40 protein-coding genes and 1 tRNA gene are annotated in these 53,657 nt (G+C 37.1%); 10 read left to right on the top strand and 31 right to left on the bottom strand.

All coding sequences use genetic code 11. The annotated features are described in order from the left end of the window. Positions 1-560 precede the first annotated feature (560 nt). Complete coding sequence (locus tag JIV24_RS13670; RefSeq protein ID WP_200465615.1) at positions 561-731, top strand: hypothetical protein; 171 nt, start codon at positions 561-563, stop codon at positions 729-731. A 454-nt stretch (positions 732-1,185) separates the two neighbouring features. Here JIV24_RS13670 and JIV24_RS13675 read toward each other — a convergent pair whose 3' ends face one another. From JIV24_RS13675 to JIV24_RS13700, 6 genes are all read right to left on the bottom strand, one after another. Next, a complete protein-coding gene (locus tag JIV24_RS13675) occupies positions 1,186-1,902 on the bottom strand; it encodes a 2-phosphosulfolactate phosphatase (RefSeq protein ID WP_200465616.1) in 717 nt (238 codons plus the stop codon). Between the two features lie 9 nt (positions 1,903-1,911). Further along, positions 1,912-3,249 (bottom strand): MATE family efflux transporter, encoded by a 1,338-nt coding sequence (locus tag JIV24_RS13680; protein WP_200465617.1) that lies wholly within the window; start codon positions 3,247-3,249, stop codon positions 1,912-1,914. Positions 3,250-3,317: 68 nt separating this feature from the next. Further along, positions 3,318-5,468 carry a peptidase domain-containing ABC transporter gene (locus JIV24_RS13685; RefSeq protein ID WP_200465618.1) on the bottom strand — a complete coding sequence of 717 codons (2,151 nt, stop codon included), beginning with the start codon at positions 5,466-5,468 and terminating at the stop codon, positions 3,318-3,320. Positions 5,469-5,476: 8 nt separating this feature from the next. Further along, entirely contained in the window at positions 5,477-6,640 is a 1,164-nt protein-coding gene (locus tag JIV24_RS13690; RefSeq protein WP_200465619.1) for an HlyD family secretion protein, read from the bottom strand. Positions 6,641-6,720: 80 nt separating this feature from the next. Beyond that, positions 6,721-6,981, bottom strand: coding sequence for a hypothetical protein (locus tag JIV24_RS13695; protein WP_200465620.1), 261 nt, complete (start codon positions 6,979-6,981; stop codon positions 6,721-6,723). A 214-nt stretch (positions 6,982-7,195) separates the two neighbouring features. After that, complete coding sequence (locus tag JIV24_RS13700; RefSeq protein WP_200465621.1) at positions 7,196-7,333, bottom strand: hypothetical protein; 138 nt, start codon at positions 7,331-7,333, stop codon at positions 7,196-7,198. An 84-nt stretch (positions 7,334-7,417) separates the two neighbouring features. On the opposite strand from JIV24_RS13700, the gene JIV24_RS13705 reads away from it, so the two are divergent. Further along, a complete protein-coding gene (locus tag JIV24_RS13705) occupies positions 7,418-10,648 on the top strand; it encodes a CHAT domain-containing protein (RefSeq protein ID WP_200465622.1) in 3,231 nt (1,076 codons plus the stop codon). Here the strand turns inward: JIV24_RS13705 and JIV24_RS13710 are convergent. From JIV24_RS13710 to JIV24_RS13755, 10 genes are all read right to left on the bottom strand, one after another. Continuing rightward, positions 10,645-11,382 (bottom strand): tetratricopeptide repeat protein, encoded by a 738-nt coding sequence (locus JIV24_RS13710; protein WP_200465623.1) that lies wholly within the window; start codon positions 11,380-11,382, stop codon positions 10,645-10,647. The genes JIV24_RS13705 and JIV24_RS13710 overlap by 4 nt on opposite strands. Further along, positions 11,372-11,947, bottom strand: coding sequence for an RNA polymerase sigma factor (locus tag JIV24_RS13715; protein ID WP_200465624.1), 576 nt, complete (start codon positions 11,945-11,947; stop codon positions 11,372-11,374). Before JIV24_RS13715 ends, JIV24_RS13710 begins: the two co-directional genes overlap by 11 nt. Before the next feature lie 170 nt (positions 11,948-12,117). Then, positions 12,118-12,837, bottom strand: a complete 720-nt coding sequence (locus JIV24_RS13720) for a tRNA1(Val) (adenine(37)-N6)-methyltransferase (RefSeq protein ID WP_200465625.1) — start codon at positions 12,835-12,837, stop codon at positions 12,118-12,120. Positions 12,838-12,839: 2 nt separating this feature from the next. Beyond that, positions 12,840-13,604, bottom strand: coding sequence for a TIGR02757 family protein (locus JIV24_RS13725; RefSeq protein WP_200465626.1), 765 nt, complete (start codon positions 13,602-13,604; stop codon positions 12,840-12,842). A gap of 1 nt (position 13,605) precedes the next feature. Further along, a complete protein-coding gene (locus JIV24_RS13730) occupies positions 13,606-14,262 on the bottom strand; it encodes an ABC transporter ATP-binding protein (RefSeq protein WP_200465627.1) in 657 nt (218 codons plus the stop codon). A gap of 1 nt (position 14,263) precedes the next feature. Beyond that, entirely contained in the window at positions 14,264-15,196 is a 933-nt protein-coding gene (locus JIV24_RS13735) for a calcium/sodium antiporter (protein WP_200465628.1), read from the bottom strand. A 9-nt stretch (positions 15,197-15,205) separates the two neighbouring features. Then, positions 15,206-15,595: a twin-arginine translocase TatA/TatE family subunit gene (locus JIV24_RS13740; RefSeq protein ID WP_200465629.1), complete on the bottom strand. Its 390-nt coding sequence runs from the start codon at positions 15,593-15,595 to the stop codon at positions 15,206-15,208. A 103-nt stretch (positions 15,596-15,698) separates the two neighbouring features. Continuing rightward, positions 15,699-18,683 (bottom strand): protein translocase subunit SecDF, encoded by a 2,985-nt coding sequence (secDF, locus tag JIV24_RS13745; RefSeq protein WP_200465630.1) that lies wholly within the window; start codon positions 18,681-18,683, stop codon positions 15,699-15,701. A gap of 173 nt (positions 18,684-18,856) precedes the next feature. Beyond that, a complete protein-coding gene (locus tag JIV24_RS13750; RefSeq protein WP_200465631.1) occupies positions 18,857-21,274 on the bottom strand; it encodes an ABC transporter permease in 2,418 nt (805 codons plus the stop codon). Continuing rightward, positions 21,274-21,957, bottom strand: coding sequence for an ABC transporter ATP-binding protein (locus JIV24_RS13755; RefSeq protein WP_200465632.1), 684 nt, complete (start codon positions 21,955-21,957; stop codon positions 21,274-21,276). Before JIV24_RS13755 ends, JIV24_RS13750 begins: the two co-directional genes overlap by 1 nt. 377 nt (positions 21,958-22,334) lie before the next feature. Between JIV24_RS13755 and JIV24_RS13760 the strand changes: the two genes are divergently transcribed. Both JIV24_RS13760 and JIV24_RS13765 read left to right on the top strand, forming a co-directional pair. Then, the gene (locus tag JIV24_RS13760) at positions 22,335-23,711 is read left to right on the top strand and encodes a sigma-54-dependent transcriptional regulator (RefSeq protein ID WP_200465633.1); all 1,377 of its coding nucleotides are present in this window, start codon (positions 22,335-22,337) and stop codon (positions 23,709-23,711) included. Positions 23,712-23,802: 91 nt separating this feature from the next. Continuing rightward, the gene (locus JIV24_RS13765) at positions 23,803-25,062 is read left to right on the top strand and encodes a sensor histidine kinase (protein ID WP_234445832.1); all 1,260 of its coding nucleotides are present in this window, start codon (positions 23,803-23,805) and stop codon (positions 25,060-25,062) included. A gap of 60 nt (positions 25,063-25,122) precedes the next feature. On the opposite strand, the gene JIV24_RS13770 is transcribed toward JIV24_RS13765, so the two are convergent. Both JIV24_RS13770 and JIV24_RS13775 read right to left on the bottom strand, forming a co-directional pair. Then, the gene (locus JIV24_RS13770; RefSeq protein WP_200465635.1) at positions 25,123-25,764 is read right to left on the bottom strand and encodes a redox-sensing transcriptional repressor Rex; all 642 of its coding nucleotides are present in this window, start codon (positions 25,762-25,764) and stop codon (positions 25,123-25,125) included. Positions 25,765-25,911: 147 nt separating this feature from the next. After that, the gene (locus JIV24_RS13775; RefSeq protein ID WP_200465636.1) at positions 25,912-26,757 is read right to left on the bottom strand and encodes a PH domain-containing protein; all 846 of its coding nucleotides are present in this window, start codon (positions 26,755-26,757) and stop codon (positions 25,912-25,914) included. A gap of 243 nt (positions 26,758-27,000) precedes the next feature. On the opposite strand from JIV24_RS13775, the gene JIV24_RS13780 reads away from it, so the two are divergent. Continuing rightward, positions 27,001-28,746 carry a response regulator gene (locus JIV24_RS13780; protein WP_200465637.1) on the top strand — a complete coding sequence of 582 codons (1,746 nt, stop codon included), beginning with the start codon at positions 27,001-27,003 and terminating at the stop codon, positions 28,744-28,746. A 219-nt stretch (positions 28,747-28,965) separates the two neighbouring features. Further along, positions 28,966-29,094, top strand: a complete 129-nt coding sequence (locus JIV24_RS22670) for a hypothetical protein (protein WP_262896405.1) — start codon at positions 28,966-28,968, stop codon at positions 29,092-29,094. Between the two features lie 2 nt (positions 29,095-29,096). Here JIV24_RS22670 and JIV24_RS13785 read toward each other — a convergent pair whose 3' ends face one another. The 8 genes from JIV24_RS13785 to porU form a co-directional block, all read right to left on the bottom strand. After that, on the bottom strand, positions 29,097-29,483 hold the full coding sequence (locus tag JIV24_RS13785) for a DUF3859 domain-containing protein (protein ID WP_200465638.1): 387 nt from the start codon (positions 29,481-29,483) through the stop codon (positions 29,097-29,099). 6 nt (positions 29,484-29,489) lie between these two features. After that, positions 29,490-31,697: a tetratricopeptide repeat protein gene (locus JIV24_RS13790; protein WP_200465639.1), complete on the bottom strand. Its 2,208-nt coding sequence runs from the start codon at positions 31,695-31,697 to the stop codon at positions 29,490-29,492. 7 nt (positions 31,698-31,704) lie between these two features. Beyond that, the gene (locus JIV24_RS13795) at positions 31,705-35,598 is read right to left on the bottom strand and encodes a translocation/assembly module TamB domain-containing protein (protein WP_200465640.1); all 3,894 of its coding nucleotides are present in this window, start codon (positions 35,596-35,598) and stop codon (positions 31,705-31,707) included. Continuing rightward, positions 35,549-37,375, bottom strand: coding sequence for a BamA/OMP85 family outer membrane protein (locus JIV24_RS13800; protein ID WP_200465641.1), 1,827 nt, complete (start codon positions 37,373-37,375; stop codon positions 35,549-35,551). The genes JIV24_RS13795 and JIV24_RS13800 overlap by 50 nt, the downstream gene beginning before the upstream one ends. 109 nt (positions 37,376-37,484) lie before the next feature. After that, on the bottom strand, positions 37,485-37,772 hold the full coding sequence (locus JIV24_RS13805; RefSeq protein ID WP_200465642.1) for a thioredoxin family protein: 288 nt from the start codon (positions 37,770-37,772) through the stop codon (positions 37,485-37,487). Between the two features lie 13 nt (positions 37,773-37,785). Next, on the bottom strand, positions 37,786-38,265 hold the full coding sequence (ispF, locus tag JIV24_RS13810) for a 2-C-methyl-D-erythritol 2,4-cyclodiphosphate synthase (protein WP_200465643.1): 480 nt from the start codon (positions 38,263-38,265) through the stop codon (positions 37,786-37,788). Between the two features lie 72 nt (positions 38,266-38,337). Beyond that, complete coding sequence (gene porV, locus JIV24_RS13815) at positions 38,338-39,477, bottom strand: type IX secretion system outer membrane channel protein PorV (RefSeq protein ID WP_234445833.1); 1,140 nt, start codon at positions 39,475-39,477, stop codon at positions 38,338-38,340. A gap of 88 nt (positions 39,478-39,565) precedes the next feature. Then, positions 39,566-43,306: a type IX secretion system sortase PorU gene (gene porU / locus JIV24_RS13820; RefSeq protein ID WP_200465645.1), complete on the bottom strand. Its 3,741-nt coding sequence runs from the start codon at positions 43,304-43,306 to the stop codon at positions 39,566-39,568. A gap of 315 nt (positions 43,307-43,621) precedes the next feature. Between porU and gldJ the strand changes: the two genes are divergently transcribed. Then, positions 43,622-45,121, top strand: coding sequence for a gliding motility lipoprotein GldJ (gene gldJ, locus JIV24_RS13825; RefSeq protein WP_200465646.1), 1,500 nt, complete (start codon positions 43,622-43,624; stop codon positions 45,119-45,121). A 96-nt stretch (positions 45,122-45,217) separates the two neighbouring features. Then, positions 45,218-46,516 (top strand): UDP-N-acetylmuramoyl-tripeptide--D-alanyl-D-alanine ligase, encoded by a 1,299-nt coding sequence (locus JIV24_RS13830; protein WP_200465647.1) that lies wholly within the window; start codon positions 45,218-45,220, stop codon positions 46,514-46,516. Here the strand turns inward: JIV24_RS13830 and JIV24_RS13835 are convergent. The 5 genes from JIV24_RS13835 to JIV24_RS13855 form a co-directional block, all read right to left on the bottom strand. Then, positions 46,513-47,547 carry a glycosyltransferase family 2 protein gene (locus tag JIV24_RS13835; protein ID WP_200465648.1) on the bottom strand — a complete coding sequence of 345 codons (1,035 nt, stop codon included), beginning with the start codon at positions 47,545-47,547 and terminating at the stop codon, positions 46,513-46,515. The two genes, JIV24_RS13830 and JIV24_RS13835, sit on opposite strands and share 4 nt — an antisense overlap. A gap of 12 nt (positions 47,548-47,559) precedes the next feature. Next, positions 47,560-48,447, bottom strand: coding sequence for a lysophospholipid acyltransferase family protein (locus tag JIV24_RS13840; protein WP_200465649.1), 888 nt, complete (start codon positions 48,445-48,447; stop codon positions 47,560-47,562). A gap of 5 nt (positions 48,448-48,452) precedes the next feature. Beyond that, positions 48,453-49,241 (bottom strand): inositol monophosphatase family protein, encoded by a 789-nt coding sequence (locus JIV24_RS13845; protein ID WP_234445834.1) that lies wholly within the window; start codon positions 49,239-49,241, stop codon positions 48,453-48,455. A 6-nt stretch (positions 49,242-49,247) separates the two neighbouring features. After that, positions 49,248-50,564, bottom strand: coding sequence for a tRNA (N(6)-L-threonylcarbamoyladenosine(37)-C(2))-methylthiotransferase MtaB (gene mtaB, locus JIV24_RS13850; protein WP_200465650.1), 1,317 nt, complete (start codon positions 50,562-50,564; stop codon positions 49,248-49,250). Between the two features lie 120 nt (positions 50,565-50,684). Then, positions 50,685-52,001 carry a PhoH family protein gene (locus tag JIV24_RS13855; RefSeq protein WP_200465651.1) on the bottom strand — a complete coding sequence of 439 codons (1,317 nt, stop codon included), beginning with the start codon at positions 51,999-52,001 and terminating at the stop codon, positions 50,685-50,687. 75 nt (positions 52,002-52,076) lie between these two features. Between JIV24_RS13855 and JIV24_RS13860 the strand changes: the two genes are divergently transcribed. Then, positions 52,077-53,375, top strand: coding sequence for a bifunctional folylpolyglutamate synthase/dihydrofolate synthase (locus JIV24_RS13860; RefSeq protein WP_200465652.1), 1,299 nt, complete (start codon positions 52,077-52,079; stop codon positions 53,373-53,375). 69 nt (positions 53,376-53,444) lie between these two features. Further along, positions 53,445-53,522: transfer RNA gene (locus tag JIV24_RS13865), tRNA-Val, on the top strand. Positions 53,523-53,657 lie beyond the last annotated feature (135 nt).

Raw genomic sequence — 53,657 nt, forward strand, 5'->3', positions numbered from 1 at the left:
GTTAATATTTAGTTGTTTACATACTAACAGGCGGGAGCAATTTTTGATCAAATTTGCGTAATGAAAGATCTGCACCCAGTAGATAACAATCTATTGCACCAGGCTCATTTAGAATTAATTCAATTGTGTTGTTGTTTAAGAATTCTACATTATTAGAGGCTACATATTTAATGACGATAGTTAAGATGAATGGTTGCGTCAGTCCATGCAAAAAGGTTGAGTACATTTAACCTGAAATATCAATGTCATTTAGTTAAGCGTTAAGCATACTGCCTCAACCCTAGGGGTAGCTCCCCAAGTGGAGCATTTATGTACAGCTTGCATATTTGGAATATATGCCCAACTGCCAATCAAATCTTCCCCATGGGGAAAACGAAGTTTCGCTAATGCCATTAAATGCAAACACAAATTGGCAAGTGCCGCAGGCGATGGGGGAAAAAAAATCTAGTAAGTCTGTTGCGTAAATTTGGGGGAACCCCCATTGCTCTCATTTAAATCTGACTGATTTTCAATACAAAGGAATTGTTTGTATCTTGCAATACACCTATAAAGATTTCACCATGAATACATTTTTAAAGAATTTCGGTATCATCCTGATTATTTTAGGAGTTGTAGTATTAGGTTTCTATTCGATGAATAACCCTACGAGCAATACGCCATTAATCTTCGCTGCCTTATTGATGATTGGCGGTATTGGCGCGCATGTTATACTTAATCGAATTATCGATTAAGTGTTGTAGTCAGGTAAATAATAAACAAAGCCACTGAAAGATGATTCATTCAGTGGCTTTTTTGTTTTTGGTCTTAACCTAAGATAATTGCGGAGTCACCAGAGTCACCCTAAGAAGTGTATTATCTGTTTAATCTACTACATGACACTCGTCGCTTAAGCCGCGGGGCTTATCCTCCCTTCTCCTTGATGAGAAAAGGATACAAAAGAATCAAGGCTGCTTGTAAAATAGCTTTCTAATTCAGCTCACTCCTAAGCTTGGCCGGGTGATTTCCAAAACAAGTTTGGAACTTCCCGGTCGCGCTAATGACTTCGCTTCAACAAAATCTATTTTGCAAAAGGCCGAAAGCAAACTACTTCGAAGTATCACTTGTTAATATGGTCTAAGATAAAAACGTGCTCTAAAGATTGATGACACGTCCCCATGACTAGCTGTAGATTGCAAGTATAGAAATTTAGCTTTTATTCTCGATAACCTGACCGTTCCAATGCGGTACATTATCACAAATACCCGATCGAAAGCAGTATTCTAAATCTTTCAGATAGCCTTTTGTCTTTAGCACATTGTAATGATAACCCTTGCTTGCTGTTTCATGAAGCTTTGTGGCATTGATTTCGTAAAGCGATTCTATCGTCAAAGCAAAATCAGTCAGCTCCAATTCCACAGATTGTTCTTGAAGTAAATGGATAATACGCCCCGCACACAAAGCATCTTCAAGTGTGTACAAGCCATTATTACCCGAGCACACCAACACCACATCCTTATGATTCTTTATTTCATTAACAATTGCTTTATCATTGGCAAAGGAAGCAATCAAAAGCTCTTTTGCCGAAAGCGAATTATTAATGGCCAAAGTACCGTTTGTTGTCGTCATCACTAAAAGCTTACCCGCAATTACTTCCTTGTTGTACGACAATGGTGAATTACCATAATCAAAGCCTTCAATGGGTTCTGCATGACGCTCACCACCCAATATGACATCCGTACCGTTTTCTTTTTTAATATCAAAAGCGTCATCGGGCGAAAGAACAGGAATAATACCTTTAGCGCCATTATTCAATGCCGACACCATCACAGAGGTGGCACGCAAGACATCAATTACCACAACTGTTTTTCCTTTTACAAGGTCGGCCGATACCTGTTGCGCGGTTCCTATTACTTCTAGCTTCATAAATTACTTTTATAATCCGTAACGTTTCTTGTACAGCATCCGAAATCGCCATAACAAAAATACACCTGCCGACGCTAAGCCGGATAAGTAGCCTACCCAGATACCAATGGGGCCAGCCTCAAAAACAAATGCCGTTAAATAACCAATGGGCAATGAAATTAGCCAGTAAGCAATTCCTGCACCAATGACCGGCATCACCACATCTTCAAGTCCTCTTAATATACCTAGTGTTACCACCTGAATACCGTCAAAAATCTGGAATATACCTGCTACCAGCATTAAACCGGCAGCGGTTTTAATCACTTCCACCTCATCGACAAACAACGATGGTAAAAAGTAACGCATCGACACGAATAAGAAACTCATAATGGTCATAAACATTACTACCAAATGAAGTGAAGCAAAGGCACTGTGCTTTAGTGATGGGTAATCTTTCTTGCCCCTGAAAATACTAACTTTTATAGTTGTTGCCGATGCCAGACCTGAAGACATCATATAGGTTAAACTGGCCATGCTCAACACTATCTGATGTGCGGCAAGGCTAACAGCATTAATCCATCCCATCATGATACTTCCCAGGCTAAATGCAAATACCTCAATAACCGATTGCAAGCCTATAGGAAGGCCAAGTTTCCAGATGCGTTTAAATGCCGAAGCAGAGAACTGACTGACATGAATGCCTCGGTATTCTTTAAATAAGCGTACCCGATACGACACAAATACAAACATAATGGCCATCACTATGCGCGATGCTAATGTGCCAATACCTGCACCAACCACACCCATAGCCGGCACTCCAAAATGCCCGTAAATAAACACATAATTCAATGCGACATTTAACAAATTACCTCCAATCGTGATAATCATGGCTATTTTGGTATTGCTCAATCCTTCGGCAAATTGCTTGTAATTATTAAATACCTGCAATGGCAATATGGATAAAATCAATAAGATATAGTAAGGAATAGCCTCTTCGACAACACCGGCCTCCTGCCCCATAAAAGGCATGGCCAAAGCAATGGCACCAGCCACCAGTGATAACAAAACACCAATAATCACATTAGCATACATCCCTTGCTGAAACCAATAGGCACATTCATCTTTGTTTTTGGCACCATAGGCTTTCCCTACCAAAGGCGTTAAGGCAAAAGAGATGCCCATACCCAAAACCAGTACATTAATAAAAATGCTGTTGGCAAATGAGGCCGCTGCCAGCGGAATAGTCCCTACCTGACCAACCATAACCGTGTCGGCAACATTAACCAGCATTTGTCCGGCTTGTGCCAGCACCACTGGTGTTGCCAACTTTATATTTGGCCAATAATGTGATGAATAATGATTTTGCATTAGCTTGCAGCACTTATTAAGCCCACAAAAGTAAACAAAGAAAAGATGAATTAGGTATGCTTGAGTGTTTATAAATGATTGTGTCTGACCATTTCATAAAACCGGCCTTTCTTATCTTTCCTAAGCTCTTTAACAGTGCCCGACTGAATAACCTGGCCTCTCTCAAAGACAAAAACTTCATCAGCAATATCAATCACACTCATTCGATGGGCTACCATAATAATGGTTCTCCCCTCATCCTTTAGTTGAAGTATGATATCCTTCACGATCGACTCTGAACGATCATCTAAAAAGGAAGTCGCTTCATCGAATATATAAATTTGCGGATTCAGATACAGTACACGTGCAATAGCCAGGCGTTGTCGCTGTCCACCTGAAAGCTGAATGGCATTTTCGCCCAGCCAGGTATAAAGTCCTTCAGGTAATTGCTCAATGGTGTCGTTGAGTTGCAGCTGTTTAATAATCTGATTGATTCTTCTGATGTCAGGATTGGCATCTCCCAGAGCAATATTATCAATAACATTGCCGGCAAAAAGCTCTATGTTTTGTGGCACAATACCAACGGTCTTACGAAGATCATTGAGGTTTATATACTTGATTTCATTACCGCCAATCGTCAATTGCCCTGCACCCACCGGATACAAACCCTGAATTAAAGCACCGATAGTTGACTTACCACAGCCACTATCACCCAATAAAACAGAAATGGTATTATTCTTTATCAAAAGGTCAAACCCCTCAAATAAATCCTGCTCAAGGGTGTACGAAAAAGTGACATTTTTAAACACCACATCACCAACATCATCTTTATCAAAGGCCATGGTTTGTTGTGTTTCCTGTTCTCCTTTCATCTCAAGAAGTTCAAAAAGGCGATCCATAGCAATTAGCGCCCCATGCCAACTTTTATTGATGGCAGCTAGTCGGGCAACAGGTCCCGTAAAAAAGGCCGATATGGCAAAAAATGACATCAGCTCACCCGATGAAAGTTCGGTGTCAATAACCAGTAATGCGCCTGACCACAAGATAGTCAGCGTTAATATCCGATTGATAAATGACATACCCGAGTTGGAAAATATATCCAACTTACCCGATTTATATACATGCCCCAAAACCTTTACCAGACGGTTATCTACACCATTGGCAAAATGCTCTTCGGCACCCATTTGTTTCACTGTTTTGATGGCCCGCAACGATTCTACCAACTGTATTTCCAGCTCAGCCGTTTCCTCCATTTTACTTCGTTCGAGCCGTTTGTTAATGGTATTGGTAATAAAAAGCAGTAGGAGATAAACAGGGATAACAGCATAAGCTAACAAAGCCAATTTCCAGCTAAATACCATCATTACCAAAAAGGCGATGGTGATAATCAACACATCAACCACCGATTCAACAGCTATTTGGTTAATAAAATTCCGAATCTTCACAGCATCATTCACGCGTGAAATCAGTTCGCCAATACGCATGCTGTCGTAAAACTTCTGAGGTAATTGTATCAAATGCCTGAAATAGCCTGAAATTAAACTGATATCGATATTTTGACTCACCCGTAGTACAAACCAGGACTGCAGAACGCCAATCAACAGCTGAACCACAAACACAAGCATCATTATTACTCCAAGAAGGTGCAAGAGGTTGCGGTTATGGCCCACCAACACAAAATCAGTCAACTTTTGAATATAAAATGCAGTAGATAGGCCAAGCACCGAAAATGCCAATGCACCAAAAGCCGATTGTATAAAAACCGCTTTGTGAGGTTTGATAACATTCCATAGGCGTTTGACATTCGAAATAGAATGATTGCCAGGCGTAAAGTCAGCAGCCGGAATCATCAGTATCATCACGCCTGTCCATTTCTTAGAAAAATCGTCAATCGACATGGCCACCATTTTGCCGAAGGCCGGATCCATCACTCTTACCGATTTTTTTCCCAGCTTATATATCACCACAAAATGGTGTGTACCACCAGCTAGTTTTAAATGAGCAATGGCCGGCGTTGGAATATCCTTTAAATCACTGCTATCAATTTCGATGCCTTTTACATCAAAACCCAGACATTCGGCGGCCTTAATCAAACCATAAGCACTAGTGCCACCTTTGTGTGTTCCTGCCTCTTGTCGGATGGTCCACAAAGGTATACGCAGCTTGTAATACCTTGCTACGGAAGCCAGGCAAGCAGCACCACAATCACTCGCATCATATTGTTGAATGGCTAGTTTCATGCCCTTAATTATTTGACAGGATTCGTTTCATTAATAATCTTTGGATTTAGCCAATCATCAACCGTATCAAATAATAGCTGATACAAGGAACGTTTGCTTACAATAAAACGAGCAGTCAGGCTCATTCCTTTTTTCATGTGCCCCACCAGTCCATTGCTCAGTTGCAATGATTTTTGTTTTAAGCGGCATCGAATTAAATATCTATACTCACTTTTAACCAGGTTTACATCATGAGCTACTTCTACAACCTCAGCATCAAGCATTCCCCATTGGTTGTAATCGTAGGTGTCAACCTGCAACCTAACTGGCATACCTTTATGTATAAAACCAATATCAGATGGAGAAATATAACACTCTGCTATCAAATCTTCCTGAGGAGATAAACTGGCTATTGCTTCGTTTTCATTTAAAAAATGCCCTATTGCAATACCCTTAAAGTCAATAACACTTCCATCAAAAGGGGCGGTAATAACATATTGAGTCTGTACTTGCTTTAAATTTTCTACCTGCCCTTCCAGTTCACGGTTAGACGTAATGTAGTTCTTACTATCAGCTTCCCATTTTGATTGAGTGGCTGTTTTATACAACTTTAGTTCATCTCTTGCTTCATCTAGTTTAAAAGAGTCTTCCTGAAATTCTGATAGTGGAACAACTCCATCGTTATACAAATCAGCAGTTCGTTTAAAATCGACCAGTAGTTTATTGACTTTTCGTTCGTAACGTTTAATGGAGCTCAAATAATCATCATTCTCTTTGATATAGAGCGGTGTAATCAACTTCATATTAATATCACGCCCCAATAACACATCAAGGTCATGCCTATAATCGTTTTGAAGTTTAAGTTGCGAACGAATGAGATTTATCTCATTATTGATACCGGCCTGATGAAGAACAATAAGGGTATCTGCTTTCCTTACAAGTTGATTTTCTTTGATATGCACCCCTGTTACCTTGGCCGTAATGGGCGAAGAAATAGTAATCATACGATTAAGAGAAGTGACCATACCACGACTTTGTACCGTAACATCTACCTGAATAAAGGGCAGAGAAACAATTACACTAAAGAAAAAGATAAGAATTACCCAATACAATCCATATCCGCGATAGTTAATAGCAGAATATTGGTGATATTTTGAATTTCTCTGATGTTGTTTGGATGTATCGACAGGCATATCAGGTTAAGCTACATCCCGAAATTAATGTTTTTTATTGAAGATGTGGTCTTTTGCCACCTTTATGCTTTCATGCCGCATCATTTTGGCACTTCAATCTTTTCATACTCAACCCAACGAATACCATCTTTAAAATACCCCTCAAATTCATACTCGAAACTATTTAATTCTTTTGAGAAGTGTATAATGGCTCCTAAATGCGTCATCATATCCAGGTAAAAGTAAAGCATACGTACGGACATGCAGAGGCGACCGGCCATCTCTATTGGCGAACCGGTTTCCTGGCGTCTGATTTCTTTATCAATCAGCGCTATTGTTTTGCGTACTTCGTGCTGCGGCAAATCTTTCTCTCCTTTTTCAAAACAAAAAATTGAGGATAAAGAAGGTGAGGGGTACTAGGTGAGAATCGGGAATCTATAAGGGAAACCGCCCCACCTTCTTTGTTTCTACAAACGGTCTGCGTTCAGACCTCTACTAATCGGGATAGTCATATTAATATTGTTAATGTCTTTCATCGGCTCATCCAAAACCCATTGATAACAGAACATCATATTTTTATAATTTAGTTTTACTGGTTTCGTCCATATCATTGTTTGATCCATCTCCTCCAACAACCTTTTTTAAAAAAGCCGTGTCTTTTGCTTTAAACTTTTTAAATTGCTCCTGCTTTTTTGCTTTAACTAAAGTCTTCATGATACTATCGTATTAATGGTTTCTATAGGTTAATTGCAGAAATCGAGAATCGTAACACCTTTTTTAAAACTTTTTTTAAAAAAAATGAAGAGCACACTACTTATAATACTGATATTGTGCCTATTGAGCATCGTGAAAAAAAGTTATTCGCAAGAAATTAATGATAACATAATATATTTTTCAAAGCATTATTCGAGTGAGGATTATAAGAAAGCTGCTGAAATTGGATCGGAGATATTGAATTCAGACAAACTGAGGCCTCAAGATAACGAACGCTTTCGTTTGCTTTATAAAACGATACGTTCGTATGCATATTCTGATAATATGAGGGGTGCGTACACCTTTCTGACCAACATTCCTCAGGTAAATGAAGATAAGTTATTTAATGAATACATTAAATTATACATTGCCGTAACAGCCATTAATAATAAAAGAATGAAGGAAGCCAAAAGAATTTATGAGAGCTTCCTGTCGGAAAACAATATGGAATTTCTAACCGATTCAGTTAAGGCAAAAATTTATCACAATCTATCGGTCATAGTTGGTTTTGAAGGAAACGAGGCTAAAAGGTTACAGTATTTGACGCAGTCGTTTGAGTTGGAAAAACAAACACTACTCAACAATTCGAATTTTGAGAATTACAACCTCTCGGTTGAAGTTTATACAAGTGAACTTTATAAACGATATCGCCAATATGAAAAGGCTTATAGAGTCTTTCAGGAAGCATTGTCATTACCTTTCAATAAAGAAGTCAATGTATATAACCATGCTTTCTTTCAAAATTACATCGAGCTTCTCCTGACCATGGGGATGGAAGAAAAAGCTCAAGTCCATATAGAAAATCTTTCGCAATTTTATCAGAAAAAGGGTAAGGTCTTTCTGGTCGAATATTGCAGTTTATTGAATTCTATTGCCAATCATTATTTCTTACAAAACAATTATACAGAAGCCATATTATTATCCTCCAAAATCCTATCTATCAGCTCAGTTACACCTATTTTTAAGAGCAGCAGAACAAATGCCAACGATTGTTTGGCCAGGTGCTATTTTAGCTTACAACAGTACGATAAAATGCGCTATTATTTGCTAAAAGACATCGAAGAGTGTAAACAATTAGATAAAGTATCACTTAGTTCAGCTTATGTGGTGATGGCACATTATCTCTCAAAAATATATGATGATAACAATGCCTACACTTATATCGATTCAGCTTTGAATCTGCGTTACAATGAACTAAGGCTTCCATTAGACAGAATAAATGAGAACATTACAGCACTTGCCTACTTTGAACTTGGCCAATACTCTCAAAGCCTGTATCACCTTGAGAATGTCAACAAAGTCATGGTTAAAAACGGAAATTACACTTCCTATCTTTTCTGGGATAATCAATACGAAAGAGCACTTTGTTACAATCATTTAAAACAATATCGCGAAGCCTACCAACTATTAAAAAAAGCCAACTCTGAGATGCTGAGAAAATATCCGCATCTCTACGACAAAGCATCTACGATTCAAAACAGCAGGTTTGGTTCATTGTATCGAAACATTAATATTGCACTGGCTGAAAATCTGTACAAACAATATTTAGATGGCCTGGATCTGGAAATTCTCAAGAAAGCCATGGACCATGTAGAAGAAGCTGGCAAGAGTATTGAAATATTAAGGAATAAACAAAACTACGATCGAGACCGATTGGTAACAGGTGAAATGTATTACGATTTCACATTGCAAAGTTCAAAAGTGTCAATGGCATTGTATAAAGCCACCCAAAAAGAATGGTATCTGCACAAAACATTTGAATACATTCAAAAAGGGAAGTCGTATGCATTAACGCAAGGTATTAATGAGAAGAATTATAAATTAAACTCTGGAGTACCACTCACAACCATTAATCTTTTAAATCAACTAAAAGACCAGTACGATCGATATGAAGACCGCTATAACGAGGCATTTTTTGGCGAACAGGGAGACAGCAATTTAATAACATCGTTAAATGATAAAATGAGCCAAAATATGGCTAAAATTGATAGTGTAAACAGAGCTATCGAAAGAGAGTTCCCAAGCTATCAGGAAGAAAAAGCGCGCGCCCCATTTTTAAGTATCAAAGAAATACAGAATCGACTTAGTGACGAACAAGTCATTGTTGATTATTACCAAACTGAAGAGGAAATATTTCGATTCACAATCTCAAAACAAGATACTCGTTGTGACATTATTCCAACAAATACCAATTTTAAGAACAATCTTCAGCTTGTGGTCGACGAAATTTCAACTCCTTTTGTTGGACAGTATTCAATGGAGCACATGCAGAGATTTGCACATGCTTCCCATTCGTTATATCTGCTTCTTTTAAAAGACATAGAATTATATATTTCAGATAAAGAACTAATTATTGTACCACACTCTGAATTATCATACCTCCCGTTTGAAGTTCTTCTTACCGAAGATTGTGCGGATAAGAAACCAAAGTTCAGCGCGTATCCTTGGTTAATTAAAAGTCAGGTTGTTAGCTATTCATACAATACGGCTTTATTGAATCAATCTTCAAATAACACCATTGAATTCAATAACATCCTGGCTTTCGCTCCTGAATATTACGGTTCATCTGGCACCCAATCAATTGATTTAAATAATTCAAGGTATCTGGATTCGCTATTAGCACCTTTGACAGGTGCACAAAATGAAATTTCGGCCATTGATAAACTGTTTAGAACTTCAAAATACAAAGGCAAAGAAGCTAATAAGGATAATTTTATTGCTTCAATGCAAAATAACGACATCCTTCATCTGGCAATGCACTCAGTAAACGATGAAGCACTGCCATTTAATTCTCAACTCATATTTGCTTCAAAAGACAGTTCTTCCGGGAGCTTTAAAGCGGGTGAAATATATAACTATAATATTAAGTCGCCATTGGCAGTATTGAGCTCATGTAGCACCGGGCGAGGACAGAAACAAAAAGGGGAAGGCTTGTTAAGTATTGCTCGTGCCTTTACCTATTCCGGCGTTGAGTCGCAAGTAATGACGCTATGGCCTGTTAATGATTTAAGTGGGGCCAATATTGTCAATCGTTTTTACCAACACCTTAAAGAGGAAATACCTAAAAACATCGCTTTACAGCAGAGTAAACTGAATTATTTGGCTACTGCCGACGGCGTAAAGTCTCACCCCTATTATTGGGCAAATTATGTTTTGGCAGGCAATACCAGCCCTGTAAAACAACAAATGCCAAAAGGCATTTTCGTGTACCTTCTGGCATTTGCAATTTTATCAGTTATTCTCTTATTTATTTACGATAAAAGAAAAGTTCGTTAAAAATCGATCTTATCAAGCAATTCTTTCGCTTTTGTTGAGTAGCTATTACCGCTAGTTTGAAGTTGCGTTAACAACAACTCGGCCGGTTCATATTCTTCTAGTTTTATATGACACAACGATAGGTACCATTTAATTTGTTCCTCGTAGAAAATTGCTATTTCCTGAGTTGATTGCAATTGACTCTTGGCCAATTCTAAATTTCCCATTTCCATGTAGCACAGCCCTGTAAAGAATCCTGCCAACTCTTCATTTTCATGGCTTAACTCTTTAAAAGAAACTATTGCCGCATCTATGTCACCTGATTGATAACTCTCAAGAGCTCGATTAAACAACGAAGACTCCTCGCCTCCACGAACTGTCATATCGGTTCCATATGGAGAATAATATTCAACAAATGCCTGACCGCCTGTATAACTAGCATCGCGAAGCAAGCCTAGATAGCTTCCTAATCCGATAACAACAATTACTGAAGCGGCAGCCAACCAATAATTTATTTTGAAAGAGTTTCGTTTCTCATCCTGTTCTTCCAGAAACTCTTGACCTATTTCGTTCAACTGCTTCTTAAAATCGTCAAAGCCATCGCCCTGATTGGCAATTGAAAATAACACCTCTTGTTGAAGTTTCATATCTTCATTTACACCGGAATCAGACGCCATCTCCAACTTTAAATCTTCACGTTGTTCTGAAGATAATTCATTTGTAAAAAACTGCAGTATCTTTTTATTATAATCCATACTTCAACTCTTTATATTCAGGATCAGCCTTAATCATCTCCAATAACTTCTTGTTACACATTGATTTTCTATTCTTTGTGTACGCTATAGAGCTAAAAGCTAATTCCGTTGTAATGTGTTCATTTGTAAAACCTATTGAAACCAAACGCAATACATCCTGACATACTTTTTGTATTTTGTTATAATATTTCAAGTATAACTTTCTGCGCTTTTCGAATAACTCTTTTTCGTGAATTTCGCTCTCAAGTTCCGGAATCTCATCATTCAATACCTGATATGTTGGTGCCACCTGCTTTTTGCGAAGCTCATAAAGCCACAAATTTTTACAGACTGACACAAAATAGGTAGTGAAGGTACTTACCAGTATCGGTTTCTCTTTCTTGGAGTATATGGCTATAAAGGCATCCTGCATAATTTGCATGGCATCTTCATTCGAACCATTATTGTCTATAACAATTGTTCGAACCTGACTCCACACCAATTGCATAATGTACTTTATCAGCTTACTGTCTCGCGAGTAAACAGCCTCCAATAATTCATTATCTGAATATTTCCTTCTTAACATCTTCCTTGTTTTCCGACACTAAAATAGTGATTTTAATTCAATTATCTTTGCATCTCGTAAGCAGTAACTGTGCCAATACACACCAATATTAATACACACAAGGACTACGTACAATATCTTTTTTACTGCAAATGGAATTTATATGTTACAAAAAAGAAGAGAAAAATGAATCACATAGCTAAATAAAACTCATTCGTTAATGCAATATATTCATTGGAGTATCCATGACGTCCTTTATCTTCAACAATCATCTCTGAGTAGACACAGCTCTCATCCGTTTTTTTGGACAACTCAATAAGCACCCGACCAAATGTTTTTGAAGGTGTCGGCTTTATTAGCATCTGACGGCTTAAAATAAAACCCGTTCGTTGACCAATATTAACAAATTCGTTCATCACATCATAAGGTAAAACAACGGATAGCCTTCCTGTCTCATGCAACAGATTATACGAATATTTGATTAGCTCTTCATATGAAAGTGAATCGCAATGCCGAGCGACATTTCGTGCCAAATCGTTACTCTTAAAGGAGTTTTTAAAAAAAGGAGGATTGCAAACAATGTGATCCAACACCCGTCTGTTCGTTCGTCCATAATCCTGTATTGAGACATGCTCAGCTACCAGTCTATCTGACCATTTTGACAACCTGAAATTACCATTGGCTTGCTGTACAGCATCATTATCAACGTCAATGGCATGAATAGCAGTTTTAGAATTGCGCTGGGCTATCATTAATGCCACAAGGCCTGTTCCGGTACCAACATCAAGTACTGTTTGGCAATTCTCTATTTTGGCCCAGGCACCTAACAATACACCATCGGTACCTACTTTCATGGCTGCCTTATCCTGATGAACTGTGAATTGTTTAAATTGAAAATAGGTATTTGCCATTATCAGAAATCTTCATTTACACCCAAACCAAATAAGGCAAAATCATATTTAACGGGATCGTTGTTATCTAATTTTCGAAGTGTTTCCATCACTTCATCTACAGCTTTAATATCATTCTGTTTGCGTTTCAGAATACCCAACTGACGAGATATATTACCAGTATGAACATCTAATGGCAGTAATAAATCAGCAGAAGAAATACTCTTCCACAAGCCAAAATCAACTCCATTATTGTCGTGCCTTACCATCCATCGCAAGTACATATTCAGTCGTTTTGCAGAGGCACCCTTTAATATATTAGCAACATGCTTGTGTGTTCTTTCAGGCGAATCAAAACTTAGAAACATCTCACGAAAGTGTATTAATGCGTCTTTTATGCTCCCTTTTTGATATCCTTCGGTAAACACTTTCTCAAGTCCACCGTGCTTACTGTATATCGCCTTTAAGGCTTTTAAGAAGTACAGACAATCGATTGATGAATAGGTACGATAATAAAACTTTTCGAAAAGACTCCAATCAGACAGTTCGGCATTCATTAAGAAGTCATATGGTTCATATTCCAACATGCCCATTAATGTTGTCGCACTTTTGATAATTAAATCGCGACGTCCCCAGGCAATAGTAGCTGCCATAAAACCGGCAATTTCTATATCTTCTTTCTTAGTAAATAAATGAGGAATTGAAATCGGATCGTTTTCAATAAATTCGGGCCGATTATATTTATTGACCTTTTCATCCAGAAAAGATTGTAACTCGTGCAAGTCCATTCTATGTATTATAAATCACACCGTCTTTCATTTCAATCATACGATCACACATTTTGGCCAAATGATAATCATGAGTAACAATAACAAAGGTCTGATTAAATGCTTCTCGCAGTTCAAAAAATAGCTTTTGCAACTCCTCCTGACTATGCGAATCCAGGTTACCCGATGGTTCATCAGCAAAAACGACTGCTGGTTTATTAATTAACGCTCTGGCAACAGCAACTCTTTGCTTTTCGCCTCCACTTAGTTCTGATGGCTTATGCTCCAAGCGATGATCTAAGCTTAAAAACGACAATAATTTTTTCGCGCTAGCTTCGGCCTCCGGTTTCGAACGACCATTTATGAGGGCGGGCAACATGGCATTTTCAAGGGCATTAAACTCAGGTAATAACTGATGAAACTGAAATACAAACCCAATTTTAGTGTTTCTAAAACGAGATAATTGCTTCCCGGATAAACTTTGTAAATCAATGTTATCAATATAAACTTCGCCAGAAGAAGGCTTATCAAGCGTTCCGAGTATTTGTAACAAAGTTGTTTTCCCGGCACCACTAGCTCCTACAATAGAAACCACTTCACCCGCATCTATACTTAGATCGATACCTTTAAGTACCTCTAAGTCTCCATAGCTTTTTCTTATCTGTTTACATTGAATCATACTAAATAAATAACAGGTAAATATATAAGATATATATACTTAATAGAATGGCACCTTTCCAACGGCTAACAACACCCTTTGATAACGGTAAAATGACAATAAATAGTATAATAGCGATGGCAAACATCCACCAATAATCAGTGTTTACCATCGATTCGTTAACATTAATCGGCTTTATAACAGCAGTTACTCCCAGTACGGCCCATATATTAAAGATATTAGAACCAATAATATTACCGATTGAAATATCACTTTCCTTCTTAATAGCAGCCATTAGAGACGTAGCTAACTCAGGTACGCTTGTTCCCAAAGCCACCACTGAAATACCAATCACCCTTTCACTTACACCTAAACTTTGAGCTACATCTTTAGCTCCTATCACTAACCAGTCGGCACCAAAATAAAGCCCTGCTGCCGCAATAACAAATAGCAACATGGTCTTAAAAAGTGATAAAGATGGTTTTTCAATCTTCTCCTCGTTTTTACTTTGTTTTCTGCTGTTATAAACAGCCCATACAATATACAGTCCAAGAAAAACAAGGAATATAATGCCTTCAAACGACCTCAATAGCAAATCATAACTTGCTACCATTAAACCAATAGTAGCCACCATCATAATTAACCAATCAAACCAAATACCTTTCTTTTTGACTTTAACCGGGTATACAATCGATACCAAACCTAAGACAAGCGCGATATTAGCGATATTAGAGCCCACCACATTGCCAATTGATATATCGGCAGCACCATCAAACACTGCACGTAAACTAACCAGTAACTCGGGTGCTGAGGTACCGAAAGCTACAACCGTAATTCCAATAACCAAAGTAGACACCTTAAGGTGTCGAGCCAATTGCACACTTGACTTTACCAGCCAGTCACCACTAAAAAACAACAGTACAAACCCAGCTAATAAAAATAAAATTGGAGGCATAATTGCAATTTATAAATCAATAGAATCTTCACGTGAAACAGGACCATCTTTGTCTTTTGATGGCACCTCTTCTTCTTCAGAACTTGGTTCTTCACTCTTTGATTCTGAATCTTTTTTAAGGTTGTAAGGATCTAAATCAGATGTTTCTTCTTCGATAGCAGAACTTACTTCTTTTACTTCCTTATTGAGTTCATTTTTTGTCTCTTCGACTACATCAGTAATATCACTTGTATTTTCTCTGAACTCACGTTTTATCTCGTCCGATGCCCGCCGAAATTCATTCATCCCTTTACCAAGCATGCGAGCAACATCAGGGATGCTTTTAGCTCCAAATAACAACAATACGACGAGAACAACAATAATAATCTCGCCACCAGAAATAAAAAGAAACGTACTCATATCTAAATTTTTCAGATTCAAAGATAATAAAATAGCATCAGCTTGACTAAAAAGAAAAGCCCCACAGTCATACTGCAGGGCTTTGCTCTATATTAAAGAAATATTACTTCTTCTTTGACTTCTTATTTAGGAAGTTAAATGCTACTGGCGTTGCGATAAATAATGAAGAGTAAGTACCTACAAGTACACCTACCATTAATGCAAAAACAAAACCACGGATAACTTCACCACCGAATAAGAAAATAACTAATAACACGACAAAAGTAGTTAATGACGTATTTACTGTACGGCTAACTGTTGAGTTAAGGGCAGCATCCACAACTTCATCTTTTGCACGCTTTGGATACAACTTAAAGTACTCACGAATACGGTCAAAAACGACTACGGTATCGTTAATCGAATAACCAATTACCGTCAAGATAGCAGCAATAAATGACTGATCAATCTCCATCGAGAATGGCATGAATGAGTATGTTAACGAGAATACTCCTAATACGATTAATACATCGTGAACCAATGCTGCAATAGCACCAAAACCAAATTCCTTATTACGGAAACGCATTAATATATATAGGAAAATAACTATCAAGCTAAAGCCAATGGCATACGCTGCATTCTTCTTAATATCACTAGCAATGGTTGGTCCAACTTTCTGAGAACTCATACGGTAATCAGCCAAGAACTCATCCTTTGACACATTACCTTTGATATATGTTTTTAAGCCTTCGTATAACTTGGCTTCAACATTATTATCAATTTCTTCAGAGTTTTCATCAATCATGTAGTTGGTTGCGATACGCACCTGGTTTCCTTCGTTACCAAATTGCTTAGCTTCAACATGAGCTCCTTCAAAAGTCCCAGATAAAGTTCTCTGAACATCAACTGAAGATACCTGCTCATCGAAACGCACCACAAAAGTACGACCTCCGGTAAAGTCAATTCCTTGCTTAAGACCAAGCGTACTTAACGAACCAATTGAAACGACAATCGCGATTCCTGAGATAACGAAGAATAACTTCTGTTTCTGCAAAAATTTGATGTGTAAATTCTTATAAAGGTTACGTGTTAATTTAGTATCGAATATCAAGGTCTTATTCTTACTTAGCATCTGTTCGAAAATCAGTCGAGTGATGAAAATTGCTGAAAAGAATGATGTGGCGATACCAATCATTAATGTAGTCGCAAAACCTTTGATAGGACCTGTACCGAATAAGAATAAAATCAAACCAGTTAAGAAAGTGGTTACGTTGGCATCAATAATAGCAGAGAATGCGTTTCTGTATCCATCTTTAATGGCCAATTGTATACCCTTGCCTGAACGCAGTTCTTCTTTGATACGCTCATAAATAAGTACGTTGGCATCCACCGACATACCAATGGTTAATACAATACCGGCAATACCAGGTAATGTTAATACTGCTCCGAATGAAGCAAGTACTCCCATAATAAAGAACATGTTGGCAACCAAAGCAAAGTCAGCAACCCAACCTGCACGGATACCATAATATATTAGCATGTAGATAAGCACTACAATAAATGCCCAGATAAAAGATGTTAAGCCACTGTCAACAGCTTCCTGACCAAGTGAAGGACCAACAACTGTATCTTCAACAATACGAGCTGGTGCTGGTAATTTACCAGACTTAAGAATGTTTGCTAAATCCTGAGATTCTTCTGGTGTAAAGTTTCCGGTAATTTGACTCTGTCCACCATCGATTTTCTGATTTACAGTTGGGAAACTATAAACAAAACCATCTAAGACAACAGCAATACTACGATCAACATTAGCACCTGTTAAACGTGACCATGTTTTAGCACCTTCAGCATTCATGCTCATGCTTACTTCAAACTGACCTCTTTGGTTCGTCTGGCTACGAGCAGAAGTAATAACATCACCCTCTAGTGGCGGACGACCATCGTGAGTACTCACTTTGATAGCTACCAATTGGAAAGCAGTTTCTTTCTCATTAACATCAGCACCAAAACGGCTTGTTAAGTAATCTTTCTCTACTGGCTTAACTGTCCAGAAAAAACGTGCATCTTTAGGGAACAAGCTTTTTATAGATGGATTAGCCAAATACTCATTTACTTCAGCAGTATCACGCGATAAAGCTACACCAACCACAGGACCTCTTTGCTGAGGATGATTAGGTTGTAAATAGGTAAATAATGATTTAGCACTTGCAGCCTCTAGTGAATCTGTACCAACAGCATCAGCAGTTAATTGATCTACTAATGATGATTCTTCGTCCGCTTCTTCAGTTGTTGCTTCTTCAGCAACTTCTGTGTTCTTTGGAGACTTTGCAGCTTCCATTTCACGAACTTTCGTATCAGCTTGTACTAGATATTCAAATAATTCTGAATTTTCATAAGTTTCCCAGAACTCTAAGCTGGCAGTTCCCTGAAGTAACTTACGCACACGCTGTGGGTCAGTAACGCCAGGTAATTCAACTAATACACGACCTGCTTTTTCAAGGCGCTGAATATTTGGCTGAGTTACACCAAAGCGGTCAATACGCGAACGAAGAATATTAAAAGCATTATCAATGGCGCTATTAGATTCTTCACGTATTACCTGCAATACTTCTTCATTAGTTGAATTGTAACTAACACGTTCTTTTAATTCAACAGTATTAAAGATGGTTGCTAGTTGAGCATTTGGATCTATTTTAGAATACTCCTGACCAAATAACTTGATAAAGTCCTCTGATGAACTTTTCTCAGCAACCTCAGCAGCTTTTAAAGCTTTTAAGAATGTTTCGTCGGTATTATAATTTGAAAGAGCTCTTACTACATCGGCTACCTTCACTTCAAGAATAAGGTTCATACCACCTTTTAAGTCAAGACCGAAATTTATTTCACGCTCTTTACACTCTTGGTATGTATACTTACGGGCCACCCATAAGAAGTTATAAACCGTCTCGTTTTTAATTGAATCCAGGTAGGCGAATTCTTTGTCTGGGTCGCCACCTGCTATCTCTTTCGCCACATTTTCCACTCTACGAGTCTGGAATGTAAACATCAATTGATATAAGCTGACCAATACCAATAAAATGGCAAAAAGTCTTATAGCTCCTTTGTTCTGCATTTGTTAATAATTTTTATAATTCGTTTTGACAAACTTCACGTCTTAGTCGCGCAAATATATCGAATTTTTTAATATAGAAGCCTTAAAAAGAAGTGATAATTGATATTACCTTTTGATTCCCTACCAATTCATTCCAATGAACAAAACAAAAGCTTAATCTACAATAAGAAATACTATGCCACTGACCTTAGTCCAGATCCTCTGAAGGTTTGAATAAAAGTGGCAACAAATGATAACGCGACAAGGGTTAGTGCCCACAAAAAGAACGCGCTCATCCCAACAAATTCGAAGTAGGCATAGCTATTTCCCCATGCCTGAATAGCCCAATATGCAGGCACCGAAGCTAACATTACACCCGCAATAACATAAATGCTGTACATTGAAAACACTTGCCTGATTATAGATTGACGTGGAGCACCTATGATGTTTTTAACCGCAAAAGTGCCTGACTTATATTCAATAATAAAAGCCACCAACGCCACAACTCCTAATAAGGCAATAAACAGCGACAACATGGCAAAAACAGACATTATTTTAGCGATACGAACATCTTCTTCGTACAGTTTATCAATTCTTTGATCGAGTGATGTGTATACAAAAGGTGCACCATCAGAATACTTATCCCACAACACCTTCACCTCTTCTAAATCAACTTTGACTCCTTCTTCATGTTTGATTAAAACATATTCAAAACGTTTTTTTTCAGGCAATAAAATTAAAGCAAGCGGCTTTATTTCGGTAAAATATGATTCGTAATGGAAATCTTTTATTACACCAACGGTATTAAGTGCCCAATCATTATTGCCAAATACTTCTATTTTTTTATCTAAAGGCTTGCTTAATTTCAATTCCTTAACCGCTGCCACATTTAAATTAATGCCTAAGCTATCGCCCAGTTCGTTACTCAAAAAGCGTCCGGCTTTAAGCGTAATTCCCATTACCTTAAAATAGTCTTCATCAACATAATTTATGGGCAACATCATAACCTGATTTTCAACCCCTTCAATTATGCGGAATGTACCCTGGAAATAATCATCTCCAGGAAGGCTATTACAGGCACTCACATATTTTATTCCTGCTATTTTTTTCGTCTCTTCCTTAAAAGCACTTAAGTCATTACGTACGGCATGCCCTCTTTCAACAACTATCACATTGTTAGAATCAAAACCAGGATCACTTTCTTTTACAAAGGAAATTTGCCACCACATAGCAGTAGCCACTACCACCAAAAACATGGCCACAGCAAACTGACTTGTTACCAAAATACCACGGATAAGAAATCCAGGCTTGCCGATTTTATAGTCGCCAGATATCAACTTCTCGGGCTTTCTTCCAGAAAAGAAAAATGCCGGAAAGCTGCCTGCCAACAACCCAACTGTTAAGAGAACAAGTAAAATACCAAAAAAATCAATCCAGCCACGAAAGAAATTAAATTCAAGATTCAACTCAAAGAAACCATTAAAAAACGGCAATAATATTTCGAGTAAAACCATACCTATAAAAGTAGCCCCTAAAGCATATACCAATGCCTCAACTAAGAATTGCATTATCAGCTGTGAACGTGATGCTCCCACTAGTTGCCTATAACCAACTTCTTTATATTTTACGCGAAGCTTAGCTGTAGTGAGATTCATAAAATTAACACAAGTAGTCAGCAACACAAAAATCGCTACAAACACAAAGAGTTTAATATAAATAGGGTTTGAGTTTGAACTAAGCTCTTCTCCTAAATGTGAAGAAAAATGTATTTCCCTGAGTGGCTGCTCAATAAACGACAATTCAAACTTATCAGTGGATTGTTCGAACTCCATCACTTTAGCTATTTCAGGCCTTAATAGCTTATCTTTTTGGTCATTCATTTCAGAAATAAATGAACTAACATCCTTATTTTTCTCAAGCTTTAAATACGTGTAGCATTTTAAAGACAACCAATCGGACTTCCATTCTTCAACATAGGCTGAATCATTCTTTTGTAATAATATTTCGTCGACAGTACTCAAGGAAGCAACAAATCCAAAATCAAAATGAGAAGCCGCAGGTAAATTCTCACAAACGCCAACCACATTATAAATCAATCCTTCGCGTTCAATATTTTTTCCAATTGGATGCTCTTCTCCAAAATATTTCTTCGCGATAGTTTGTGTAATTACCACATTTCGAGATTCTCGCAGATCGTATGACGATTTACCTTCCAACATATTTACATCAAACAAGCTGAAAAAGCTGGAATCTCCAAACAGAAAACCATCTTCATTATATCTGAGTTCCTTGTATTTAACAACATTATTGGCTCCAGGAATAAATCTTACAACTTCTTCGACCTCTTCCATATTCAGAAGCACTTCGGCTAAAGGAAGCGGAGTGGTTGCACTATTAATATTATTATTTCCGAGCACACCTTTAGTCGCAATTCGATAAATACGCTCGTTATCAGAAAACGACGAATCATAACTCAACTCATGTCTCACCAATAAAATCACAAACAAGCCAAGTACCAAACCAACGGATAGACCCAATACATTTAGTAAGGCGTAAATCCCTTGCTTACGAATACTCCTAATCGCTACTTTTATGTGATGATTAAGCATCATTATAAACGGTTCTTTATATTCTCAGTTATTACATGTCCATCAAACAACTGAACAACTCGCTGACCTCTATCGGCTTCCAAAGCTGAATGTGTTGCCATAACAATGGTATAACCATCTTCATTTAATGACGACAATACTTCCATCACCTTATTGCCACAAGCCGAAGATAAATTACCAGTTGGTTCATCAGCAATTAAAATATCGGGGCTAGTAATTATAGCCCTTCCAATGCCCACTAATTGCTTTTGAAGCGACGATAATTGCTTAGGAAAATATTGACGCAAATGAGATAATTGAAACTTTGACAATACTTCATTCACTTTAACCTGACGAGCTTTCTTGGAGTACTTTAAGTATTGCAATGGCAATTCTATATTTTCATAAACGTTTAATTCATCAACTAATCCAAAATTTTGAAATATAAAGCCAATACCACCTCGTCGAAGATTGCTTCGCTGACGTTCTTTTAATCTACTAACTTCATGCCCCACAAAAAATAACTCACCAGAGGTAGGCTTATCAATTAAACCGATTGTGTTAATTAATGAAGTTTTACCACTGCCAGAAGGCCCCAGAACAACAACATATTCGCCCTGTTCAATGTCAATATTAACATTTTGCAGAACGGTTGTTTCAATGGCGCCATTCCTAATTACTTTCGTTAAATTTCTAGCATGAATCATGATCAATCAAATTATGTACGAATTCGAAACACCACTGTACGAATTCGAACATTCATTTTTATATATAATTGTCTAAAAAATCCCCATATAACCAAATGCAGCTCTACCCCACTTTATCAGCACCATCCACTATTACTCTATTGTACTGCACTTTAACTCCAAGCTCACTTCACCAATGGCTGCAAACCCATATGTGTTTCTCATAAAAGAAATATCACTTTCTATGCCACAAGGCTTAAGCCCTTATAATCAAAGCAATTACAAAAACGGCATTCTTTTTGGTTAACTCAGAACCAAATTAAACCGTACGCTTTCGAACATTAATACTATAGTTCTTGCTATAATTATGGTATCTTAATAGCGTTAAACTCGAAACTATGACTAAGAAATCAGGACGAATACTCGCAATTGATGATAATGCCGATATACTTTTTGCACTAAAACTATTGCTTAAACCACATGTTGAACACATTAGCACTTCAACAGATCCCAATAAAATACCAGCATTAATGGCCGAAAGTTCTTTTGATGTCGTACTCTTAGACATGAACTTTACTAAAGATGCCATTAGCGGACAGGAAGGTTTTCATTGGTTAGAAAAAATACTTCAAATTGATCCTTCAGCCGTTGTGCTATTTATCACAGCCTATGGCGATGTTGAAAAATCAGTTAAAGCAATACGAGCAGGAGCTACTGACTTTATACTTAAACCATGGCAAAATGAGAAATTACTGGCAACGGTTAACTCAGCCATTCAATTACGTCAATCGAGAAATGAAGTTAAAGACCTGAAGAGTAAACAAAAAGAAATAAACACCATATTAGATCAGCCATTCTCTGATTTTATTGGAGTCTCGCCGGGGATGCAAAATGTTTTTAATACCATTAAGAAGGTGGCAGCAACAGATGCCAACGTTTTGATTTTAGGGGAGAACGGCACCGGAAAAGAACTGGTAGCACGCGCATTGCATCGTAGCTCATTACGTAATAACGAAAGTTTTATTAGTGTAGATTTAGGTGCATTAAGCGAATCGTTATTTGAGAGTGAACTTTTTGGACATGTTAAAGGAGCATTTACCGACGCTAAAGCAGATCGTCCTGGCCGATTTGAATTGGCATCCAAAGGAACTATTTTCCTTGATGAGATAGGTAATTTATCATTACCACTTCAAGCCAAGCTACTAACGGTACTCGAAAGAAGAGAGGTAACCCGAGTAGGTGCAAATAAGCCAAAGCCAATTGATATTCGGTTAATTTGTGCAACCAACATGAACCTAAAACAGATGGCGATGGAAGACAGTTATCGTCAGGATTTAATTTATCGTATTAATACGGTTGAAATTGAGCTTCCTCCATTACGAGAAAGACCTGAGGACATTCCTGTGTTGGCAGATCACTTCCTAAAGATATTCTCAAAGAAGTATAAAAAGAAAGTAAACAAGTTATCTTCAAAAGTTATTAAGAAGCTTAACAACTACCCATGGCCTGGCAATGTTCGAGAGTTTCAGCACATTTTGGAGCGCACCGTTATCATGAGTGAATCGGCCAACCTTGAAGAAGCCGATTTTCAACTGTCATCACTTCCAACATCATCTGAAGGTTTTGAGTTTGACACATACAATCTGGAGGAGATTGAGAAGCAAATTATTGAAAAGGTACTTAGACTCAATCGCGGAAATGTTTCTAAAGCAGCTGCTGACTTAGGCTTAACAAGAACATCGTTATACAGGAGACTTGAAAAACATGGTTTATAATAACTTCAGAATAAACTTTATTGTAAGGACCTTGCTTTTAGCAGGGTCAATTTTTGCATTCTTCTACTTGTTCTTCAACACCGAACTAACCATGACTTTGGTTTTAGTTGGCCTTCTTATTGCATTTCAGATTTTTGCAATGATTCATTATGTTGACAGAACCAATCGTGTATTAAATAATTTTCTTGAATCAATCCGCTATTCTGATTTTACCCGCACCTTTCAGGTCGAAAGTCTAGATTCATCGTTTGATAAGCTTAAAAAATCTTTCAATGAGGTAATCAATGACTTCCAGGAGGTCAGGGCCGAAAAAGAAGAGAACTATTACTATTTGCAAACAGTTATTCAGCATATCGGCATTTCTCTTATCGCCTATGGAAAAGATGGAAAAGTAGAACTCATTAACAATGCGACTAAAAAGCTATTTCAGGTTAGATCCCTTAACAATATCCAGTCACTATCAGATTTTAGTCCTGAGTTAGTTCAAAAGCTACTCACCATCCGACATGGTGAAAACACACTAATAAGGGTTCAGGAAAAAGATGAACTGTTGCAGCTGGCTATTTACGCCACTGAGTTTAAAATTCATAATCGCACTATACTTCTAACATCCATCAAGAACATTCAGGAAGAGTTAGAAGAAAAGGAAATGGAATCGTGGCAAAAGTTAATTCGTGTACTTACTCACGAAATAATGAATTCCATTACACCAATCTCTTCCCTATCATCAACCATTACGATGATTTTGAAAGACTTGGCAGAAAGCCTTAAAGAAAAGAACATTGATAGTGACGATTTAGAAACGATTAAAGAGGTTGAAGGTGCATTGGAAACTATCCATAAGCGAACAGATGGATTATTACATTTTGTGAATACATATCGTGACTTAACAAGAATTCCAACTCCAGCTTTCGCTATTTTCCCGGTTAGTAAACTACTGCTCAACATCAAAGGCTTACTGACTGAAGAGCTTAAGTCGAAAAACATTAAATGCTCCATTAACATTGAGCCAAGCTCACTCGAATTATCTGCTGACGAAAAACTTATCGAACAGGTTATTATCAACCTTGTTAAGAATGCTATTCAAGCCCTTGACTCAAGAGAAAGCCCCGAAATACAGCTTAATGCGTTCTTAAATAAACGAGGACGGATTACGATTCAGGTAATTGACAATGGACAGGGAATATTACCCAATGTCTTGGATAAAATATTTATACCTTTTTTTACTACCAAACCACAGGGCTCAGGTATTGGCTTAAGTTTATCGAAGCAAATATTACGCCTGCATGGCGGCACTATTTCGGCCTATTCAGAACCTGAAAAAGCGACGAAATTCACACTTACATTCTAACAATAAAAAAGGTGCAAATCACATTGATTTGCACCTTTTCATTTACGCTTATTTTTTTCTTTAGTCAGTCTTCATCCTATTAAACATCACTGCTAAGTGGGCGTATAATGATGTATTTTGAACAACTACATTTTCGTCCACTTTGATGCGTACAGGCGTAAAGTTCCAGATAGCTTTTATCCCAACTTCTGCCAGCTTATTAGCAACATCCTGAGCTTTATCAACAGGAACAGTCAATATCCCTATCTTTGCCTTTTCTTCGTGCATGGTAGCCAATTCTTCAAAATGATAAATTGGCACACCTTCAATGGTTTTACCTACCACTTCAGGGTCAACGTCAAAAGCAGCTACAACCTTTAGTCCAAATTGCTTTAAACCATGATCATGCAATAATGCTTTTCCAAGACTTCCAACCCCAAACAAATAGGCTTCATCAACAACGGTGAACCCCAGGAAATCCTCCAACACATTAATTAAAGGCTCCACTTCGTAACCGACACGTGTTTTTCCAACAATGCTTGTATACGATAAGTCTTTAGTTACCTGAGTGGGATCAACGCCCATATCACGGGCTATTAAAGTAGAAGATATATGTTTCAGCCCATCCCTTTGAGCTAGTTTCAAATAAGCAAGATAACAGGGCATACGACGAAGTGCGGGCTCTGGTACCAGGTTATTCTTTTTACGATTAGTTAGCGACATGGTGAACTTTTCATCAGTTTAACATTCTTACAAAATTAATTAAGTTTTTGAATGATGACTCAATTCTTTAATTAAAATTGACAAGACTTATATCACTCTTTAAGTTCAAAAAGAACTCAACAGCATTGTTTTACACTTCTACATACACTATGATGCCATCTTCTTCAAATCCTTTTCCAGAAGACCATCTCTGTTCTTTTTATTAATCATGTGGTAATCGAAATAATAAAATGCCGAACTATCGGCCCCAATTAATATTTTATAGCAACGTGCTTTGTACTTCGTTCCTTCGGGTCCTACCTTATGCATAAAAACAACCGATTCATCTTTTCTTTCAATGGCATCCTCAACTTCTTCCTGAGTAACTATCTTAACATTATACGGATAAATATTCTTTATCTTTCCAACCGTATTTAAATCGGCTGTTAAGTCCTCTTTAACAAGAAACAAAGTTTTATCAGCCAAACTCTTGACATTATTATTGTAGTATTTAAAAGCATTGGCTTTAATTAATTCTGGTCGTTCATTCATTAGATTGACATGATTCTGAATAAAACGCACAAAAGCCTCCAGTTTATAGGCATAGCTTGTATCTTCTACCCTCAGGTACGATAAAGGCAGAGAGCATAAATCAGGTAAATCGCGCACTTCAGTGTCGGTCTCACCAAGCAGCAAACTCAAAAAATTATAACGCGCTTTCGTTTTGTCCACGTCAAAAGTGGCCACGGTAGATATAAGAAATGAATAAGCCGGATCATTTCGTTTATCTTCAAATTCATCATTGGAAATAAATTCATAATCGGTGAGCGTCCATACCGCTTCCATTACCTCCTTTATTTTAAAATTGAAATCACTCATTGGGTTGGCATCCATAACCACGAGCGTTTTCGTATTTAAAAAAGCTTTATATTCTTCCTTACTTGGCAAATGTTCTTTTGCAAAAAGACCAGTTGATAAAATCAATCCGCAGATAAGTGTCAATAGTTTTTTCATCATTATATTTTTTGCTTCATACGCGAATCAGTAGCTAAACGGTTACATCAAAATCAAATTATTTTTCATAACATGAAAAAAAGCACTTCAGATACTAAAAAAGTGAGTTATTAGTTTATTTTTGTTATAGATTGATAACAATGAGATATGTAATTGTTTGCTTAGCAATGGCACGTTACTTTTGCACGAATAGTTTTGCTCAGATCAAACTCATTGTAGATACTAATTGATAAATACAGGCAGATGAAGATATTAAATAGGTTCCTTTTATTATTTAAATCAGACAACAAAGAAAACGTTGATATTGAAGAGCAAACGCCAACTTTAATCAACAATCTTATCAACTTCTTTTTGTTTTGTATTGTATTTATTGAAGGTGTTATTTGCCTGCGCAGTGAAGATATCTTTTTTGCTATACCTTTGCTGACACTCAGTTTAATATTTGCATTTCACTTTGTGTATTTGAGCCGAAACTCAATGGCAAGAGGTATGCAAAACTCATTATTCTTCTTTTCTAGTGTGACATTTTTATACTTTGTAGTATTTGGCAGTAGTACAGGTATAAATATCATTTGGTCGGCATTGTTTCCACCATTTATTATATCACTTATGGGCATGCGTCGTGGATCCATCTTCTCGTTACTGTTTATGGCGCTAATTGCAATCATTATATTAATCATTAACAACTATGGATTTATTGATTTAGCTAAGCAATATACTCTTACCGAGAAAATCGTTTTTCTGGCTTTCTACTTCTTATTCTTTATTGCTACCTATGCCATCCATTATACTTATACCGAGATAATTCTTAAAAAAGAACGAAGAGTTTTGGATTCCCAGAATTTTAACAAAACACAAGAGGAGCTAATCTCGAAACTATCGCACCAAATCAGAACACCTTTAAGTAATATTACTGGTATTATTGACATCCTTGAGAAAACAACATTAACCGACGATCAGCGCGATTATATAAACACTATCCATGCATCATCAAACAACCTGGTAAATGTGGTTAATAACATGGTAGCTGCATCGAAGACTAATTTTAGTCAGATTCCTGCTGAAGAGGTTAGTTTCAACCTGTACTCGACCATCAATAATACAATTAAGTTATTTCAAGATGATCAGGAGAAAAAGAAGTTCAGTTTATCGTTATCTGCTGATATTCCTACGAACCTGATAGGCAATAGTGTTAAGGTGAAACAAATATTCCTTAACCTGCTAAATAGCCTCTTGAAATACAATAAGTCTGAGCTAAAAACAATTGCTATTGAAGTATCCCGCAAAGAAATTTTGCCTAATAAAATAGTTTTAAAATTCAGAATCATAAGCAATACCGTTGTACCGATTCCAAAGTCTGAATTAGGAGAAGATGCCATGCATTCATCGGAAGTGATTCACCTTAACCGCAGTAAATACATCAATCTACTCGACCTGGGAATAACTCAGAAGATAATTGAAATGGATGGCAATCATATTGAAATAAGTCCCGACTCAGTTAAAACAGTTATAGAATTTACGGCCTCTTTCAAAGAAAATAACAAGAGCCAATCCATTGAAAACATCAAACCGCCAACCAAGCAATCTGAAAGTTATTTCAAGCCTAGTGTAAACATTGCTGACGCCAACATTTTATTGGTTGAAGATAACTTTAGCAACCAGCAAATAATCATCCTTTATATTAAAGATGAAGTACGAAAAATTGAGGTGGCATTTAATGGAAAAGAAGCGCTTGATAAGTTTGGTAAGGTGAAGTATGATTTAATCCTAATGGATGTACAAATGCCTATTATGGATGGCTTTAAGGCAACTGAAAAAATACGTCAGATTGAGAAGAGTACCGGCACACACACACCAATAATTGCAGTAACGGCCAATGCCTTTCCGGAGGATAAAGAAAAGTGCCTGGCCTCAGGAATGGATGATTATATCAGTAAACCATTTCAGCCCGAAGATTTAATCCATAAGATGAAGAAGCACTTAAGCTAGTTGTATTAAAATCACAGTTTGAATCGTTCAGTACAATTGTGTAATACAATGACGTTAGCTTGTACGATTTTGCAATATTTTGATATTATTTAATCTAATTCGGTTAAAAAACGTCAACCAGCTGTTAATTACTGTTAAAGCCTCTTGATTTTTTCCTCAAGCCTTGTAAGTTTGTAAGTTAAGGATAGGACCCAAAAGGAAATGGATAAAAAGAAAGAGATGAAGAAAGAGACAGATATAACATTAAAGCTTAAGCGAAAGATTTTAATTTATTCAATCATAGAAGTAGCATTGATAATTGCCTTATTAGGATTCATCATGTTTTTGATAATGGTATTAATGAGCTAAGATTACAAATACAGCGTTATCTTCTTCTCAGCAATTAATTCCCCATCCAAGCTGGTGGTAAGCAACCAGTCTCCAACTTTATCATCATACGGTTCCCAAACCGTATCTCCCAAAAAGAATTCATAGTCATTTGATTTGATAAAGTATTGACCTTCAAACGGAGGTTCAACATTTCCATTTTTATCCTTAAACGGTGGATGGTCAATCTTATATTCAACAACTTTACCTTTGGCGCCTTTTATTTTAATTACATAACCAAATTCAATATCCGGACGAATATTAATCTTATCAGTTATTTTAAGCAATTTCGGTAGTTTTTTTGAGGTTCGCTCCCACTTGCTGTACTCGCCAAAGCTATATAGTTCCCAGCTTATCTTCTTTTTTGCCATTATTATTTAACTCTCTAACGAATATCTAATCTGATCCAACATTAAAGGAATGTCACCTGCATCAATGCCATGATTTTTCAAATAAGGCGTATCGCCATTGAAGGTTTCAATAAAATCATCCAATGAATGATTTGGCAGCTGTATACTCTTTTGGTAATACGACAGAGCCTCTTTGCGCATTTTTCGGCACCAAAGCGTGTGTCCCAGGTTAATGAAGTCGTGCTTGTTTTTTTCTGACACGATTAACTGATGATAATACTTCTCAGCCTGCTCAAATTTCCCTTCTACAAAAGAACACCAGGCAATGGGACGACCGACCTTATTATTTCCAGGATCAAGGTATTCAACCTTAAAATAGTATTTTAAAGCCTGCTCAAAATCTTCCAACTCTAATAAGCAATGTCCTATTGAAACCTGCGTATGCAAATTATCAGGACCTAATTTTTCTGCATCCTTATAATACTCTAATGCCTTTTGTGGATTTTTCAAATTACGATAGCAGAGTGCTATTTTTTTCTTATTCCATACACTATTTGCCCCAAGTAGTTCGGCTTTTAAATAGTAATCAAGAGCTTTCTGAAAATCCTCTGCCTGTTGATAACAATAAGCTATTTTCTGCAGCACATCTTTTCCATTATCCATACGGCCAGCTACCTTATGAAATATCTCTAATGCATCTTCAAAATAGTTTTTCTTAAAATAATACTCTCCAATTTCGCGTAATGACTTTCCGTCATCGAGTATCTGATTAAAAAACCAACGATTATGAAAATCCATTTTCTGAGCAAATACATCGGAAAACTGATGTTTTTGCGGATGTACCTTTAATAAGCGATACATATCTTGTATAAACTGATTACTTGCTACCAGTTTTTGCTGATTAGCCTGAAGCATCTGCTCATCCTTTTGCATCTCAACCATCTGCTCAATTTCGGCCGAAAACATTTGCCCCATCATTTCTTTTTGCATCCCAGGCATGTGCGGAATACTTAAGATAAGTGAGTACTTATCTGAGTTACACAAGAAGCGTGACGACGCTAAACCTTCTAACAGAGAGTTATTATTAAAAACATCATCTTCAGTCGATAGCGCATTAACCACATCGGGGTGTGTTGGGTAAAACGGTAGTAACCAATTGGCTACCTTATTGAAAAATGAAAAGTGTTTAAGGTGCTTAAATGTTGAAAGAAACACGTCGGCACCTTCCATTTGCCACTGTGTTAATTCCTCCATTTTATTCATCAAACTCGGAGAATCCTTGAAAACATCTTCCCAATCCGGATTTTTCCCCTCTTCCAGACTATCACTTATGAGATTATCAAGATCAAGCTTATCCTTGAGTTTAGGGTGCATCTTCACCACTTCAGGCAATATTTCATCACTAAGCTTTTTCGATATATGCTCCGTTTCACGCGTTCTAATAAGCTGTAATGCCACCCCTTGAATTAACTCCTGATGATTACCTTCTTCAATCATCATAAACAATTGCGTATATAATTCGGGGTATAAAGGCAGCCGCGCATCGTACTTATTAAGTGCTAATAATAAAGCTGTAAGTGCTCTGGCATTCACTTCATCTTCAGGGTGGATACATAACTCTATAAGTAAATGCAAATAATCATACGAAAATGAATTCATTAACGATAGATAAATAGCGCCTACCAATGTTGCTTTATAAGCAACCGGTATTGAACTTGTAAGTAGCAAGTTGTTTAATAATTCCTTATCGACCACATCTAATGCTGATGCCGACCAAACAAGGTTAAACAACTCATCAATGGCTCGATATAATTCAGGATTGTTTTCTGCATTGTTGTTAACCACCTTTTGCAATTCAACACTTGCCCAAATGGTATCAATTTCATCAATAACTGATTTCAATTTTTCACTACTATACTTTTTGCGATTTTCATAAATCAACTCAGATGAATATTTACTCAACAGCACATCAACAACTTTGTCACTGAGACTATACACATCGCGCAATAAGTGATTATATATTTTTTGACGTTCAGGATCAGTAATTCCTTCGACGGTGTATTTCAGTATGTTTTTATAAGTAAACTCCAGGTTATAATGCTGATCAATTAAATCACCATTGTGCGATTCCTTAACCAACAGCTGAATGACATCCAGGCTATCTTTTATGTTCTTTTGCGATAGCAATTGACATATTTTAGTGTGTGATGCCTTTATTTCCTTAACATTCATCATAGCCAAATTATTTAGATGATTCAAACTTCAAAATTACATCAAATCCTGATGATTTGGAACTTCCACTTTGCAATCTAAAGAACAAAACTTTATTAAGCTCGTACTCCAGGGTAATAGTTTCCGGAGTAATTTCATCATCTTCCGTTTCACCAAATCCACGTTGATAAATCACAAATAAATCATTCGTAATATATTTTCCTACCACAAAAGCAGCACTTTGCCAGTTTTCGGTTGAATTAACCTCAATCATATCCAACTTAAACCGTTGTCCTATGGTAGAGTTTAATGATGATGTAACCATATTAGCCAGCATATTTGAACCAACAGAGCCGATGATACCATTCTGACCATCATAACTTAGCTCATCCATGGTTTTACCAAATATCATAATCGATACAGCATCTGACTGGGATATGGCGGCATCATCCAAGGTAAAGCTAATGTTTGGCTCAGATAAATACTCGGTCACCGATAGTTGTAAAGTGTGTTTTTCTTTATCGCTACCACGATAAACATATTCGGCAGTAATTTCCAATCGAGGATCGGGTGTTTCTCCCCCCATAAACGTAATGACACCTTCTTCTATGTTAAATTTTCGTCCGTACAAAATGTAATAGCCACGGATGATTTCAACATCACCAAACAATTCAAAATAATCAACAGTTTTAGCAATATCAACATCTCCACTTATCTCAATATTCATGTCGTCACCTTTCAACCATGTACCGCGCGGAATATCAATTGTCAGACGACCTTTTAATTGTTGCATTAAAGGCGACATTTCTTCCTCTTCCTCTACTCGCTCGGCCAGATATGTTGAATCACTCTCCCGAATAGCCACCACCAACAATGGTGTATTTTCTTCATTTTTCTTTGAGTCGTCAGTTTGTATAATTTCAGATAAATAAAAAGAAGAACGATTAACCAACAAACGACCTCCAAAACGAGGCACCCCGTCTATATCTGAACGATAATACGGGTCACCACTCACATTAATATCATAATTTCTATGTTGTACCACATGGAACTTATCCATATCAGTAACCATGTCGGATGCCACAACTTTTCCTGAAACTATTGTTGAGTCAAACAACAGATGGCCTTTACTTGAAAAGTAGCCAATATCTGAACCAATATAAATCGTATCAATACCAATCCTGTTTTCATTGAAGGTGAAGTGACTTTTCATATCATGATAATACACTCCTTGCTTATCGTTATTAATAAATCCGTTATCTAACTTTACCTCTCCAAAAAACAGTGGTTTATTAAAAGTGCCACTGGCACTGACCAATCCATTAAAATAAGCTCCTGCCTGGATTGTTTCATATTCTGGAACATCCTGAGTACTTATTTGCAGAGAATCCAAAGCAAGCTCCCCATTAAAAGTTTTTGGTACTGTGACAGCAAAATTTTGAGCAGTATCCACTTCAATAATTAACGGCAATTTTACATTTGCGTACACACTACTATCAAGACTTGGCAACCATGTATCTACATAAAAAGTATCAATTGCATATTTTAACTTACCCTGCAACGATGGCAATACGATAGTGCCATAAGCTGGGTCTTCAATAAAATATTCACCATTCATGGTTATGGAATCTGGATCACCTCCCATACTAATTTCAGTTGAGAGCAATCCACGAAGCGAATCGGACGATTGAATAAACCTATTTAAAAGACGCAAGTTTAAGTTATTGACGCCCAAATCAAAGCTAGCCCGAGTACCTGTACTTATTTTTCCCTTAGCCTGTAATCTAAAGTCTTGATCGATTTTATCTCTTAGCTTAATATTGTCTACAATCAATGTATTATTATAGTATCTTACATTCTGCAAGGTATCATCTAAGTAAAACTGAGCATATGGCGTATCAAAATTTACTTTATTTAAACTCAATTCAATTGTATCTGCCAGGAACAAATCAGACTCTAAGACTCTAGAAAAAGTATCCTTCTTACTAAAATCAATTGAAGACCATAAGTGTTTATTATCAAAAATATAATTGACACTTAGCGTATCAACTTTTTGAGAAGCGGCATTTATAGTCTTAAGCTCTACTATTCCTTTAGAATAAATTGTATCAGACATCAATTCACCTTCAAACCCAGCATAAATAGTATCAACCTGAATGGGTTCAAAATTAAAATCGAATACATGTACCTGACCATTATACCTAATATCAGTTCGATTCCCATCGACCTGCAAGTTAGCCATCGCCTTATCATAGTTTATTTGCGGCACGCCAAATCGCTCAAATAGTTTTAATTGAGTGCTTTCTATATTTGCTTTGGCAGCAAACTCCTTTGAACGAAAGTTAAACATCCCACCACCCAATACAGCATTTCCATCTGTTTTAAAACCTAAGGTATCAAGCTTTAAATCAGAACCCTGTAATGATGAACGGAGCACTAGAGAATCGAGCTCTACATCATACACCTTACTGTCGTATAGCTCAACTTTAGCATTGAACTTTCTCTTCTCTGATAAAATATGCGTTCCTGAAATTTTAAAATGACCATTAACAACTGTATTTTTTACACTTGGTTCGATGGCTTCTATATCAAGATTCGTTGACCTGAAATCAGCTGTATATTCGGGACGATTATGCAAATCGCTAATTTCAATATGCCCCTCACTAAAGGACTTATTATAAACAAGCAAAACATCGGCTTCAATCAGATTATTCTTTTGTATAGCATCAAAATGCAAGGTGTCAGTAGTTGTGTTTTTATATGATGAATTATTAAACCTCGCTCTTACATGCAAATCTTTTTTGTAATCTAATACATCGTGCCCGTTAACAGCCAAACTTCCATTTAAGTATGCTTCAGTGTTTTTAATGTCAAACCATTCTTCGGGCACAAACTCATTAAAATACAAAATGGCATTATACTCTGAAGTTTTATCTTTTTTGAGTAAGCCTTTTGAGAAATCATAGATTGTACCTTTCAAGCCAACATGCTTTTTTCCTTTTCCGAGTCGAACATCACAATTCAGCTCATCCTTTTCTGCATTGATTTTCAGGTTCAATACTGGAATGGAACGAATTGGCACTTTTGGCAAAAAGTTTTTTAAGTCACCTTTATTTAAATTATGCCCTTCGATTTCGATGTTGAACTCATCTCTACCAACATAATTAGCCTCACCAAATAATAAGGATTGATCGGTTTTTAGGTGGATGGTGTCTAAAACCATTAATGGTCCTTTCTTTAAAAAGAATATCTGTGCATCCATTAGGTTAAAATCAGGATGCCTTGATTGAAAACTTAATTTCTGCAATTTTACATCGACGTGTTTTTGCTTAAAAAAGGCATTGGCACCAATGTGAACCTGCTCGAAACCTACGGACGGGGTTCCATATTTGAATTGATAAGCACCATTAGCATTCTCAATAAAAATGTGCTTAAAATCTAATATGATTGGAAATACTGCAGGTGTATCATCTGATTTTTTAATCATTTTATCAAGCACATACAAAAGGTGCATTGTAGTACTATCTTGATACCATAAATTAAAATCGAGCGATTGAATAAATAATGTATCAATTTCGATGTGCTTTGTTTTTAAATCCAACAGTTTGTATTTAACAAAGAGCGAATCAATATAAGCGACTGTAGAATCCCCTTCGCTTAAACGCACATCGGTTAAATGAATCTGGTTATAGAGGTTGCCATCAATTCGTCCAACAGCGAGTTCGCCATTAAAATACGGGCTAGTCACCTCCAAAGCCTTCACTCTAAGAAACTCCCTGAACGAAGCTGTTTGCGTATAAAGCAACACACCTATTATGACCAGCAAGATAAAGCTGAACACGCCAAATGTGTATTTTAATACCTTTTTCAGCATATTAGAACGGATTACCAATATTGAAATGTAGCTGCCACTTTTTTTCTTCATCAAAAATTGGCCTGGCTATATCAATTCCAACCGGGCCTATAGGAGTTTTATAACGGAAACTAAAGCCTGTGGCATAATGCAAGTCATTCAATTCATAATTATAGGACTCTCGCCACACATTCCCCGCATCAATAAAAATAGCAAATACTAGTTTTGGTCCAATTAAAAACCGACTTTCGACACTTCCTTCAAGCAAGCTGTTTCCTCCAACTGGCTGACCGGAGGCATCTTTAGGGCCTAACTGCGAGCGTCCCCAACCACGCACTGAATAGCTACCTCCAGCATAAAAGCGTTCTTCAACAGGAACTAACCTATCAGATTCAGTCATGTTAGCTGCGCCCATCTTTCCTTTAAAAGCCAACGTAACACCAGGCTTTATCCCCAGGTATTTTTTATACTCCAACAAACTTCTATAAAATGGGATAGACTCATCAACGAAGGTACCATTACGCTTAAAGTTTAATGCCAATGAATACCCAGTTACTGGATCTAACCTTGGTTGGCCATTAAAATATACAAATCCTATTGAGATCCCGGATTTACTATAGGTCGATAATTCGTCATTGGTATCAAATGATTTTGGTGTTTTTACTATTACAGAATCTGAATCAACGTCTTCGATATAAAAATTGACAGAAGAATTAAACTGCTCAGAAAAATGCTGTAAAAAAGTTAAATTAACACCTTTACGCACAATATCATAAGCAGGCTCATGCTGATTCATTAAAAATGGATTAATTACGGCGGAATTAAATGGAAAAAAAACCGCCGGCTGAGTAAAACGCAGTTGTAAATTATACGGCTCTAATGCTGAGTGCTTTGCATACAGATTTGCACGACCCGTTTTAGTAATAAATCCCAAGTATTGAAGATCACCAAATATTCTAAACTTATCTTCGCGTCCGTAACCGACACCAAACCGGGAAACCCAGCGCGGTGCTTCCTTAAGCGTCACAAGCGTAGGTAATGTATCAGGTTTCTCTTCGCTCAGCAATGTTTTTATAGACGCCACCCTAAACATCCCAAGGTTATATATTTGTTTTTGCGTTTCGTCAATCTCATATTTCGACCATTTGTCGCCCGACTTAAAACGCAGTTGCTTCATTATTTTTTTTGTCGGCACTCGTTCGTTTCCCTGAACAGCTATGGGGCCAAAATAGGCAACTTTTCCCTTGTTGATTATCCAGTTTAGTTTTGCTGAATTCGTTAGTGTATCAACAACCATTTTGTGTTTAACCTGAGCATAAGCATAACCCATGTTATTAAACTCCTCGTTAATAAATGTTTTATCATTATAAAACCATTCATCTCTAAATCGTCTATTAACCTTAAGTTCTGATTGTAATCGAATTTTCCGCTGAGTATTTCGTTTAAAAAACTCTTCGTAGGTAACAACTGAATCAACCGTATATGAGATTTCCGATAATTTAATTGGCTCACCTTCGGTTACATAGTAAGTAAGCTTTACTTTATTATTACGTGTCACTTTAATCTCAGGCTCACCAAACTGAACATTCAAAAAACCTTCCTTTTGGTAGGCATAACGAATCCGTTTCAAACTTTCATCATACAATGGCATGGTAAAACGATCGGCTTCTTTGTCAGATAACTTTTCTCCTAAAAAGGTAGCAGAAGAAATACTCAGATTTTCTTTAAGTTTAGTTGCCGTTATTGACCGATTACCTTTGAACGAAACTTTTCTAACCTTTAAAAGATTTTGTCCACTAACCGCAGTCGATAGAATTACAAGCAGTATGAGTATGAGATTTGTTTTCAACTACAGCATTTATTTAGGTCACCTTAAATTAAGCTAATTTTAATCAAATGTCATGCGTATTTAAATAAACTTCGCTTTCATTGCCAAATGATGCAGCAATCCATCCGCATTATTCAAATAATAGTTGATAAGGCCTCTCTATTGCTTCACGCAACTGTATAATAGATACATTTCTGGCAAAACGGTAATATTCTTTACCTTCGAAATAAATTAGTATTGTGGGTACCGTAAAAACCTGATATCGAGCAGCCACTTCTGGTTCCTCTTCAATATTGACATACTGAAATTTCATTTTGGGGAAGCTATCAGATAACAGTTCCTTAATTTTGGGCATTAATACCTTACACACACCACATCGCTGATGTGAGAAATATTTTAAAGTAGCTATATCCATCATACTAATACCTTGGTTAACTCTTATTGATTAGAACCGTTGCATAAGCTGCAATTCCTTTTTGCTCTCCCACAAAACCCAGCTTTTCGGTTGTAGTAGCTTTAATAGCAATATCTTCAATATCAATATCCATCACTTGTGCTAATACTCTCTGCATCTCAGGAATTAGCCCTTTAAGCTTTGGCTTTTCCAAAGCAATTGTACTATCTATATTGCCGATATCATAGCCATTCTTACGAATCAGGCCAATTGTTTTATCAAGTAACAGTTTACTATCTACACCCTTTAATTGAGGGTCGGTATCCGGAAAGTGAAAACCAATATCTCTCATATTAGCCGCTCCCAACAAAGCATCACAAATGGCATGAATAAGCACATCACCGTCGGAGTGACCTATACTCCCTTTTGTATGTTCAACTTTAATTCCACCAATCCATAATTCCTCCCCTTCGCCCAACTGATGAACATCGTAACCAAATCCTACTTTTATCTTCATAAAATATATACACATAAAAAAAGACCTTAAGGAATTTCCCAAAGGTCTTTTCAAATATAATGAATAAAGTTGTTATCGCATATCGCTTAAATCAAATGATAGAGAAAAGCGCATTGTGTTGCCCAATGGGTTATTCTGAACCATTGGAATGATATAAGAAGCATCAAGTGTAAACATATTAAACTTCAAACCAAAACCTGCTGAAGCAAACTTACGATTACCCTGGTTTTCATGCTCATGAAAATAACCCGCGCGGATCGCGAATTGCTTATTATACCAATACTCGGCACCAAGAGAAAAGGTTATCTCCTGTAACTCTTGCTCAAATCCACCAGGTGCATCGTTAAATGAGCCAAAAATGGCAGAAGGAACAGATTTATCCTCATTAGGGTCAACCCAATTTTCATCAGCATCTTCTGGTCTTAATTGATTTGATGGTACTAATAGCTTATTGATATCTAAGGCAAAAGCTATTGAATTGTACTTATCAAGCTCCATCTGATAACCAGCACCCAATTTCAAATTTGTTGGGATGTATTCTTTATTAACACCATCATAGCTGATTTTTGAGCCAATATTCGAAATATTAACACCTGCACTAAATTCGGCATCATTACGATTAACACGCATTGGTTGTTTAAAATAAAAACCGATATCAGCAGCAAACGCATTACCTGCCTGAAGCCCTTCAACAGAACCATTGGTTAAATCCGAACGAATATAACGAAATGCTACAGCACCCGAGAACTTATCAGATAACACACGTGAATATGCCGCGTCTAAAGCAAATTCATTGGGTTTTGCGCTAAACAGAGGAGTTCCAATTCCATCAGTAAATTCTATTGTTCCCATTGAAAAATACCTCAAAGATGCACTTACAGTTTGCATCTTGTCTAATCGATAGTAAAAGGTTGCCGTCGACATATTAATGTCATCAACCAGCTTACGCAACCATGGTGTGAATGAAATAGCCACTCCCATTTCGCCATCAATAAAAGCATATTTAGCTGGGTTTAAGAACTGTGAATTCATATCTGGTGTAGTTGCAACACCAGCATCAGCCATACCTGCAGCTCTTGAATCCGGGTTTATGTTTAGAAATGGTGCAGCCGTAGTAATCGCATTACTGCCATCGCTCTGAGCTTGCGCAACATTTACATTTATAACAAAAGCCAAAAAAACAAGGCTTAATTTGATCAATAATCGCTTCATATTCTGGTTCATAATCATTTGCTCTCTTCTATAATATCTTCGTTAACGGGTTGGTGAGTATTTACAGAACTACAAAAATTGATTTTTATTATCTAATTACCATTATTTTTTTCGAGAATTTACCAACTTGATTCTCTGCAGATCGAATTTCACACCTCAATATGTATAATCCTTTTTGCATGGCGGCCGATGGCGTCCATTCTATTGGAGTAATAGTGGTGCCAACAGCAGCTTGTGTGGTATTATAACGTTCAATCAATCGCCCACTCAAACTGTATATACTGTAAGTGACATCGAGCAATTGATTAGGTGCATCGTGAACAAATGAAATCTTAACTGTATTGTTAGTTTCAATAGGATTAGGATATACATTTGTTTCGGTTATCTGCATGGTACCATTTAAATTTACTTCGAAATCAAGAGTCGAGACGGAAGAATTATTGAGATTGTCCCACACCTTTAACTCCAATGTATGCACCCCTTCTTCGAGTTGCGGCAACTGATAAGCCAAGTTTCCACTTGTGTAACTATCAATATCAGAAGTAAAATAAGCGTTTAAGTTAATTGGTAGTGATCGTATATTATCAAGCACAAGAGTAATGTCATGACCAATACCAACTCCACTTATATTAATTCCACTTTCATCATCCAGCTTAGCATATAAAATTGGTTGAGAACCAGTTAAATCACCATTCATAAAGCTCTCATCATTTAACCACATTTTAATGTTTGGCCCATCTGCATCGTTGGGCGGATTATCTGAAACACCTCCAATAAGTACCGAATTATCGGCTCCGAAAGATTCTACTCCGTCTTCATCGTAGGCATAGTAACTGATTCGACCTTCACCTATATTGTATCTAATATCTTTGGGGATTCTAAAAGATGCTAGAAAATGATCGCTATCAGCATTCATTTGCCCCTGATATATTCTATTTTGATACACCTGATACTCAAATGGAACAGCTCCTTTATTACCGAGTGTTTTTACAGTTATTGGCTTGTCATACACTTGCATTGTCACAACCGATTTGCCTGTTGTTGGCGACATAATTTTTCCTTCTACATCAGCAATCGTCAAAGCCTTCATCTCCGCACGTAAATCAGGATCTTCTTCTCCATTAATACTGTTTGTTGTGATATCGCCAGAAGGATACATCAAATGAAGAGAAGGATCTCCAAGCAAAGTGAAATTTAATTTGTTTACACTATTACCAATTGCATTTTTAGTGTCACGAATTACTTCTCCCAGTCGAATTTTCACTCCATTGTCATCTTCCCTAAAAATATTTTTATAGAAGCTTTTATTAATTTGAAAGTTTTCGTGAGACCATGCAATACGCGTTGTTGTAAACAAAGCTACTCCTCCTCCTAATTGAGATAGAACCACCCATTCTCCGGCAGATATATCATGAAAGTCATCGTACCTACTAAATTCACAAGTAGCTGTTACAAATACTGGTAAACGATCGATATTGGTCAATTGCTGAATCGTTGTTTTATCTAACACATTTTCGTGTGCCAATTGCCGTTCACTGCCATGCCCGGTATAATTAAATAACAGTGTACCATTGCTCAGCGTTGTTTTTATGGCTTCATTAACGCCGGGGTAACGATCGCCAGATGATGTGGTTGTTTTAGGATAGGCATCAAAGTAGATCTTATTGTGATTAAAAGATTGGAAATCACCATAGACTTGTTTCGATAACTGATCAGCCTGCGACATGTGTAAGTTATTATCTCCGTCATCAGCCAGAAAAGTTATGTCTGTTTTCCATGCACCTAAAGCGCTTTCATTCAGATACTTTTCCACCTTATCAACCATTATTTTTGCTTGATCAATATCACTTACAGGGAAGCGACCGATTCCGATATCTAACTTGTCGTAAAGAATATTACTTCCTTCGTTGGCATCTAAGAATCCATAATAATCATCCGACACAAATGAGTTTTTGATATTAATGGAATTATCGGACTGATACGTTAAAATGAAATTTGTGTTATTATCGCTATTAGTCCGATTGTCGTATGAGCCATCGCCAAACAATAACATACACTTAAAACGGTCATCTTGCTCATACAAATAACGGGCATAGTCTCGAATGGCACTTATATCAGGAGAACCGGATGAAAATTCATTATAGATTTGATATGGAAATACTATCTCACATTGCAAGCCCGAATGCTGTTGATGAATAGATGCTAATCGTCGCGCTTCATTCTCAAATAGAGGGTGAACCACTATTAACATCTCTGGCACAGACAACCCTCTTATATCCTGATTCTCCATTGTTTCTTCAAACTCAGGCTGAGGTAATCCTGCTGCCATATCAAAAGCCACAAACTCTCTCAGCTCTTCTGTTCGATAAGTAAACCCCTTATCACCAGAGTAATCATTAATCGGTATACTACGCGGCATGTTATGATCACTAACATCCCACAACACACATGAAGAAGTAACTCCTTGCAAATAAAACCGGGTTGAGTTTCCTTCCCCCGAAATTTCAGCATTTCTAAATTGCAGTTGCTTATCTATGGCAATAAACTCCTTAGCATTTAAACAGAGATAATTAAGCCAACCACTCGCACTTCCGGATGAAGACTCATATGTTAGGTCGATATGAATAGTATTACCAAACGATGAAAAAGTAGTGTAATTGATACCTTCATTGGCAAAGGCACCTACGTAATTATTATAATCAACTCTGGGAATTCTAATATTTTGAATTTGCACACCATCAACATAGGTATTAAACTCAGAAACAATATTTGATCGCGCAATTAAATGGGTTAGCAACTTAACATCCTCGTCCTTAACCAAGTATTTAAAATCAAACGAATATCTCCTTGTTTGAGATGGATCATATCGCAACCCATACCATTCAGAACCAGATTTTAACAGATTTTGATTCTCTAACTCATGAAACTGATAACTATCGAACTCATTTGTTTCGTGAGTATAAGTTGAGCTAATCAAATCGCTTTCCTGCACCCTTTTCCCATCGCCATTATTATCAGACAGAAAGTAATACGCCTCCTCAGTATAGTCATGCAGTTGATGTTCAAACATTTCATGCTGCTCATTATACTTCCAGGCAACAGGTCCTTGAGCATAAAAGTATATGGCATCATTATCATGCACAATCGCGTTTTCTACCAAATCCTCATGACGAAATTCTGAATTGTCACGTGGCAACATATTTCCACCATTTCCGAATACATTAACATTTTGAGGATTAGAAAAGCCCCAGGATGACAAGCTCGAATATGGGATTTTATGAACACCAGATTCACTAACCTTGATTTTAACCCATTTACCCGCCGCTAACACAGAATTGCTTTTAGTTTCATTGGTGCTTTTCAAGGTCGTTTTTTGATGCAATATTTTAGGTATATCAATTTCATATTTGATAGCATCAACTCTATGAAATTGTTTTTCAAGATCATCATAGATAACTGGAAGCAATTGTAACTGTAAAAAGTATGCGCGACGAATACAAACAATTCGTTTGTCGATAAATTGCAACTCACTTGGCGAAATATTACTTAAAAAATCCAGTTGCAGCTTATCTTTAATAATAGCTGTCTCTAATGAGTAATTAACCTTTAATGAATCAATATTAACAAAACCACTTAAAGGCACCTGTATTACCATTACAGGCAATTGTGTTCTTTCGTCAATTTCGGCCGATTCCAGTATCCGAAACGGACGTTCGACATATCCATTCACATCGTCACCAAGCCATGTAAACACTTCGCTTCCTTTAAATGTTTGTGCGTTGGCATTTACAACACCCAGGAGCAATAATATTATTATATATCTCACCATTCTTTTCCCTTAAACTGATTGTTACCTTAAACAGTAAACAACCACTTACTACTAATTTATACTCCTAATCTTGTTATTTGTTCATCAAAAAACACAAAAATAGATATAAGTGTATAAGAAATTTATATTTTTAACGTTCTCTAATATGAAAAATTGTATTGACTGCCCTTTGTTACATTAAAAAAAAGAGTGAAAAAGGAGCTTAGGTATAACCTTTTTATATTTTTGCAGTATAAAGTAGTCAGTTACACGTCAAATGTGCGTGAAAGTTGAGTTCGTAAATAATTGATAATTAGAATACAATATCAAAGTGCTATGAGATTAAATACCACAGTTATTTTAGCTGTTTTAGCTTTTAGCTTACTAGGCTTATCGTCATGTAGTAAGAGTGGTGGAGGCAGTGCTGTTTCTTCTGCAACAGGATGGGAATATAACAATCCTGACAATGGTGGATTTGAGTTTAAGTCGGGCTATGAGCAAGAAACCGGCCCTGGCCTAACATTTATTGAAGGTGGTACATTTATTATGGGCCGCGTTGAGCAAGATGTTCTTTACGAATGGAACAATGCACCACGCCGAGTTACAGTACCTTCATTTTACATGGATCAAACAGAAGTAAGAAACATTGACTATTTAGAATACTTATTCTGGATACAACGTGTTTATGTTGATTACCCTGAAGTATACCGCAAGGCTTTGCCAGATACATTAGTATGGCGTCGTCCGATGGCTTACAACGAACCAATGGTTGAAAACTACTTACGTCACCCGGCATATGCTGAGTATCCAGTAGTAGGTGTAAGTCATGTTCAGGCACAAGATTATTGTAAATGGCGTACTGATCGTGTCAATGAAATGATCTTGATTGACGAAGGGGTTCTTGAGTTTGATGTAAATCAGATTGGAGAGAATAACTTCAATACAGAAGCATATTTATATGGTCAGTATGAAGGTATCCAGGGTAAAAACCCAATGGAAGATTTAAATCCAAATAACGATACTCGTCGCGTAAGATGGGATGACGGTATATTATTACCACGCTATCGCCTCCCAACTGAAGCTGAGTGGGAATATGCGGCACTTGGTTTAATTGGTAACTCATATGATGAGCGCATGACAAATCGTCGTATCTACCCATGGGATGGACACATCACACGTAACGCCGACAAAAAAGAACGTGGAAAAATGATGGCCAACTTCGTAAGAGGTGGTGGTGACATGATGGGTATGGCTGGTAATCTTAATGATGGTGGTGATATTACTGTTAAAGTAAACTCATACTATCCTAATGATTATGGCTTATATTGTATGGCTGGTAACGTTAACGAGTGGGTAGCTGATGTATATCGCCCATTATCATTCGAAGATGTAGAAGAATTCAGCCCATACCGTGGTAATGTATTTAAACAAAAAGTACTTGACGAAGAAGGCTACATTGTTGAAAAAGATAGCCTTGGTCGTATTCGTTACAGAAACGAAGAAGATAAAGACATCTTAAACCGTAAGAATTACCGCACAGCTGATAACCGTAACTTTGCCGATGGTGATGCTGTTTCAAATGCTGTTACCGGAAGCGACTGGAATGATGCAGATGCTAGTACAAGTACGATGTATGCTGGCTCACCAAACAGTAGCTTAGGTAGTTTAGTTTCTGACCGCTCACGTGTTTACAAAGGTGGTGGTTGGAGAGACCGCGCTTATTGGTTAGCACCAGGTGCTCGTCGTTACTTAGACGAAAGAGAAAGTCGCGATGACTTAGGATTCCGTTGTGCTATGACACGTGTAGGAAGCCCGGTAAATACATCGAAGAAATAATTCTTTTAGCAGATAATCTCAAGAGGCTAACTTTGTAAGTTAGCCTCTTTTTTTATTTTTGCTTTTGATTAATAAATATTCCTAAATCATTCTACCATGAGCCAAATAGCAACAATCCACAAAGCATTTCTTTCTTCAAGTGGTGTGTCAACAGATAGCCGACAGGTTAATACTGGTGTTATCTTTTTTGCACTTAAAGGGGGGAATTTCGATGGCAATAAGTACGTCAAAGAAGTGATGGATAATGGTGCTTCATTTGCTGTGGCCGATGACATTTCGTTACAAAGTATTAAAAACGTTTTTGTGGTTGATGATGTACTAACAACTCTGCAAGAACTGGCTACATATCACAGAAGGCATTTAGGGCTTCCGCTAATAGCAATAACAGGTACAAATGGCAAAACAACTACGAAGGAATTAGTCGCCGCAGTTGTAAGTAGAAAGTATAAAACAAAAGCAACCATTGGCAACTTCAACAACCACATTGGTGTGCCTCTCACGCTTTTAAGCATGGATAAATCCATTGAATTAGGAATTGTTGAAATGGGCGCCAATCACATTGGTGAAATTGAATTACTTTGCAATATTGCAGAACCTGATTATGGCATGATAACCAATGTTGGTAAAGCTCACCTTGAGGGATTTGGATCTTTTGAGGGGGTAAAAACGGCCAAAGGTGAAATGTATCAATACCTTCAGAAACATAACGGCCAACTATTTATCAACCATGACAATGAACACCTCAAAGAGATGGCCAAAGGCATCGGTAACAGAATTGAATATGGTCTTACAAATGGCGTTGTCACCGGGGATATTAATTGCAACAACCCGTTTATTACCATCAATTGGAAAGCCGGTAAAGAGTCAATCCAAACAGTAAAAACCAATTTAATTGGAGCTTATAATCTTGAAAATATCCTTTCTGCCATCTGTATTGGATATAGCCTGGCGGTAGATGTTGATGATATAAATGCTGCCATTGAAGAGTATAAACCTACCAATAACCGCTCTCAGTTGATTCAATCAACATCTAATAAAATTATTATGGATGCCTATAATGCTAATCCTTCGAGCATGCAAGTAGCTATTCAGAATTTTTCGAGCATGGAAGCTCCCAATAAAGTGCTAATATTGGGCGGCATGAAAGAAATGGGCGACGACTGCCAAAAAGAACATCAAAAGCTAGTTCAGCTAATTGAGCAGCAAACCTTCTCAGCCATCTATCTTATCGGACCTGAGTTTGAGAACTTACTCAACTCTAAACCAAAACTTTTACATTTTAAAACGAATACCTCTTTAATAGATGAACTAAAAGCTAATCCAATTAAAAATTCGACCATCCTTATAAAAGGTAGCAGGAGCAATAAACTGGAAGAATTACTTGAGTATGTCTAATGAAGATTAAAATGCTTTAGTTCGCTGAACTTACGAAGTCCTTTCACATAAAATGCCCAAATGACACTTTGCGGGTACATTTCATTGTGTTCACGTTTAACACACAAAGAGAGCTGTTGTTTTCTTTTTTGAAACACTTGAGATAATTGGCTATAAAAACTAAAATGAGCCTTTAAAACAGCTGCAAAATGTTTAAATTCTCCTTTTAAAACAAAATGAATTCCGGCAACACCATCCAATACCATTCTGATAAAAAGAATCAAGAACAGTTTGTTAGACGGAAGGTTTTTAACCAACATCAGCAAATTGTTTCTGAAGTTAAGAAATGTTTTGCGGACATTTAATTGACTAAGAGTGGCTCCCCCAACATGCAATACTTCAGAAGATGGAAAAACCAGTATTTTATGCCCCATATTCTTAATACGCCAGCACAAATCTATCTCTTCCATATGTGCAAAGAAAGACTCGTCTAAACCACCTGATTGATGATACAGATTGGCACGAATCATGAGCGCAGCTCCTGTAGCCCAGAATACTGGAATAGGTTCATTGTATTGTCCTGTATCTTGCTCAATGTTATCAAGTATACGACCACGACAAAAAGGATAACCAAAAACATCTATATATCCGCCAGATGCACCTGCATATTCAAATTTATCGGGCGACTTGTAGTCTCTTACCTTTGGCATACATGCTCCCAGGGAAGCATCTTCATCCATTCGGTTAATCAAAGGAGATAACCAACCTGGTTCTGGCGCCACATCGCTATTCAAAAGAACAAAATAATCAGCTTCAATTTGCTCTAATGCCTTGTTATACCCACCTGCAAAACCATAATTATCATCCAATTGAACAATCCTTATGGCCGGAAAATTTTCTTTCAAATAGCTAACACTATCGTCTGCTGAAAAATTATCAGCTACAATAATCTCAACACCTTTATGCTGCGAATTTTCGATAACTACAGGTAAAAACTTTTCGAGCAATGCTCTGCCGTTCCAGTTAAGTATGACAACTGCCGTTTTTGACATTTCAGCTTATTATTAATTTGTCTTTATTTCACGTTCCTCCGAATACTTCCATCGCTTATGCGACCACAACCAATCTTCAGGGCGTTCGCGAATAATCTCTTCCAGGCACTTCAGGTGAATTTCCGTTATCTCATTATCAGCCGTCAACTCGGGCTTCTCCACTAATGGAATCACTTCAATTTGGTAATATCCTCTTTTAATGCGTGACATTTTAAGAAAAACAACTGGTGCTTTTAAGGACTTAGCCATTTTCTCAGGTCCCAGCAATACTGCCGTGTTCTGATTGAGAAATTTGGTCCAGTATTGTATTTTGTTTTTATCTGGCGACTGATCAGCTATTAAACCAATTAAAAAGCGTTGATCTTTTCGCTTAAGCTTCACAATTTCGCGCATTGTATCACGCATTGTAAAATTCAAATTTCCCCATTTCTCCCTTAGCTTAAGCATGTACTTATCAAACTCAACATTCACCAAGGGGCGATAAGTGGCGCAACATAAATGCTTGGTATGAAGATTTAAGGAAGGCACCCATTCCCAACAGGCGTAATGTCCCATCACACCAACAACATCCTTTCCCGCTTCGGCATGCTTATCTAAATACTCTGCATTCTTGACTTTTACCCTTTTGCGCATTTGCTTTTCGCTTATTGACTGCAACTTAATGGTTTCAATTAACGAATCGCAAAAACCGCGATAAAACTTAAGGCGAATATCTCGCAACTCTTCTTTTGACTTTTCAGGAAAAGAATAGCTTAAATTCTCGTTGATAACATGCCTGCGATACCCAATTAATCGAATGAAATGATATAATACATTTGAAAACAGATAAAGCATAAAGAAAGGCTGTAAACTAAACAACCATAAAAAACCCAGAGCTATATAATTACCTACTTTTTGCATAATTACTAATTCATTATATCATTAATGATTCCTTTAAATTCATTGAAAGTTGCTTTGTTTGTGGCTATAATCTCTTGCCCAAAAAGAAAATTATCTCCCCCATTAAAATCACAAACTGCACCACCTGCCTGTTTAATAATAAATACGCCTGCGGCAACATCCCATGGCTTTAGATTGTATTCATAAAAAGAATCAAATCGTCCACAAGCCACATAAGCTAAATCGGTCGCTGCCGAACCTAAGCGACGCAAACCACGCGAATGCTCCATAAAATACCTAATAGAATTCATAAACCCATCTAAGCGATCATAATTGGAATAAGGAAAACCCGTGGCGATTAAACTGTTCTTAATATTTTTTGTATCAGAAACACAAATTTCATGACCATTTAGATACGCCGGAGAACCTTTATAAGCATAAAAACATTCGGCTAATCCCATTTCATAAATAACCCCCAGCACTAATTCCCCTTTTTCCTGCAATGCAATACTTATGGCATAAGGTGCTAAACCATGGATAAAATTCGTTGTCCCATCAATGGGATCAATAATCCAATCAAACACCTCTCCTTTGATGTCTGACGTACCTTCTTCGGCAATAAATCCACTTTCAGGAATTAGTTCTTTGAGACCATTTACAATCTTTTGCTCAGCAGCTTTATCAACCTGGGTTACAAAATCGTTATCTCCCTTAATTTCTATATCAATGGCCGATTTCTGTTGTGATTCCTTAATAAAAGCTCCGGTTTGTCTGGCCAGTTCACATACTTTATTACAAACAATCTGATAATCCATGATTAATTAGATAAGTTTTCCCGCCATATTGAGGGTATTTAATGATAGATGTTTCAATTCAACCATTTCTATTGAGTTACTCAAATTATCTTGAAAAGGCACTTCTACTTTTATATAGTTGGATGTAAAACCATTAATCATCCCATCATGCTCGACCCCTTCAAATAACACTGGCATTTGTGTTCCAATAAACTGCTTATAGAAATGACGTGTTTTTTTGGCCGATAGCTCATGTAATAATTTACTTCTTTCTTTTCGTTCTGGTATTGGAACTACTTCCTCTATTTTCAAAGCTTGAGTATTCGGTCGCTCTGAGTAAGTAAATACATGTAGCTGCGAAATGTCCAAATCTGCTAAAAACTGATGTGTAGTCTGAAAATCAGATGCAGATTCTCCTCTGACACCAACGATTACATCAACACCAATAAAAGCATCAGGAATCAATTCTTTAATTCGTTCAATTTTCGATCGAAAAAGATTTGTATCATACTTCCGCTTCATCAGCTTTAGCACCTTATCAGAACCCGACTGCAAGGGAATATGAAAGTGCGGCATAAATTTCGTCGACTGAGCTACAAATTGAATAATCTCATCGGTTAATAAATTGGGCTCAATGGATGAGATACGAAATCGCTCGATTCCAATGACTTTTTCCAGCGCCTGAATCAACTCAAAAAACGATTCATTAGTAGCATTACCAAAATCACCAATATTTACACCTGTTAAGATAATTTCTTTTGCACCTCCACTAGCGGCTTCCTCAGCTTGCTTTACTGTATTTGAAATACTATCACTTCGACTCCTTCCTCGAGCAAACGGAATGGTACAATAACTACAAAAGTAATCGCAACCGTCTTGCACTTTTAAGAAGCAACGCGTACGATCACCAAATGAGTACGAAGGTTTAAACTCTTTGTTTTTACCTATCTGACCAGCATGAATTTCGGCCTTATCTGTTTTCTTGAAATCTTCGATGTATTGCAGTATGTCAAACTTTTCATTTGAACCCAACACTAAATCAACTCCCTCAATATTTGAAACATCATCAGGCTTGAGCTGGGCAAAACAGCCGGTTACTACAATAAAAGCATTCGGATTTTGTTTAATGGCTTTTCGAATAACCTGCCTGCATTTTTTGTCGGCCAACTCGGTTACCGAACAGGTATTAAACAAATAAACATCAGCTGGTTCTGAAATATCAACCTTTGCAAACCCCGCCTCTATCATGGTACGCGCCACGGTTGATGTTTCGCTAAAATTTAGCTTACATCCAAAAGTGTGAAACGCAACCTTCTTATTTTCAAAAACCGAAATATCAATCATTACAATACATAAAATAAAGTGCAAAGGTAAAAAAAAGCTATCAGCTGAAAACCTTCAGCTAATAGCTATTGAAATTTCGTTTAACTTTTTAATGACAGCGTTAAATACTTTGTGCAACGCTTACAGTAGATCAGAAGCCAATTCAGCCAGATAACTGCGCTCACCTTTAACTAAATTAACATGAGCAAATAAATCCTGCCCCTTCATTTTATCGGTCAAATAAGCCAAGCCATTGGATTGCATATCCAAATACGGCGAATCAATCTGTTGTACATCGCCTGTAAAAACCATTTTAGTTCCTTCGCCGGCACGTGTTATAATGGTTTTTACTTCATGAGGCGTAAGGTTTTGTGCTTCATCCACAATGAAAAAGGCATCTGATAAACTACGTCCACGAATATATGCTAATGGAGTAATAATAAGTTGCTCATTCTTTAGCATTTCATCCAAATTATTAACCTCACGACTGGTAGCCTTAAAGCGACTTTTAATAACTCCCAGATTGTCAAATAAAGGCTGCATATAAGGCCCTATCTTTTCATTAACATCACCCGGTAAAAATCCTAAATCGCGATTAGCCAGTGCCACAATCGGTCGTGCCAATAATATTTGCCTGTATTGCTTATGCTGCTGCAAGGCTGCTGCCAGCGCTAATAAAGTTTTACCAGTACCCGCTTTTCCTGATAATGAAACCAGTTTAATATCCGGATTAAGCAATGCATTTAATGAAAAGGTTTGCTCAGCATTTCGAGGTTCAATTCCATAGGCGCCATGTTTCTCTACTCGTCTTATAAGTCCCGATACTGAATCGTTGTGCGCCAGCACTGATTGATTTCCATTCCTCAGTATAAAATACTGATTAGCTGGCAAATCTTTCATCGGAAATTCATCAATCGGGATACCCTGATGCTGATACAAGGCTTCAATTTGATTGCCATCAAAATCTTCATGTATTTCTACACCTTTATCAAGAATATCAATATCCTTAACTTTATCATTTTCGTAATCCTCAGAAGCTACGCCTAATGATTTTGCCTTAAGTCGCAAATTGATATCCTTGGTAATTAAAACAGTTTGGCGTCTTTTAAATTTCTCCTGTACATGTAAAGCAATGGCCAGTATTCGATGGTCAGATGTATTTTCGCTAAACGATTCTTTCATTACTTCAGGAGTGGGTTTTCCGGTGGCCACAAAAAGCTTTCCTTTTTTTGCACCAAGTGGTATCCCTTCATTAAAGGCCTTTTCACCTGCCATCTTATCCATTTCGCGGGCAAATTCGCGTGCCTGAAAATTAATGAGATCGTTACCTTTTTTAAATCTATCCAGTTCCTCTAACACAACTATCGGAATTATCACATCATTTTCCTCAAAGTTGTAGATACATTTGTGGTCGTGTAAAAGAACGTTTGTGTCAAGAATAAATAGTTTTTTAGCCATAAGGTACGGTTTTGTTTATCTTAAAGATAGAGAAAAAAAAGTCGCATAAACCAGAATATGATATAATTTTGCACTATGAATTATAAAGAAACGCTCGATTTTTTATTTGCTCAATTACCCATGTATCAGCGTGTGGGCAAAGCAGCATACAAAGCTGATTTAGCAACAACCTTAGAACTAGACAAATACTTCCAACATCCACATAAATCATATAAAACAATCCATGTAGGCGGCACTAATGGGAAGGGTTCTGTATCTCATTGCATAGCCTCCATCTTTCAAGAAGCTGGTTATAAAGTTGGGTTATATACTTCACCGCACCTCAAAGATTTCAGAGAGCGCATACGCATTAATGGTCAAATGATTACTGAAAATGCGGTTATTGATTTTGTAAATAACCACCAGGGCATCATTAAAAAGCTTCAACCTTCATTTTTTGAGATGTCGGTAGCCATGGCTTTTGATTACTTTAGGCATGAGAAGGTTGACGTGGCAATTGTGGAAGTTGGTATGGGAGGCAGACTCGATTCAACCAACATCATTTCACCCGAGATTTCGACCATTACGAATATTGGAATGGATCATACAGCCTTTTTAGGTGATACTTTGCCCAAGATAGCCATCGAAAAGAGCGGCATCATAAAGAAAGATGTACCGGTTATCATAGGCCAAAGTCAGGCCGAAACCTCATTGGTATTTGAAAACATAGCAAAAGAGCGTGAAACAAATATCTTGTTTGCCGACAAGGAATTGGCAATTTCAACAGCTACATTCTCAATTGACGAGAAACAAATTTTCCAGATATACAGAGGCACTGAACTGGCATACCCTGATCTAAAACTAGATTTGTTAGGCAGCTATCAAAAGAAGAACATTATTACTGCCTTGTGCACCATTGAGCAATTGCAGAAAGGTGCGTTTCAAATCTCAAATCAAGATATTTACAAGGGACTATTAAATGTTGTTAAAAACACTGGCTTACTAGGACGCTGGCAACACCTTGGGTATAATCCAAGAATCATTTGCGATACAGGTCATAATCTGGATGGCATGACAATGCTAGTTGAGCAAATAAAAAACACACCACACGATAAGTTACACATTGTATTGGGTATGGTTAATGACAAAGACCATTCAGCAGTATTAAATATTTTGCCAAAAAATGCTGAATATTATTTTACAAAAGCGTCAATCCCCCGCAGTTTAGATGAGCAGGAACTCAAACAGATGGGCAATCAAATAGGCTTAGTTGGAGAATCATTCTCAAATGTAGAACTGGCATTAAAATCTGCACAAAAAAATGCAGGCAGCAACGACCTGATTTTCATTGGAGGAAGCACTTTCATAGTTGCAGATATTTTAGAAAAATACTAATTAAATTTGGAGGAGATAAAAAAGAGCTATACATTTGCATCGCTTTTCTAAGGAGATAAGCACACAAAAGGGCGATTAGCTCAGTTGGTTTAGAGCACTTGGTTTACACCCAAGGGGTCGGGGGTTCGACTCCCTCATCGCCCACCAACTATTAATGATTAAACGAAATCATTAAAAATGTAATTATTGAAATTACCTGAAAAAATTCAGGGCGATTAGCTCAGTTGGTTTAGAGCACTTGGTTTACACCCAAGGGGTCGGGGGTTCGACTCCCTCATCGCC

This window comes from Carboxylicivirga marina (genome assembly GCF_016612505.1).
Taxonomy (GTDB): Bacteria; Bacteroidota; Bacteroidia; order Bacteroidales; family Marinilabiliaceae; genus Carboxylicivirga; species Carboxylicivirga marina.

Bases quoted from the DNA above. Each gene is read 5' to 3' on its own strand.
- JIV24_RS13670 (WP_200465615.1), top strand. From the start codon at position 561: ATGAATACATTTTTAAAGAATTTCGGTATCATCCTGATTATTTTAGGA.
- JIV24_RS13675 (WP_200465616.1), bottom strand. From the start codon at position 1,902: ATGAAGCTAGAAGTAATAGGAACCGCGCAACAGGTATCGGCCGACCTT.
- JIV24_RS13680 (WP_200465617.1), bottom strand. From the start codon at position 3,249: ATGCAAAATCATTATTCATCACATTATTGGCCAAATATAAAGTTGGCA.
- JIV24_RS13685 (WP_200465618.1), bottom strand. From the start codon at position 5,468: ATGAAACTAGCCATTCAACAATATGATGCGAGTGATTGTGGTGCTGCT.
- JIV24_RS13690 (WP_200465619.1), bottom strand. From the start codon at position 6,640: ATGCCTGTCGATACATCCAAACAACATCAGAGAAATTCAAAATATCAC.
- JIV24_RS13700 (WP_200465621.1), bottom strand. From the start codon at position 7,333: ATGAAGACTTTAGTTAAAGCAAAAAAGCAGGAGCAATTTAAAAAGTTT.
- JIV24_RS13705 (WP_200465622.1), top strand. From the start codon at position 7,418: ATGAAGAGCACACTACTTATAATACTGATATTGTGCCTATTGAGCATC.
- JIV24_RS13710 (WP_200465623.1), bottom strand. From the start codon at position 11,382: ATGGATTATAATAAAAAGATACTGCAGTTTTTTACAAATGAATTATCT.
- JIV24_RS13715 (WP_200465624.1), bottom strand. From the start codon at position 11,947: ATGTTAAGAAGGAAATATTCAGATAATGAATTATTGGAGGCTGTTTAC.
- JIV24_RS13720 (WP_200465625.1), bottom strand. From the start codon at position 12,837: ATGGCAAATACCTATTTTCAATTTAAACAATTCACAGTTCATCAGGAT.
- JIV24_RS13725 (WP_200465626.1), bottom strand. From the start codon at position 13,604: ATGGACTTGCACGAGTTACAATCTTTTCTGGATGAAAAGGTCAATAAA.
- JIV24_RS13730 (WP_200465627.1), bottom strand. From the start codon at position 14,262: ATGATTCAATGTAAACAGATAAGAAAAAGCTATGGAGACTTAGAGGTA.
- JIV24_RS13735 (WP_200465628.1), bottom strand. From the start codon at position 15,196: ATGCCTCCAATTTTATTTTTATTAGCTGGGTTTGTACTGTTGTTTTTT.
- JIV24_RS13740 (WP_200465629.1), bottom strand. From the start codon at position 15,595: ATGAGTACGTTTCTTTTTATTTCTGGTGGCGAGATTATTATTGTTGTT.
- secDF (WP_200465630.1), bottom strand. From the start codon at position 18,683: ATGCAGAACAAAGGAGCTATAAGACTTTTTGCCATTTTATTGGTATTG.
- JIV24_RS13750 (WP_200465631.1), bottom strand. From the start codon at position 21,274: ATGATGCTTAATCATCACATAAAAGTAGCGATTAGGAGTATTCGTAAG.
- JIV24_RS13755 (WP_200465632.1), bottom strand. From the start codon at position 21,957: ATGATTCATGCTAGAAATTTAACGAAAGTAATTAGGAATGGCGCCATT.
- JIV24_RS13760 (WP_200465633.1), top strand. From the start codon at position 22,335: ATGACTAAGAAATCAGGACGAATACTCGCAATTGATGATAATGCCGAT.
- JIV24_RS13765 (WP_234445832.1), top strand. From the start codon at position 23,803: ATGACTTTGGTTTTAGTTGGCCTTCTTATTGCATTTCAGATTTTTGCA.
- JIV24_RS13770 (WP_200465635.1), bottom strand. From the start codon at position 25,764: ATGTCGCTAACTAATCGTAAAAAGAATAACCTGGTACCAGAGCCCGCA.
- JIV24_RS13775 (WP_200465636.1), bottom strand. From the start codon at position 26,757: ATGAAAAAACTATTGACACTTATCTGCGGATTGATTTTATCAACTGGT.
- JIV24_RS13780 (WP_200465637.1), top strand. From the start codon at position 27,001: ATGAAGATATTAAATAGGTTCCTTTTATTATTTAAATCAGACAACAAA.
- JIV24_RS22670 (WP_262896405.1), top strand. From the start codon at position 28,966: ATGAAGAAAGAGACAGATATAACATTAAAGCTTAAGCGAAAGATTTTA.
- JIV24_RS13785 (WP_200465638.1), bottom strand. From the start codon at position 29,483: ATGGCAAAAAAGAAGATAAGCTGGGAACTATATAGCTTTGGCGAGTAC.
- JIV24_RS13790 (WP_200465639.1), bottom strand. From the start codon at position 31,697: ATGATGAATGTTAAGGAAATAAAGGCATCACACACTAAAATATGTCAA.
- JIV24_RS13795 (WP_200465640.1), bottom strand. From the start codon at position 35,598: ATGAAGAAAAAAAGTGGCAGCTACATTTCAATATTGGTAATCCGTTCT.
- JIV24_RS13805 (WP_200465642.1), bottom strand. From the start codon at position 37,772: ATGATGGATATAGCTACTTTAAAATATTTCTCACATCAGCGATGTGGT.
- ispF (WP_200465643.1), bottom strand. From the start codon at position 38,265: ATGAAGATAAAAGTAGGATTTGGTTACGATGTTCATCAGTTGGGCGAA.
- porV (WP_234445833.1), bottom strand. From the start codon at position 39,477: ATGAAGCGATTATTGATCAAATTAAGCCTTGTTTTTTTGGCTTTTGTT.
- porU (WP_200465645.1), bottom strand. From the start codon at position 43,306: ATGGTGAGATATATAATAATATTATTGCTCCTGGGTGTTGTAAATGCC.
- gldJ (WP_200465646.1), top strand. From the start codon at position 43,622: ATGAGATTAAATACCACAGTTATTTTAGCTGTTTTAGCTTTTAGCTTA.
- JIV24_RS13830 (WP_200465647.1), top strand. From the start codon at position 45,218: ATGAGCCAAATAGCAACAATCCACAAAGCATTTCTTTCTTCAAGTGGT.
- JIV24_RS13835 (WP_200465648.1), bottom strand. From the start codon at position 47,547: ATGTCAAAAACGGCAGTTGTCATACTTAACTGGAACGGCAGAGCATTG.
- JIV24_RS13840 (WP_200465649.1), bottom strand. From the start codon at position 48,447: ATGCAAAAAGTAGGTAATTATATAGCTCTGGGTTTTTTATGGTTGTTT.
- JIV24_RS13845 (WP_234445834.1), bottom strand. From the start codon at position 49,241: ATGGATTATCAGATTGTTTGTAATAAAGTATGTGAACTGGCCAGACAA.
- mtaB (WP_200465650.1), bottom strand. From the start codon at position 50,564: ATGATTGATATTTCGGTTTTTGAAAATAAGAAGGTTGCGTTTCACACT.
- JIV24_RS13855 (WP_200465651.1), bottom strand. From the start codon at position 52,001: ATGGCTAAAAAACTATTTATTCTTGACACAAACGTTCTTTTACACGAC.
- JIV24_RS13860 (WP_200465652.1), top strand. From the start codon at position 52,077: ATGAATTATAAAGAAACGCTCGATTTTTTATTTGCTCAATTACCCATG.